Annotated in this window: 40 protein-coding genes and 6 pseudogenes; 22 read left to right on the top strand and 24 right to left on the bottom strand. The window is 73.8% G+C overall.

Annotated features, from left to right (window positions below; all coding sequences use genetic code 11):
* A partial coding sequence (locus tag DEH69_RS31300; RefSeq protein ID WP_181727267.1) for a hypothetical protein occupies window positions 1–250 on the top strand: 250 nt, incomplete at its 5' end.
* An 89-nt stretch (window positions 251–339) separates the two neighbouring features.
* Here the strand turns inward: DEH69_RS31300 and DEH69_RS31295 are convergent.
* From DEH69_RS31295 to DEH69_RS05320, 3 genes and pseudogenes are all read right to left on the bottom strand, one after another.
* Window positions 340–1,014 carry a serine hydrolase gene (locus DEH69_RS31295; RefSeq protein ID WP_113685714.1) on the bottom strand — a complete coding sequence of 225 codons (675 nt, stop codon included), beginning with the start codon at window positions 1,012–1,014 and terminating at the stop codon, window positions 340–342.
* A pseudogene (locus tag DEH69_RS33565) lies at window positions 1,001–1,276 on the bottom strand (serine hydrolase); the annotation flags it as partial. The pseudogene DEH69_RS33565 and the gene DEH69_RS31295, both read right to left, overlap by 14 nt.
* A 37-nt stretch (window positions 1,277–1,313) precedes the next feature.
* Window positions 1,314–2,207 carry an SDR family NAD(P)-dependent oxidoreductase gene (locus DEH69_RS05320; protein ID WP_220131190.1) on the bottom strand — a complete coding sequence of 298 codons (894 nt, stop codon included), beginning with the start codon at window positions 2,205–2,207 and terminating at the stop codon, window positions 1,314–1,316.
* Between the two features lie 80 nt (window positions 2,208–2,287).
* Between DEH69_RS05320 and DEH69_RS05315 the strand changes: the two genes are divergently transcribed.
* The 3 genes from DEH69_RS05315 to DEH69_RS05305 all read left to right on the top strand — a co-directional run bounded on the left by DEH69_RS05315 (window position 2,288) and on the right by DEH69_RS05305 (window position 3,824).
* Complete coding sequence (locus DEH69_RS05315) at window positions 2,288–2,908, top strand: TetR/AcrR family transcriptional regulator (RefSeq protein ID WP_113685713.1); 621 nt, start codon at window positions 2,288–2,290, stop codon at window positions 2,906–2,908.
* Window positions 2,909–2,933: 25 nt separating this feature from the next.
* Complete coding sequence (locus DEH69_RS05310) at window positions 2,934–3,299, top strand: VOC family protein (RefSeq protein ID WP_258534450.1); 366 nt, start codon at window positions 2,934–2,936, stop codon at window positions 3,297–3,299.
* 300 nt (window positions 3,300–3,599) lie between these two features.
* Window positions 3,600–3,824, top strand: a complete 225-nt coding sequence (locus DEH69_RS05305) for a WHG domain-containing protein (protein ID WP_113685712.1) — start codon at window positions 3,600–3,602, stop codon at window positions 3,822–3,824.
* 57 nt (window positions 3,825–3,881) lie between these two features.
* On the opposite strand, the gene DEH69_RS05300 is transcribed toward DEH69_RS05305, so the two are convergent.
* Genes DEH69_RS05300 through DEH69_RS05285 form a run of 4 tightly spaced genes read right to left on the bottom strand, consistent with a single transcriptional unit; the run spans window position 3,882 to window position 6,590 of the window.
* Window positions 3,882–4,751, bottom strand: coding sequence for an NAD(P)-dependent oxidoreductase (locus DEH69_RS05300; RefSeq protein ID WP_113685718.1), 870 nt, complete (start codon window positions 4,749–4,751; stop codon window positions 3,882–3,884).
* A gap of 58 nt (window positions 4,752–4,809) precedes the next feature.
* The gene (locus DEH69_RS05295) at window positions 4,810–5,766 is read right to left on the bottom strand and encodes a hypothetical protein (protein WP_113685711.1); all 957 of its coding nucleotides are present in this window, start codon (window positions 5,764–5,766) and stop codon (window positions 4,810–4,812) included.
* A gap of 52 nt (window positions 5,767–5,818) precedes the next feature.
* Window positions 5,819–6,184: a co-chaperone YbbN gene (locus DEH69_RS05290; RefSeq protein ID WP_113685710.1), complete on the bottom strand. Its 366-nt coding sequence runs from the start codon at window positions 6,182–6,184 to the stop codon at window positions 5,819–5,821.
* Window positions 6,120–6,590, bottom strand: coding sequence for a MerR family transcriptional regulator (locus DEH69_RS05285; protein WP_113685709.1), 471 nt, complete (start codon window positions 6,588–6,590; stop codon window positions 6,120–6,122). The genes DEH69_RS05290 and DEH69_RS05285 overlap by 65 nt, the downstream gene beginning before the upstream one ends.
* A gap of 136 nt (window positions 6,591–6,726) precedes the next feature.
* Here DEH69_RS05285 and DEH69_RS05280 point away from each other — a divergent pair, with 136 nt between their 5' ends.
* Window positions 6,727–7,131, top strand: a complete 405-nt coding sequence (locus DEH69_RS05280; RefSeq protein WP_258534449.1) for a hypothetical protein — start codon at window positions 6,727–6,729, stop codon at window positions 7,129–7,131.
* A 13-nt stretch (window positions 7,132–7,144) separates the two neighbouring features.
* On the opposite strand, the gene DEH69_RS05275 is transcribed toward DEH69_RS05280, so the two are convergent.
* Together DEH69_RS05275 and DEH69_RS05270 are read right to left on the bottom strand one after the other, a co-directional pair.
* Window positions 7,145–8,431, bottom strand: coding sequence for a damage-control phosphatase ARMT1 family protein (locus tag DEH69_RS05275; RefSeq protein WP_113685708.1), 1,287 nt, complete (start codon window positions 8,429–8,431; stop codon window positions 7,145–7,147).
* A gap of 393 nt (window positions 8,432–8,824) precedes the next feature.
* Window positions 8,825–9,400 (bottom strand): HIT family protein, encoded by a 576-nt coding sequence (locus DEH69_RS05270; protein ID WP_258534448.1) that lies wholly within the window; start codon window positions 9,398–9,400, stop codon window positions 8,825–8,827.
* Between the two features lie 249 nt (window positions 9,401–9,649).
* Between DEH69_RS05270 and DEH69_RS05265 the strand changes: the two genes are divergently transcribed.
* Window positions 9,650–10,813 carry a CehA/McbA family metallohydrolase gene (locus DEH69_RS05265; RefSeq protein WP_220131189.1) on the top strand — a complete coding sequence of 388 codons (1,164 nt, stop codon included), beginning with the start codon at window positions 9,650–9,652 and terminating at the stop codon, window positions 10,811–10,813.
* A gap of 144 nt (window positions 10,814–10,957) precedes the next feature.
* Here DEH69_RS05265 and DEH69_RS05260 read toward each other — a convergent pair whose 3' ends face one another.
* Complete coding sequence (locus tag DEH69_RS05260; RefSeq protein WP_181727264.1) at window positions 10,958–11,587, bottom strand: GNAT family N-acetyltransferase; 630 nt, start codon at window positions 11,585–11,587, stop codon at window positions 10,958–10,960.
* Between DEH69_RS05260 and DEH69_RS33345 the strand changes: the two are divergent.
* A pseudogene (locus DEH69_RS33345) lies at window positions 11,586–12,560 on the top strand (VanZ family protein); the annotation flags it as partial. The gene DEH69_RS05260 and the pseudogene DEH69_RS33345 overlap by 2 nt on opposite strands.
* Before the next feature lie 123 nt (window positions 12,561–12,683).
* Window positions 12,684–13,649, top strand: a pseudogene (locus tag DEH69_RS32365) (SDR family NAD(P)-dependent oxidoreductase); the annotation flags it as partial.
* Window positions 13,650–13,704: 55 nt separating this feature from the next.
* Here DEH69_RS32365 and DEH69_RS05250 read toward each other — a convergent pair.
* Entirely contained in the window at window positions 13,705–14,613 is a 909-nt protein-coding gene (locus tag DEH69_RS05250) for an SMP-30/gluconolactonase/LRE family protein (protein WP_113685704.1), read from the bottom strand.
* A 108-nt stretch (window positions 14,614–14,721) separates the two neighbouring features.
* On the opposite strand from DEH69_RS05250, the pseudogene DEH69_RS05245 reads away from it, so the two are divergent.
* Window positions 14,722–14,874, top strand: a pseudogene (locus tag DEH69_RS05245) (response regulator transcription factor); the annotation flags it as partial.
* A gap of 58 nt (window positions 14,875–14,932) precedes the next feature.
* Here the strand turns inward: DEH69_RS05245 and DEH69_RS05240 are convergent.
* From DEH69_RS05240 to DEH69_RS31290, 4 genes are all read right to left on the bottom strand, one after another.
* The gene (locus DEH69_RS05240; protein ID WP_113685703.1) at window positions 14,933–15,367 is read right to left on the bottom strand and encodes a DUF2752 domain-containing protein; all 435 of its coding nucleotides are present in this window, start codon (window positions 15,365–15,367) and stop codon (window positions 14,933–14,935) included.
* Window positions 15,368–15,374: 7 nt separating this feature from the next.
* On the bottom strand, window positions 15,375–15,755 hold the full coding sequence (locus DEH69_RS05235) for a TM2 domain-containing protein (RefSeq protein WP_113685702.1): 381 nt from the start codon (window positions 15,753–15,755) through the stop codon (window positions 15,375–15,377).
* 83 nt (window positions 15,756–15,838) lie between these two features.
* The gene (locus DEH69_RS32360) at window positions 15,839–17,404 is read right to left on the bottom strand and encodes an ABC transporter permease subunit (RefSeq protein ID WP_258534447.1); all 1,566 of its coding nucleotides are present in this window, start codon (window positions 17,402–17,404) and stop codon (window positions 15,839–15,841) included.
* Between the two features lie 115 nt (window positions 17,405–17,519).
* Window positions 17,520–17,729: a hypothetical protein gene (locus tag DEH69_RS31290; protein ID WP_181727262.1), complete on the bottom strand. Its 210-nt coding sequence runs from the start codon at window positions 17,727–17,729 to the stop codon at window positions 17,520–17,522.
* Window positions 17,730–17,786: 57 nt separating this feature from the next.
* On the opposite strand from DEH69_RS31290, the gene DEH69_RS31285 reads away from it, so the two are divergent.
* Window positions 17,787–17,924: a hypothetical protein gene (locus tag DEH69_RS31285; protein ID WP_220131188.1), complete on the top strand. Its 138-nt coding sequence runs from the start codon at window positions 17,787–17,789 to the stop codon at window positions 17,922–17,924.
* Here the strand turns inward: DEH69_RS31285 and DEH69_RS33560 are convergent.
* Window positions 17,900–18,292 (bottom strand): annotated as a pseudogene (locus DEH69_RS33560) (sugar ABC transporter substrate-binding protein); the annotation flags it as partial. The gene DEH69_RS31285 and the pseudogene DEH69_RS33560 sit on opposite strands and share 25 nt — an antisense overlap.
* Here DEH69_RS33560 and DEH69_RS05215 point away from each other — a divergent pair.
* The 3 genes from DEH69_RS05215 (at window position 18,177) to DEH69_RS05205 (ending at window position 19,980) form a co-directional block, all read left to right on the top strand.
* Window positions 18,177–18,890: a DeoR family transcriptional regulator gene (locus DEH69_RS05215; RefSeq protein WP_369008260.1), complete on the top strand. Its 714-nt coding sequence runs from the start codon at window positions 18,177–18,179 to the stop codon at window positions 18,888–18,890. The pseudogene DEH69_RS33560 and the gene DEH69_RS05215 sit on opposite strands and share 116 nt — an antisense overlap.
* Window positions 18,891–18,913: 23 nt before the next feature.
* Window positions 18,914–19,360, top strand: a complete 447-nt coding sequence (locus DEH69_RS05210) for a substrate-binding domain-containing protein (protein WP_113685700.1) — start codon at window positions 18,914–18,916, stop codon at window positions 19,358–19,360.
* A 134-nt stretch (window positions 19,361–19,494) separates the two neighbouring features.
* On the top strand, window positions 19,495–19,980 hold the full coding sequence (locus DEH69_RS05205; RefSeq protein WP_113685699.1) for a pyridoxamine 5'-phosphate oxidase family protein: 486 nt from the start codon (window positions 19,495–19,497) through the stop codon (window positions 19,978–19,980).
* A 167-nt stretch (window positions 19,981–20,147) separates the two neighbouring features.
* On the opposite strand, the gene DEH69_RS05200 is transcribed toward DEH69_RS05205, so the two are convergent.
* On the bottom strand, window positions 20,148–21,266 hold the full coding sequence (locus DEH69_RS05200) for an ADP-ribosylglycohydrolase family protein (protein ID WP_113685698.1): 1,119 nt from the start codon (window positions 21,264–21,266) through the stop codon (window positions 20,148–20,150).
* On the bottom strand, window positions 21,263–23,914 hold the full coding sequence (locus DEH69_RS05195) for a bifunctional FO biosynthesis protein CofGH (protein WP_113685697.1): 2,652 nt from the start codon (window positions 23,912–23,914) through the stop codon (window positions 21,263–21,265). The genes DEH69_RS05200 and DEH69_RS05195 overlap by 4 nt, the downstream gene beginning before the upstream one ends.
* A 194-nt stretch (window positions 23,915–24,108) precedes the next feature.
* Between DEH69_RS05195 and DEH69_RS32355 the strand changes: the two are divergent.
* The 4 genes and pseudogenes from DEH69_RS32355 to DEH69_RS31280 form a co-directional block, all read left to right on the top strand.
* Window positions 24,109–24,276: pseudogene (locus tag DEH69_RS32355) on the top strand (phosphoesterase); the annotation flags it as partial.
* A 296-nt stretch (window positions 24,277–24,572) separates the two neighbouring features.
* On the top strand, window positions 24,573–27,503 hold the full coding sequence (locus DEH69_RS05185; RefSeq protein ID WP_113685696.1) for a BTAD domain-containing putative transcriptional regulator: 2,931 nt from the start codon (window positions 24,573–24,575) through the stop codon (window positions 27,501–27,503).
* A 174-nt stretch (window positions 27,504–27,677) separates the two neighbouring features.
* Complete coding sequence (locus DEH69_RS05180; protein ID WP_113685695.1) at window positions 27,678–27,887, top strand: hypothetical protein; 210 nt, start codon at window positions 27,678–27,680, stop codon at window positions 27,885–27,887.
* Between the two features lie 159 nt (window positions 27,888–28,046).
* On the top strand, window positions 28,047–28,199 hold the full coding sequence (locus DEH69_RS31280; protein ID WP_181727259.1) for a hypothetical protein: 153 nt from the start codon (window positions 28,047–28,049) through the stop codon (window positions 28,197–28,199).
* A gap of 315 nt (window positions 28,200–28,514) precedes the next feature.
* Here DEH69_RS31280 and DEH69_RS05175 read toward each other — a convergent pair whose 3' ends face one another.
* Together DEH69_RS05175 and DEH69_RS05170 are read right to left on the bottom strand one after the other, a co-directional pair.
* Window positions 28,515–29,111: an alpha/beta hydrolase gene (locus DEH69_RS05175; RefSeq protein WP_113685694.1), complete on the bottom strand. Its 597-nt coding sequence runs from the start codon at window positions 29,109–29,111 to the stop codon at window positions 28,515–28,517.
* Between the two features lie 17 nt (window positions 29,112–29,128).
* A complete protein-coding gene (locus DEH69_RS05170; RefSeq protein ID WP_113685693.1) occupies window positions 29,129–30,985 on the bottom strand; it encodes an endonuclease/exonuclease/phosphatase family protein in 1,857 nt (618 codons plus the stop codon).
* A gap of 122 nt (window positions 30,986–31,107) precedes the next feature.
* Here DEH69_RS05170 and DEH69_RS05165 point away from each other — a divergent pair, with 122 nt between their 5' ends.
* Window positions 31,108–31,635, top strand: a complete 528-nt coding sequence (locus DEH69_RS05165; RefSeq protein WP_147255430.1) for a hypothetical protein — start codon at window positions 31,108–31,110, stop codon at window positions 31,633–31,635.
* 329 nt (window positions 31,636–31,964) lie between these two features.
* Here the strand turns inward: DEH69_RS05165 and DEH69_RS05160 are convergent, their stop codons facing one another.
* Window positions 31,965–34,346 carry a PQQ-binding-like beta-propeller repeat protein gene (locus tag DEH69_RS05160; RefSeq protein ID WP_113685691.1) on the bottom strand — a complete coding sequence of 794 codons (2,382 nt, stop codon included), beginning with the start codon at window positions 34,344–34,346 and terminating at the stop codon, window positions 31,965–31,967.
* Between the two features lie 252 nt (window positions 34,347–34,598).
* Between DEH69_RS05160 and DEH69_RS05155 the strand changes: the two genes are divergently transcribed.
* Window positions 34,599–35,249 carry a TetR family transcriptional regulator gene (locus DEH69_RS05155; RefSeq protein ID WP_113685690.1) on the top strand — a complete coding sequence of 217 codons (651 nt, stop codon included), beginning with the start codon at window positions 34,599–34,601 and terminating at the stop codon, window positions 35,247–35,249.
* Between the two features lie 121 nt (window positions 35,250–35,370).
* Here DEH69_RS05155 and DEH69_RS05150 read toward each other — a convergent pair whose 3' ends face one another.
* A complete protein-coding gene (locus tag DEH69_RS05150) occupies window positions 35,371–35,511 on the bottom strand; it encodes a hypothetical protein (RefSeq protein WP_258534446.1) in 141 nt (46 codons plus the stop codon).
* A 113-nt stretch (window positions 35,512–35,624) separates the two neighbouring features.
* Between DEH69_RS05150 and DEH69_RS05145 the strand changes: the two genes are divergently transcribed.
* Window positions 35,625–36,761, top strand: coding sequence for an NAD(P)/FAD-dependent oxidoreductase (locus DEH69_RS05145; protein ID WP_113685689.1), 1,137 nt, complete (start codon window positions 35,625–35,627; stop codon window positions 36,759–36,761).
* A gap of 174 nt (window positions 36,762–36,935) precedes the next feature.
* Here the strand turns inward: DEH69_RS05145 and DEH69_RS05140 are convergent, their stop codons facing one another.
* Both DEH69_RS05140 and DEH69_RS05135 read right to left on the bottom strand, forming a co-directional pair.
* On the bottom strand, window positions 36,936–37,409 hold the full coding sequence (locus DEH69_RS05140; protein WP_113685688.1) for an ATP-binding protein: 474 nt from the start codon (window positions 37,407–37,409) through the stop codon (window positions 36,936–36,938).
* Between the two features lie 216 nt (window positions 37,410–37,625).
* A complete protein-coding gene (locus DEH69_RS05135) occupies window positions 37,626–38,000 on the bottom strand; it encodes an STAS domain-containing protein (protein ID WP_258534445.1) in 375 nt (124 codons plus the stop codon).
* Between the two features lie 212 nt (window positions 38,001–38,212).
* Between DEH69_RS05135 and DEH69_RS05130 the strand changes: the two genes are divergently transcribed.
* Together DEH69_RS05130 and DEH69_RS05125 are read left to right on the top strand one after the other, a co-directional pair.
* Window positions 38,213–38,761 (top strand): RNA polymerase sigma factor, encoded by a 549-nt coding sequence (locus DEH69_RS05130; RefSeq protein WP_113685686.1) that lies wholly within the window; start codon window positions 38,213–38,215, stop codon window positions 38,759–38,761.
* A gap of 149 nt (window positions 38,762–38,910) precedes the next feature.
* A complete protein-coding gene (locus tag DEH69_RS05125) occupies window positions 38,911–40,074 on the top strand; it encodes a zf-HC2 domain-containing protein (RefSeq protein ID WP_113685685.1) in 1,164 nt (387 codons plus the stop codon).
* Window positions 40,075–40,694: the final 620 nt, after the last annotated feature.

Below are 40,694 nucleotides of genomic sequence, written 5' to 3'. Positions count from 1 at the left end.
CCACCAGCCACTGAACCTCAACAACCAAGATCAGCCGTTGACTGGACAGACCCGCTTCACGTCCAACGGTGTGCCGTTCCCGCTCTGCGTCGAGTGCGTCTCTCTGGGGTGGCTCAAAGACACCATCGGCATCGATCGTCCGAAGTCGCTCAACGATGTCGTCGCAGCACATCTGGGTGTCGGCGGAAACCCCTGGAGCGGCCGTGTCTGGGCTAAGGTCATCGAGCCGTCCGCCGATGTCGAGCGTTGACGCCACCCTGCCCGGACGAGCCATGCCGTACAGCGGGAAGCACCGCAACCGCCACGGCCGCGTGCGCGGTGTCACCCGGGGCGCGGGTGTCAGCCCTGCATCGCCGCTGGTATCAGCTGGCGCAGGAGGGCTTCGATGTGCGTCTCCTCGTCGTTGCACAGGAGCGCGACCGTCGCGTCGAGGTGGGGTGGCCAGGCGAGGAAGGATTGGTACACCGGGTTGTCGCCGGAGTGGAAGCGCGCCGCGTGGCCGGTGAGTGTGCCGAGGAAGTATCCGCAGCCGCCCGCGGCCATCGCGCCGTCCAAGGGCACGTGCGGGGCGGTCATCGCCTCGCGTGAGCGGGGGGTGAGGAGGTGTCCGGCGTTGAACGCGGCGGTGTGGAGGGCCAGATCGTCGACCGTCGACCAGAGGTCGCCGGGCCCCGGCAGGGCGGCGAACTCCGCCGTGTCCACACGTCGGCCCGCACGGTAGCCGTGTGCCACCGGCTCGGACGGGGCCTCGCCGACGCATGTCGATGTCGTGCCGAGGGGCCGCAGGACCCGCTCGGTGAGGGAGTCGGCGTAGCCCTGCGCGCTGACCCGCTCGATGATCCATGCCGTGAGGAGGTATCCGGGCGAGCTGTAGTGCCACGTGCTGCCGGGTGTGCAGCGCAGCGGGAGGCTTGAGAAGCGGTCGAGGATGTCGCGCGGGTCGCCCGGCCGGTCGGTGCCGAACCCGGGAGGTCCCGCAGTGGCCCATACCCGAGGTGAGGGTGAGGAGTTGATGCGGGGTCAGCCGCCGCCAGCGTTCGGGGCAGTCGGCGAGCCGACGGGAGATCGGCTCATGGAGGCCGATCTCTCCCTTCTCGACCAGGGGCATCGCCGCCGCCGCGGTGAACTGCTTGCTCACCGAGGCGATCTGGAAGCGGGTGTCCGGCGTGCACACCGTCCCGGCGCGGCGCTCGCGGCACCGGCCGCGGCCCGCAGGACGGTTCTTCCGCCGCGGGTCACCCAGAACGGCGCCAGAGAAGCCGTCGATCGTTTCCATGCGGCAACGGTAGCCATGGCGCCGGGTCAGGGACACGTCACAGGATGGGCGGGAGGCCCGTGAGGTGGGCGCTCTCCTCCCACAGGCGGTCGAGGCGGGCCGGTTCTGTGGTGTGGGGGGCGGTGGTGACCTGGGCGCGCTTGACGAAGAAGCGGCCGGTCACGTTCTCGACGTCAGGGGAGGTCGCCAGCCAGACGGGGGTGTCGGCTCCGGCGTCCGGGCGGCCGGAGAAGGGGCGGAGCGCGCGGGTCATGAGCCGCAACGTGCCCCGTTGGGCGTCGTGGCCGAGCCGCGTGCCCTTGATGATGCCCGGATGCACGCCGTTGACGGTGATGCGCGTGCCCGCCAGGCGCTCGGCGAGGGAGTAGACGAACATCGCGTTCATGTTCTTGGTCCGGCCGTAGCTGACGAAGGGCCGGAAGCTCGGGATGGGGCCGAGGCCGCGTCCCGTCGAGCACGACAGGTCGTCAAGGTCCACCGGCGCCCTGGTGAGCCCGGTCGGTGAGGCTCCCACGACGACGAACCTCGCGGGCCGCTCGCCGACCGTCGCGACGAGCGAGCGCAGCAGGAGGTACGGGGCGAGGTGGTTGGTGACCAGGATCCGCTGGAGACCTTCGGAGGTGACGTCCGCCACGGGCGCGATGACGGCCGCGTTGCTGATCACGATGGTCGGCGGCTCCTGCTCGTCGAGGCGCTTGGCCAGGGCGCGGACATCGCTGAGGAGCGAGAGATCCGCGCGTTCCGTCCTGAGGTCGGCGTGCGGGACGGCAGCGTGGACGCGTCGCCTGGCTTGTTCGAGCCGTTCCTCGGCGCGGCCGACCATCACGACGGTTGCGCTGGCCTCAGCGAGGCGGCGGACGATCGCCTCGCCGATACCGCTGGTCGCTCCGGTGACCACTGCCCGCTGCCGCACGGTGTTCTCCTGTCGCACGATGGACCCCCTCCCTTAGGTTGACGTTGTCAACCTAAGGGAGGGGGTTGACAACGTCAACCGCCGCTTAGCATGACCTCATGGCATCAAGCACGCGCGAGGCGTTGGTCGACACGGCTGCCGCGCTGCTCGACGAGGGGGGCGTCGAGTCGGTGACGCTGCGCGAGGTCGGCCGCAGGACCGGGGTCTCGCACAACGCCCCCTACAAGCACTTCGCCAGCAAGGAGGTGCTTCTCGCCGCGGTCGCCACCCGCGAGCTGGAACGCCAGGCCGCGCTGCTCGCGGCCGCCGCCGAGCGCTCGCGTTCGCCACGGGCCCTGCTCCGCGCGGCCATGCACGTGTATATCGCCTGGGCGCGCGACCATCCGGCGCGCTTCAAGCTGGTGTTCGGCAGGTGGTCGGTCGGCTCCGCCGAGCTCGGCGTCGCCGCGGACACGGCCCACGGCCTGCTGACCGGCATCGTCGCCGCCGCGCAGGAGGCCGGTGCCCTTCCGGGCGGCGATCCCGTTCGGCTGGCCTCGCTCATGCGGGCCCTCGTGCACGGCGCGGCCGACCTCGCCTCGGCCGGGCACCTGGCGTCGGACGGGAAGGGCCATGCGAGCCCCGAGCAGCTGGTCGACGACCTCATCGGCTATCTGGACGCCGCGGCGCGCGCGATGCGGGCCGACCCGCCAGCCATGGAGGACGGCGCGTCCGGGTAGGTTGCCCGGCATGCACAGGAGCCGTGTGTACGCCGTTATCATCGACGCGCCCGAGGCCGAGGCCGAGCGGTCGGTCGCCTTCTGGTCGGCGGCTTTGGGGGCCAGGGCCAAAACGTTTGCGCCTGAGCCGCAGTTCACCACGCTGCGTCGGGCCCTGCCGGGGCTTGTCGCCGCCGTGCAGGCGGTCGATGACGCGCCCCGGATGCATCTGGACATCGAGACCGACGACCTCGAGGCGGAGACCGAGCGGCTGGTCGCGTTGGGCGCCGAACGCGTCTCGCGGTGGCAGGAGTGCCAGGTGCTTCGCGTACCCGGCGGTCATCTGCTGTGTGTGCTGCCTGTGGAGACCGACCCCGAGGACTTCAGGGAGCATGCCAACGTCTGGCCCTGACGCGGCGGCTCACCCGGTGGTGAGGCGGCGCTGCTCGACGAGACCGGGGACGAACGCGCCATCACGCTGCGCTCGGTCGCCCGCCGCGCCGGGATCGCCGTCCCCTCGATCTGCGCGCACTTCCCCGACCAGCCAGCGATCACGCTGGCCGTCGTACGGCGGGAGTTCGCCGCGTTGGAGAGCCGTCCGCACCGCCCATCTCGACTTCGCGCGCGACCATCCCGAGTGCTATCGCACGATGTTCGGCGGCCTGTGGATGCCGAGCCTCGACGGCGGCTCGGTGACGGAGGAGGAGAGGACATGACCGGGCTCGGCACGGCGAGCGTCTCGATCGTCAGCGAGGCCCTGGGCGACTGCGTCGCCGCGGGGCAGGCCACCAGCGCCGACCTGTCGCGCGACACGGTCGCGCTATGGCTGGGGCTGCGCGGATTCGCCCACCAACGGGCCGTCAGCGTCGCCTTTCCCTGGCCCGAGGACACCGCCGAACGCATCATCACCGCACTCGCCGACCTGAACGACGCCTGAACGACGCCTGAGCGGCCCTTGGGCAGCCGGGGGCGGTGGCGCTCAGGCCGCCTGGGCTCAGGCCGTCGTGTCGCTCACGTGGTCGCGCCATGTGTGGGCCGGGGCGTAGCCGAGGACGCGGCGGGCCTTCGCCGTGGACATCAGGGACTCGTGGGTGCCCAGCGTGCCGCGGATCTCGACGTCCGGGAACTCGGCTGCGGCCAGGTCGGTGGACGGGGTGGACATCACCGTGTCGGGGCTGGCGATGACGAAGACCTCGCGTCCGCTCCCCGCGTACTCAAGACCCTTGCGCACGGCCTGAGCGCCGTCCCGCGCGTCGATGTACGACCAGAGGTTCCAGCGGCGCAGACGGGGGTCGGCGTCGAACGCGGGGAAGGCGGCGTAGTCGGCCACCTCCATCACGTTGGAGAACCGCAGGCCGACCATCTTCAACTCCGGGTCCCAGCGGCAGAGCTGGTCGGCAAGGTGCTCCTCCAGGTGCTTGGCCAGCGAGTAGTTGCTCTCGGGGCGGCCGGGGTACTCCTCGTCGACCGGGAGGTAGGGCGGGGGCGTGTCGAAGGGCAGGCCGAGGACGGTTTCGCTCGATGCCCACACGATGTTCTTGATGCCCGCGACGCGGGCGGCGGAGAAGACGTGGTGGGTGGCCAGGATGTTGTTGCCGAACACGGCGGTGTTGGGCACGAGGCCGGGCGCGGGCACGGCGGCGAGGTGGGCCACGGCGTCCACGCGGTCGTAGCGGTCGTCGACGCCGGTCAGCGCGCCGACGGTCTGGCCGTAGTCGGTGAGGTCGACGCGGACGAACGGGCAGATCCGCTCGGCCGGGGCGACCCGGTCGAGGTTGACCACGTCCCAGCCGTGGTCGAGCAACTCCCTGACGACAGCGCGGCCGAGCTTGCCGCTCCCCCCGGTGACAGCAACGCGGGACATGCGATCACGCACCTTCACGAGCAGTGGTTCGAGCAGGTGCCACCCAACCACACGCCGGTCAGTTGAGCGTGCCGGAGAAGCCGCTGTATATCTCCGTGGCCTCGCAGAACCCGAAGCCCAGGCGGGCGGCCAGGGTCAGGGCCTCGTCGATCTTCGTGAGGTTCAGCGCGCAGTACTCCTCCCAGCCGTCGCTCGCCGCGGGGGCGATCAGGGCGTCGCGATGGGTCGTCAGGTGGGTGCGGGTGGCGGGGACCGCCTCGGGTGGGACATAGCCGCCGACCATGTCGTTGTGGATGATCGTCTCCTCCTCGAGCCACTCCAGGTCGGGGAACTCCTCCCGCAGCGGCCGGTGCAGCGCGGCCGGTCGTATGAAGGCGCCGCGCGGCAGGTGGGCCTCGGCGAGGAGGTGGGTGGGCCAGGTCAGGCCGCGCGACATCCAGCCGGGGGTCAGCTTGGACGCGAAGTCCAGGACGGTGAACGCCACTTCGCGGCCGAGCATGTCGACCTCGTGCTGCTGCGACGGGGTGTCAGGGTCGGGAACGGCCTCCCGCCCCTCGCGCAGCCCGACGGCGAGGGCGCGCACGACGCGTATGCGCCACGACAGCGAGCGGCCGAGCTCCTCCTCGCCCGGCAGGGCGCCGCGGCTCTCGTCGGGGGTGACCCGGGCGGGCAGGGCCGGGTCGATGCGGGCAAGCATCTCGCGGGCGAGGGCGTCGACTCCCTCGGCGGGCGTGGCCAGATACCGCTGGACGGCGTCGGCGACCTGCTCGGGGTCGTCGCCCGCGACGAGGAACGGGCGGCCCCAGACGTGCACATCGGACTCGATGGCGTCGTCCTTCGCCTCCAGCGCGCCGAGCGCCCACTGCTTGGCGCGGAAGCGGGTCCCGCGGATCCCGACCGCGCGGGCGATCAGGTCGTCGATGGCGTCGTCGTCCCCGTGCCCCGCGATGTACGGCAGCAGTCTGTCCTCGACGAGCCGCAGGTCAACGGGGTGGAAGCTGGTGTCGTATCCCATGTCGCGGACCCTACTCCCGACCACTGACAGTGACCGCCGACAGCGGCCTTCGCTACTCCCCCAGGCCGTCGGCCAGCTCGGCGAGCAGGCGGTGTTTGGGGCGCGCGCCGGTCAGCGAGGTGACCGGGGCGCCGTCGCGGAAGAGGATCAGGGTCGGCGTGGAGAGCACGGCGTGAGCGGCGGTGGTGCGGGGGTTGTGATCGACGTCGAGCGTGACGATCCGCAGCCGCCCCTGCCGTTCCGCCGCGATCTCCGCCAGGACGGGGGCGATCATGCGGCAGGGCGGGCACCAGGCGGCGGTGAAGTCGACCAGGACGGGGAGCGGGGAGGCGAGGACCTCGGCGGCGAAGGTGTCATCGGTGACCGCGGCCAGGGTGGCAGGGGCGGCGTTCGCCGGGCCGTGCGGGCTGTGGCGCATGGGCGGGGTCGGGCGCATGGGCGGGTTCCTCCACTTCCGCGTCCGCGGTGGCGAGTTCGGCCTCCGCGGTGGCGAGGCGCTGGTGAACGATGTCCCGCACGGCGGTCAACTCGCCGATCACCGCGTTCAGCTCGGCGAGCTTGTGGCGGTAGGCGGCGAGGGACGCGGGACAGGTGTCGCCCGTGGGGTTGCCCGCGCGCAGGCACTCGACAAAGGGGCGGGTCTCCTCAAGGCCGAAGCCGAACGCCTGGAGCGCACGGATCTGCCGCAGCAGCCGCAGGTCGTCGGCTCCGTAGGTGCGGTGCCCCTTGGTGTCGCGGCCCGCGGTGAGCAGGCCGAGCGCCTCGTAGTGACGCAGCGCGCGCGTGGTCGTTCCGGCCAGGTCGGCCAGCTCTCCGATCCTCATCGGGCCTCCCTCGGGTCGCCGACGACGGTATGCCTTGACGTCGACGTCAACGCCAGGCCGCGGGGGCCGCTTCCCACGCGCCACTTCGCGCCCCGCGCCAGGCCCGTTGTCAGTGGCGGGAGTTACCTTCTGTCCCATGATGGTGGTCAAGCCGTCCGAGCGGTGGCGGGAGCGAGTGGCCGAGGAGGCCAGGGGGTTGGCGGCGGGCACGGTGGACCCGTCGTGCGCATGGGCGGTGGAGCTGTTCCCCGAGCCGATGCTGACGGCCACGGACGCCGTGCTCGCGGCGTTCGACGCGGAGGTGGGGGAGCTGAGAGAGCCGTCGGACGCGCGGGGGTTCGAGGCGGTGGAGCGGGTGGTCCGCTCGCTGAACCGTGTGAACGAGGAGTTCGGCGGGGCCGCCTACGAGACGGAGGAGCGAGAGGAGTTGTGCGCGTACATCGACGGAGTGCTGTCCTGGCACGGCCTCGACGTGGCGGCGCTCGCGGCCCGGCGCGGCCTGGGCCGCCACGAGATAACGGACCGCTGGCGCGACTGGTGAGGGACGGCGGCGCTCAGCGCGGCCGTGGGGTGCGGCGTTCCCGCGTGTCCGCCTGGATCAGGGCGTGGGTGCCGGTGGTGCGCCAGGGCTCGGCCGTGGCGTCGAGCGCGGCGACGGTGTGCGGGGCCAGGCCGGTGATCACGTCGGACTTGAGGGTGCGCAGGGCGACCAGCGGGCCGGGGAAGTGCGCGGTCCTCTCGGTGAACGGTGTGGTGGCGGGCCAGAGCCGATCGCCCACGAGGCGGCGGTAGTTGAGGTCGCCCTTGAGCACGGTCACGGTGGCGGTGGCGAGGTGGGCGCGCAGGTCGTCCGGCATGGCGTCGTAGGGCAGCGGGGCGCAGAAGAAGGGGTGGGCGGCGACGGTGAGGCGGCCTGTGGCCATCGCGCTCCACAGGCGTGCGCCCGCCGCGGCGGCGTAGCCCTGGGCCGAGGCCAGGCGGCGCAGGGCGGCGACGACATCGGCCAGGGTGGCGTCGGACACATAGTACGGATACGGCTTGACATGCAGAGTGACCGTTTCGGCCCGTTCGGCGGCGAGGAGGTGATCGATCAGGATCAGGTCGGGGATCAGCTCGCGACCTGAATTGTCCGCGATGAGATGTGCGGTGGCGCGGGCGCCCGTCGGGAGGAGCGCCCAGAGGGCGGCGCTGTCGTCGGCGAGGAGCGGGGAGCCGCCGCCGCGTTGGCGGGTGCCGTGCCCGTGTTCGGGGGTGCCGTCGCCGTGTTCGGGGGTGCCATCGCGCTCGTGGGCGCCGCCGGAGTCGATGCGGAAGCCGAGGTCGGCGCGGTTCCCCCAGAGGGAGGCGTGCAGCAGGGCGGGGCCCACGGTGTCCGCGGGGCGGTCGGTGAGCTGGTCGAGGGCGGCCAGCTCGGCAGCGACAGCCGAGCCGCCGAGCTCGTCGCCCTTGGCCGGGGCGAACGGGTCGACGCCGTGCCAGGGCCCCGGGTCGAAGTGGCCAAGGACGCCGAGGAGTCGGCGGTAGAAGTAGCTCTCGGCCCACAGGAACGGCACGGCGTACCACGTCCGCCCGATGTGCTCGCGCCCCCAGCGCTCCCACCTGGCGTGGTCGTCGTGCGCGTCGGGTGGCAGGGGCTCGACCACCCCCTCGGTGATCTCGGTGAGGAGGGCGTCGAGCCCGCGGCGCCGGTCGGGCGGCCAGGGGAACGCGTCGGCGACCTGCCGGATCAGCGTGGGGTGGCGGGTGGCCAGCACGCCATGGGCGAACGAGCCGGGGTCGTCGCCGGTGATCGGCGGCACATCGGGTCGCTCGGGCGGCTGCCGCGGGTGCTGGACTGACACCGCCTCACCGTAGCCCAGGCGGCGCCGTCGAACGTGATCAGGTGGGCGGCGTCCGCGCCGTCGAAGACGGTGGCGAGGGTCCGGGTCGGCGAGGTCGCCGCCGACCACCTCGACCAGGTGCTGCCCGCGCGGCCGCGGGGGCGGGTGAACGCGCTGGGCTCCGCGGTGTTGAGCGTTCCCTATGAGGGTGCGACCGTTGATCCTTCGACGTTGATCGCCATTGCTTCGGCAGTGCGCAACAGCGAGCGTTTGCGGGTCGACCGCTGTGCGCGACGTGGAGCCGTACCGTGACCTTCGGCGCGGTGGAGCCGGTCGATGCCGGGACGAGCACGTTGCGCATCGGTTCGGACAGTCTCGATCACCTCTAGGAACTGACCGATCGGCTCCGCCAGGCTATGGACCGGGGAACGCGGCCCTCAGGCGGTCGGCCAGCGCGGCCTTCTCTTCGCGCGTGGGCTCGAGCACGCCGTTCTCCGCCATGAGGGCGTGGTACTGCCGCTGTTCATAGGGGACGCCGCGCGGCAGGCCCGCGACGTGCCAGTGCACATGGGCGTTGCCCTGCTGGCTGCCGAGCGACAGCAGATGCGTTCGCTCGGGCCGTAGCACCGCATCGAGCGCGAGCGCCGCGCGCCGCACCAGCAGCGTCAGCCGGGCATAGGCGGCCTCGGCCAGGTCGCGCACCACGCCCTCGACGTGCGCCTTCGGGGCCAGGAGCAGCGTGCCGGGCAGCGTGGCCCACCGCGCGAGGAACACCATGTGCTCGGCGTCCTCGTGGATCACCTCGTGCTCGCGGCGGTAGGCGGGGTCCTCGGCCGCCATCGCGCACAGGAAGCAGGGGCCGTTGCGCACGCGCCGCTCGTAGGCGACCAGGTCCATCGGCCGTTTGTCCAGCGATCGTTCGTCGGGCGATCGTTCGCCCGGCAGCCGTTCGTCGGGGCTCGGCTGGCCTGCCTCGTTCGGCCCGTTCACCCTGTTCAACTTGCCAGGTTCGATCGGCCCGGTGGCCTGGTGCGCCCTGTCCATGGGACGGACACGCTACCCGGTGGGCGGCGGGGCACCGGGGCGTGCACGCGCGACGCGTGCGGGACGAAGGGTGTTCAGGTGCGGGTGGCGAGGGGTTCTTGGCGTGTTCTTGTCAGGATGCTGGAGTGGCCTGACATGGGCAGACATTCGCATCCGCATCCTCACACCCCTGCCGAAGGACCGAGCCGCCGTGCCATGCTCGGCGCCGCGGGCGGGCTACTGATCGCCGCCGCAGCGACCGGTGGCGCGCAGGCGGCTCCCACCAGGACCATGGCCGCGACGGCCGGTGCCTCGCGCGCCTCGCGGCTGTACGACCCGCTGGCCACCACCCTGGTCCACGCCGACATGCACAACCACACGGTGATGTCCGACGGCGACGGCGACCCGGCGCTCGCGTTCGCCTCGATGCGGGACGCGGGCCTCGACGTGGCCGCGCTGACGGACCACAGCACGCTGTTCTCGATCGAAGGGCTCAGCTCCGCCGAGTGGTCGCGCACCGGCGAGCTCGCCGACGCCGCCGACGACCCTGGGCGTTACACCGCCATCCGCGGCTTCGAGTGGTCGCACCCGCTGCTCGGGCACGCCAATGTGTGGTTCACCGAGGACTGGGTGGATCTGCTCGGCGCGAGCTCGATGGGCGGCTTCTTCGACTGGCTCGGCGCGCGCCAGGCGATCGCGAGCTTCAACCACCCGGGCCGCGAGATCCTGCGGTTCGACAACTTCGCGCACGACGCGGCGGCGCACGAGCAGGTGGTCGGCCTCGAGATGTTCAACCGCACCGACGACTACCTCTTCGAAGGCTGGTCCGACGGGCGCGCGTCGCCGCTGGCGGCATGCCTCGACGCGGGCTGGCGCACCGGGCTCAGCGGCGTGACCGACGAGCACGGCACGGACTGGGGCTTCCCCGAGGGCAAGGGCCGCAGCGGCCTGTGGGTCACCGAGAACACGCGGGCGGGCGTGTTCGAGGCGATGCGCGCCCGGCGCTTTTTCGCCACGCGCCTCTCGGGGCTGCGCCTCGACGCGACCGCTGGGGGCGTGCGCATGGGCGGGACGCTGCCGCTCGCGGCCGGGGACGTGCCGTTCGTGGTGGACCTGGACCGCGGCCCCGACTGGGTGGGCAAGCCGCTGAACATCCAGGTGCTGCGGCCGGGCGGCGACGCGCCGACCGTCGTGGACGTGATCGAGACGCAGTCGGGGCGGGTCACGGAGTTCACCGTTCCGCTCGACGTGGAGGACGGGGCGTGGGTCGTGCTGCGCGTCTCCGACCCGGCACAGGCCAACGGGACGCCGGGACCCGAAGGGCACCCATGCAACGACTGGGGCGTCGCCTACGCGAGCCCCTGGTGGCTCCAGCCGTGAACGGGCCCTCGTCCGGGCCACCCGTTGGGCCGGGACGTTGGCCTGGCTCGTGGGCTCGGTCGATGGCCAGGGCGTTGGGCCGGGTCGTTGAGCCGGACCAACAGGCTGGATCGCTGGGCTGAGACGATGGGCTGAGACGATGGGCTAAGGGAGTCGGACGCTGAGCTGGCGGCCGAGCTCGTGGAAGCCGAGGGCCGCCGCCACCCGGCGCGACGCCGCGGGCCTGGCCCGCCACTGGGGCAGCAGGCGCGCGGACCGCGCGTGGGCGACGGCCGCGGCGGCGGCGCGGCGGGCGAGGCCGCGGCCGCGCAGGTCGGGGGCGGTCAGCACGCACAGGTGGGCGGTCGCGGCGGGCCAGAGAACGTAGCCCGCCGCGGCCACCGCGCGCCCGCCCTCGCGAACGGTGAACGCGGGCGATGTGATGTCCGCGAGGCCGCTCTCCCCGGCGTCCGCGGGGCCAGCCGCCGCGAGCAGGGAACGCACCTCATAGTGATCGGGCGGAAGTTGCTCGATGTCCTCGGCCTCGGGGGCGCCCCGGGGGGCCTCTGGAACGGCCTCGGGCGCATAGGCGAGGGTGGCGGGGCCGAGGACGTCGGCGAAGGGAAGGACCGCCGCGAGGGCCTCGGGGTCGGTAAGCGCGGGGGTGGGCAGGGCGGCCACGGCGCGGCGCAGTGCCGTGGCCTGCGCCTCGGTGGGCACGGTGGCGACGGTCGCCGTGCCGAGGGTGACGATCCCCGCCCAACCGGGGGGCGCAAAGCGCGAGTCGGGCGCCATGACAACGGTGGCCGCGCCCTCGGCAAAACGAACGCGCGCCCCGGCCCATTCCTCCCAGACGGCGGTCGCGTGCCTGGTCAGGGCGTCATCGCTGATGAGTGTCCCACCGATCCCCGACCGGTTTTCTCTCTCGCTTCTTCACCGGGGAATCGACTCTTCCGTGACGGACGGCAACCATATGGCGACGGATGGTGGTCTGAGTGGGGGAGAGCACTTCTTCACCGTTCGATCGGGAGGATCCTTGAGTCACAGCATGAGGAGCGCCGGGGTGGGGACGTCCTGGCCGCGCCGGTCGAGTCGTGCACGAAGCCTGCCACGTCTGCCATGCGCGCTACGCCTGCCACGCCTGCCACGCCTGCCACGCACGGGAGTTGGGCGGAGCGGAGCGAGAGTACACGGTGGTGCACCGACAGGGAGCGAGGGGATCACCATGGCGAGACTCGCGCCGTTCCACGCGGGCCGGTGGACCAGGGCAGGAGCCAGGGGCGACCCCCCGCCCCCGCCCTGGCCGTCGCCACCGCCACCGCCACCGCCCGCCGAGGAGGAGGGGCCGCCGCGCGTGCCATGGCCGCAACGCTCCACCTGGGGCGCCTCGCTGGCACGGGCCATGGTGCTCGGGGTGGCGCTCGTGGGCATGGCCGCCTTCGCCGTGGCGCTGGCCCGGGCGACGCTGGTCCCCTCCCCCGGGTCCGAGGACATGGTGCACACCAACCTCCGCCCCGGCGCCTCCATCGACGCGTATATGGACCAGCCCGATCTCGCCGACACCGTCCGGCAGATAGGCGGGAACGTCCTGCTCGGCGTCCCGTTCGGCGTCCTGCTGCCGATGCTCTTCCCCCGGATACGCGGCCTGGTACGGGTGACGCTGTTCACGGCGCTCGTGATGGTGATGGTGGAGCTGTCGCAGGGCTGGATCGTCAAGGGCCGGGCGTTCGACATCGACGATGTCCTGCTGCACATGACCGGTGCGCTCATCGGCTACCTCCCCGCGGGCCGCCGCCTGGGCCGGGCGCTCCATCGCGCCGCCGTCACTGGTGGCATCGGCGGCCACGGCGGGCTTGCTATCGAGTCCACTCCAGTTCCTAGGGTCGCCGACATGACCACCACGACACCACAGCACCCCATTTCCTCGGGCTTCGGGGCCAGGAGCACGGCGGACGACGTCCTGCGGGGCATCGACCTGACCGGGCGGCTCGCCCTGGTGACGGGCGGGTACTCGGGCATCGGTCTCGAGACGACGCGCGCGCTCGTCAGGGCAGGCGCCAGGGTCGTCGTGCCCGCCAGGCGGCGCGCCCTCGCGGAGGAGGTCCTGGTCGACCTGGCCGACCATGTGGAGATCGACGAGCTTGACCTCGCCGACCTCGACAGCGTCCGGGACTTCGCGGCCCGCTTCCTCGCCACGGGCCGGTCGATCGACATCCTCATCGCCAACGCCGGGATCATGGCCTGCCCCGAGACCAGGGTCGGCCCGGGCTGGGAGGCCCAGTTCGCGACGAACCACCTCGGGCACCACGCCCTGGTCAATCTGCTCTGGCCCGCCCTCGCCACCGGCGGCGGTGCCCGCGTGGTGGCCGTGTCCTCCGGTGGGCACGCGCACTCGGGCATCCGCTGGGACGACCCGCACTTCGAGCGCGGCTACGACAAGTGGCAGGCGTACGGGCAGGCCAAGACGGCGAACATCCTGTTCGCCGCCCACCTGGACGCGTTGGGCCGGGACTTCGGGGTGCGGGCGTTCTCGCTGCACCCCGGTGGGATCCTGACCCCGCTGCAACGCCACCTTCCCCGCGAGGAGATGGTCGAGTACGGCTGGATCGACGCGGACGGGAATCCCATGAATCCCTCGTTCAAGACCCCGGAGCAGGGCGCCGCGACCCAGGTCTGGGCCGCGACCTCGCCCCAGCTCAAGGGACTCGGCGGGGTGTACTGCGAGGACTGCGACATCGCCAGCCCCGTCGACCCCTCCGACCCCTGGACCGGGATCCACGAGCACGCCACGGGCGCCGAGCGGGCGGCGCGGCTGTGGGCGCTCTCGGCCGAGCTGACCGGGGTGAACGCGTTCGCCGCGGACGCCTCGGACACCCCGAGCGCCATCGCGGGCGCCATCGCGGGCGGCGCGGTCAGGGCAGCGGAGGAAGGCCGGTGACGCTCATGACCAGGGAGTAGACGGAGGTGGTGGCGGCGATGAAGAGGCGGTTGCGGCGGGGGCCGCCGAAGCGGATGTTGGCGACGACCTCGGGCACCTTGACGCGACCGAGCAGGGTGCCGTCGGGGTCGTAGCAGTGGACGCCGCCGTCCATCGCCGCGGCCCACAGGCGACCGGCGTCGTCGAAGCGGATGTTGTCGAAGCTCCCCAGGGTGCAGGCCGCGAAGACCTCGCCACCGGACAGCGTGCCGTTCTCGCGCACGTCGAAGGAGCGGATGTGGTTCGCGCGGCTGTCGGAGACATAGAGCCGCCGCCCGTCGGCGGAGAAGACCAGCCCGTTGGGTCCGTCGAAGCCGTCGGCCACGAGACGCACCTCGCCGTCGGCGGGGTCGACGCGGTAGACGTTGCACGCGCCGATCTCGCTCTCGGCCCGGTGCCCCTCGTAGTCGGAGACGATGCCGAAGTCCGGGTCGGAGAACCACACGGCGCCGTCGGCGGCGACGGCGGCGTCGTTCGGGCTGTTGAGGCGCTTACCCAGGTAGCGGTTCGCGAGGACCGTGACCGACCCGTCGTGCTCGGTGCGCGTGACGCGGCGGTTGCCCTGCTCGCATGTGATCAGGCGGCCCTCGCGGTCGAGGGTGTTGCCGTTGGGATGTCCCGCGGGCGAGCGGAAGACGCCGACCGCACCCGTCGTCTCGTCCCAGCGCAGCAGCCGGTCGTTGGGGATGTCGCTCCACAGCAGATAGCGCCCGGCCGGGACGTACAGCGGCCCCTCCGCCCAGCGGCACCCCTCGTACAGCGTCTCAAGACGCCGGTCCCCGAGGTCGCACCGCCCCGTGCGGAACCGCTCGTCGAACGCCTCGTACACGCCACCCTCGCCCATCGCCCCACTCCTCTCCTCACGACCTCACGACCTCACGCCCGCCCGACCTCACGACCATGCCACCTCACGCGCCCGCCCGATCTCGCGCACCCGCCCGACCCCGCGCTGGGGCTGTCCAACGCGGAGATCGCGACCCGGCTCGTCCTCGCCGAGTCCACGATCAAGACCCATGTGAACCGCGCCCTGGTCAAGCTCGGCCCGCGCGACCGCACCCGGGCGGCGATCTTCGCGTACGAGGCCTGCCCGGTCGTTCCCTCATGAGGCGCATCCTCGTGAGGCGCATCCTCGTGAGACGAACGGCCGCGGCCCAACGGCCGTGCTACCCGGCGATGTTGCGCGCCACGCCCCACACCACCGCCACCGCGAGCAGCGCCGCCGTGGGCAGCCGGGCGAAACGCGGCCGGTAGCGGCGCCCACGCAGCCCCTCCACCAGCCAGCGCCCGCCCAGCCAGCCGAGCAGCGGGACGCCCACGAGCAGCAGCACGGGGTTGTCGGCCCACGCGGCGGCCAGGTCGCCGTGCAGCAGGTCGTAGCACATGCGGGTGGCGCCGCACGAGGGGCAGTCAAGGCCCGTGGCCCAGTTGAACGGGCAGCGCGGCAGCAGCGTCCCGCCCTCGTGCGGGTCGGCCCCCCACAGGTACACGGCCCCCACGACACCGGCGGCGAGCGTGGCCAGCGGCGGCGCGGCCGGGTGCGAGAGCCGACCCGCGCGCCCGCGGAACGCCCCAGGCGCCCCCCGTTCCGTCGTCCCCATCGGCCCGTCAGCTCCTCAGCACGCGGCCCGCGCCGTCCGTGCGGTCGTCCTTGACCAGGAAGAGGATGCCGTCGATGAAGGCCCAGAGCCCGCAGCCGCCCAGCGTGAGCAGCTGGGCGATCGCCATGCCGATGTGCCCGGTGTACCAGCGGCCCGCGCCGAATATGCCGAGGAGGAGCTGGAACAGCGCCGCGACGACCTTGGACTTCTCCGAGTAGGGCCGCCCGAACCGGTCGTAGCCGAACGGCGCGGCCGGGTCGTACGCGAACCCCGGGGCGCCGTAGTGGCCCGGCGGCTGGCCGTAGTGGCCCGGCGGCGGGTAGCCGTCGGGCCGGGGGCCCGGCTGGCCGCCCGGGGGCGGCGGGGCGAAGGGGTTGTGGTCTGACATGTCCCCCCTGGGGATATGAAGGGTGCGGAACGGTCGTCCGGCCGACCCCGCCATACTGCCAAAGAACCGGCCCCGGGAACCGTTCAGTCCAGCAGCGCCCCGGTCCACGCCGCCGCCCGCCGCTCCGCGTGCTCCGCGTCGCCGCGCCACGCCGCCCCGTGCCCCTCGCGCCACAGGGTGGCCCAGGGCTCGCGCCCCTGTTCGCGCCCGGCGCGCAGAAAGTCATGCATGGCGCGCGAGCGGGCGGCGACCAAGGGCACGAGCGCCCGGCGTTCGGCCTCCCCCGCCAGGCCGTAGGCGTCGACGAAACGGCGCAGGCGGGCCGCCTCCGCGCCCTCGTCGCGCCCAAAGCCCGGAAGGCCGGTGAGGGGCACGAACCCGCGGGCCGCATAGGCCAGATCCCACAGGCGCGTGCCGGGCGCGAGGAGATCCCAGTCGATGAACGTCCAGGCGTCGGTGGCCTCGTCGAGCACCAGGTTCCAGGGCGCGAGGTCATGGTGAACGATCAACCCGGGCTCACCGAACTCACCGGACTCGCCACGCGCGCCGGACTCGCCACGCGCGCCGGGCGCGCCGGGCGCGGGGATCAGCACCTGCCAGCGCGCGTCGGGCGGCGGGGTGAACGCGGCCATCGCGTCGTGGAACTCCCGGATCAGCCGCGCCACATGGACCAGCCGCCCCTCAGGTTCGAGCAGCCCGAAGCGCTCGGGCCACACGGTGGCCCCCGGGGCGAACGTCAGCACCTCGCGGCCGCGTTCGTCCAGGCCGAGCGCGCGCGGCGCCGCCCGGTAGCCCACCGCGCGCAGGTGGTCGAGCACCGCGTGCACCGCGGGCGTCCAGGGGCCAGCGGGCCTGCGCACAGTGTCGCCGACCCGCACCACCCCGGCGCTGGCGTTCCCGCCGGTCAGCGGCTGCTCGTCGGGTACGTGTCGTTGGGGCACCCCCGCATTGTGCCCGGGCATGGTACAGAGCGCGGCCACGAAGACCGCCGCGCGCACCTGCGGCAGCTTGACGTCGAGCGCGGTGCGCACCTCGCCCGCGCCGTCGAGGCGCGCCGCCTCGACCGTCGAACGCGGCACGGCCTGGAGCGCGACATAGACGAACACGACGTTAAAGCCGAGCGATTGCCACAGCGCGATGTTGACGAGCGAGAACATCACCGCGCCGCCGTTGAGGAAGTCGACCTCGGCGCCCAGCCCGTCGAGGACGTCGATCACCGGGCTCAGCCCCGGGGTGTAGAGGTAGGCCCAGACGATCGCCGCGATCAGCCCCGGCACGACGTGCGGCAGGAACAGCACGGTGGAGAAGAAGCGGCGCGCCATGGTCAGGGCGCTGTCGAGCAGCAGGGCGAGCGCGGCGGAGAGCGCGACCAGCAGCGGGAGATAGATCAGGCCGTAGACCAGCACGCGCCCCGTGCCCTTCAGGAACACCTCGTCGGTGAGGGCGCGGTGGTAGCTGCCGAACCCCGCGAAGACCTTGCGCGGCCCCTCCCAGCCGATGCCGTCGAAGCTGTCACGGAAGAGGCTGAGGCCAACGGCGTAGAGCAGCGGCGCCAGGTAGGTGAAGAAGAAGAGCAGGAAGAACGGTCCGAGCAGCAGCAGTACGCCGTTGCGGCGTTCGCGGGCCCTGGCCGTGGTGAGCGATGCCATGGGGGTGTTCCCGTCCGTAGGGGTGCTTCCGTCCGTGCGTGGTCCATGCGTGGTCCATGCGTGGTCCATGCGTGGTCCATGCGTGGTCCGTGGGTGCCCGCGGAGGGCGGCCCGGTCAGTCGTCGACCTCGAAGCCGCGCTGCCGCATGAGGTCGACGGTGACGTCCTGCCAGCGGCGCAGCGCCTCCTGGATGCCGCCCGGGGTGCCAGCGCGCGCGACGATCTCGTCGTCGAGCCGGTTGAATCCCTCGGCCATCGAGGGACCCCACTCCCACGAGGGGTCCACGGTCGCGGCGGCTTCGGAGACGACCCGGGGCAGATCCATGCCTGAACGAACGCGTTGGCCCGCTCGGTCTCCTCGCCCCAGACCTCGGTCAGGGTCGTGTTGGCGGGGAACCCGGTGGAGGCCGGGGCCGCCGCGGCGACCGCGTCGGGCGAGGTGGAGACCCAGCGGGCGAACTCCATGGCGGCGTCCGGGTGCGGCGCGCCCTCGGGCAGCGCCATGACGGATCCGCCGTAGTTCCCCACCACGGGCTCGTCCCACACGGGGATCGGCGCGACGCCCCAACGGCCCGCCATCTCGGGTACGAAGCGGGAGATGTAGCCAGCCGACCAGGGGCCGCCGATGAGGGTGAGGGAACGCCCCTGCTGGATGTCGGTGACGTGGCTCTCGGAGTAGAGCGGCTCGTTGACCACCAGGCCCTCGGTGATCAGCTCGTCCCAGTAGCCCGCCATGGCGAGGCTCGGCTCATCGGCGATGTCGACGCGCCAGGTGCCGGTCGAGGTGTCGAACCAGTCGGCGCCCGCCTGCCAGGCGAGCCCGGCGATCAGGGCCGCTTCGCTGGCCTGGACGGTGGAGAGGCTGACGCCGGGGTGCTCGTCGCGCACCCGCTCGGCCAGGTCGCGGAACTCCTCCCTCGCCGCCCGCTTCGGGGTGTCGGCCGGAAGGATCAGACGCGATCTCGCCGAGCTCGCGGCGCTCGGGCCCCTGACCAAGGTGCGCGGCGGGGCGATCACGGCGGCGCCCGCGGAGGAGTCGCGCCACGAGCCGCGCCACGAGCCGGTGTTCGCGGACGGTGAGGGCCCGACGCTCGGCCTTCTCGTGCCGTCGGCGACGTACTACTACCCCAACGGGGTCGACTACCCCAACGTGGTCGACGGCGTCAGGGCCGTGGCGGCACCGCGCGGGGCGCGCATCGTGATCGGGCTGACGGACTACGCGCCGACGCGCGACCTCGAGCAGATCGACGAGCTGTGCGCGTCGGGCGCCGACGGGCTGCTGATCGCCTCGGCGAACGGCCACTACGTGCCCGAGGCGACGCCGGAGCGACCGCGGGCGACGGGGAAGCCGTTCGTGCTGATGGAACGGCACCCTGAAGATCCGTATGAGCCCTGCGAGTTCGTGGTCTCCGACCACCGGCAGGGCGCGTACCGGGCGGTGGACCACCTGCGCGCGCTCGGGCACGACCGGTCGCATGCCACCTGACCAGCAGCCCGACCGCGCCGCTCATGGCCCAGGGGCACGCCCACGCGGTCGCGCGGCTCGGGCTCGACCCTTCGGCGCCCGTGGTGAACAGCGGAGGACCGCCGTCGGGCTCACGTCAGGAGGCGCGGCAGTACGACACGTTCGTCGACCGCTGCGTGGCGAGCGGGGCGCGGGCGGCGCTCGTGCGCTCCGACCACGACGCGATCGAGCTGCTGCGACGGCTGCGGGCGCGGGGGTTGCACACGCCCGACGACATGGCGCTGATCGCGTACGACGACGAGTTCGCGGCGCTCGCCGAGGTGCCGCTCACGGCGGTGGCGCCGCCCAAGCGGCAGTTGGGCGAGCAGGCGGCGCACCTCCTGCTCGACCGCCTGCTGGCACCTGGCCCGCTGCCCGCGCGCCAGGTGGTGATGCAGCCGACGCTGAGGGTCCGCGCCTCCTGCGGGGCAGCGGGCCCTGCCGCCGCGTGACCGGAAGGCCGTGCCGCACCCGCCCCGCTCCCCGCCGCCGATGGCGGCGGGGAGCGGGCGCGGCAGGGGTACCGTGGGCGAGGATACGGCGACGCGGCCACGGGTGGCCGCGCGACAGTGAAGGACGACGCGTCATGGACCCCGAGCGGATCGCACAGGAACTGGCCGACGCCCACGAGCTGTTGAGCCAGGCGTCGATGGCGCGGCTGGCCTACAACGGACTCGACGGACGGCCACGCGTCATCCCGGTCGGGTTCTTCTGGACCGGCGACGAGATCGTCATGTCCACCGCCGACACGGCGCCCAAGGTGAGAGCGCTGTCCGCCCGTCCCGAGGTCGCCCTGACCATCGACGCGGGCGACAGCCCCGGCTCGGCCAAGACGCTGTCGGTGCGCGGCGTCGCGCACCTCACCATCGTCGACGGGGTGGTGCCGGAGTACCTCGCGGCCGCGCGGAAGAACTTCGACGCCGAGTACGCGGCCGAGTTCGAGCGGAACTGCCGGGCCATGTACGACCGGATGGCGCGCATCGCGGTCGAGCCGCGGTGGGCGCGGTTCTACGACTTCGGTGCCGGCCGAGTGCCGCGGTTCCTCGCCGAACTCGCCAAGAAGGCGAGCTGACCTGGCCCTTGTCCATGGTTTCGGGGCGGCGGGCCCTGCCGCCCCGCCGCCTTCGGCGGAGGAGGGGCGCCCACCCACACCGCCGCACCCGCCCACGCACCGCAACCACCACCGCTGAGCGCCGCAACCACCACCGCTGAGCGCCGCGGCCACCCAAGCGCCGCGGCCTACCCCCGCGGGTAACGCGCCAGCCAGACGTGGGCCGAGTCCGCGGGGCCGTGCAGGGCCGGGCCCTGGGTCATCTCCATCGCGAAGTCGTCCGCGAGCTCCAGGATCGTCGCGCGGCCCTCGACCTCGGCCAGCCATGCCGGAGGCAACGCCGTTTCGCCGTGCAGGGCGCCCAGCAGGTTGCCGCAGATCGCGCCCGTGGAGTCGGAGTCGCCGCCGTGGTTGACCGCGAGGAGCAGGCCGTGGCGCATGTCCTCGGCCACCAGCGCGCAGTACACCGCGATCGCCAGGGACTCCTCGGCCGTCCAGCCCTCGCCGAGCGACTCCACGCGCTCGGGGCTCGGCAGCCCCTGACGCACCGCGCCGAGCGCCTTCTTGAGCGCCTCCGCCGTCTCCTCGTGCCCGGGCCGCGTCGCCAGCTGGACCAGCGCCTTCTGCACCGCCGCGTCCAGGTCCTCACCGCGCACGAGCGCGTGCACGATCGCGGCGAACGCGCCCGCCGCCAGGATGCCCGTCGGGTGCCCGTGGGTCTGGGCCGCGCACTCGACGGCCAGCTGGAAGACCAGCTGCGGCTCCCAGCCCACCAGCAGCCCGAAAGGCGCCGAGCGCATCACCGTGCCGCAGCCCTTGGATTCGGGGTTCTTGGGCCGGTCCACCGTGCCCATCACGTCGTCGCCGAGGCCGCTCAGGCACGCCCGGCCCGGCGCACGCCGCGCGTAGAGCCACTCCTCGCGCGCCAACCAGCCGTCCCCCGCCCGCCGTTCGTCCGGGCCCCACTCGTGCTGCGTGCGGAACCACCGCCGGTGCGCCGCGTGCACATCCGTCGGCGGGTGCCACGCGCCCGTGTCGCGGCGGACGTGCGCGCGGATCAGCCCGTCCACGGTGAACAGCGTCATCTGCGTGTCGTCCGTCACCGCCCCGCGCCGCCCGTATGCCTCGACATAGTCGGTCACCCCCGAGGGCCCGTGCGCCTCGGTGATCTCGGCGAGCGAAGCGAACTCGATCCCCGCGCCCAGCGCGTCCCCGATCGCCCCGCCGAGCAGGCAGCCGCGCACCCGGGCGCGGAAGTCCTGCTGCTCGGCGCGCCCCCACAGCGCGCCGCCGACCGGGGCCGTCACGCTCCCGCCCCTGGGAGCACGGGCAGCAGCCGCGGCAGGCGCCCGTCCGCGGCCAGCGCCGCCGCCTCGCGCTCGGGCGGCACCTCGCGGTAGAGCGTCGTGCGCAGCCGGGACGGGCGGCCCGCCGCCTCGGCGATGGCCCGCAGATCGCCCACGGAGCGGTAGGAGCCGTAGGCCGAGCCCGCCATGCGCGAGATGGTCTCCTCCATCAGCGTGCCGCCCAGGTCGTTCGCCCCCGAGCGCAGCATCTGGGCCGCGCCCTCAGTGCCCAGCTTGACCCAGCTCGTCTGGACGTTCCGGATGTGCGGGTGGAGCAGCAGGCGGGCCATCGCGGTGACCGCGCGGTTGTCGCGGTGGGTGGGCCCCGGGCGGGCGATCCCGGCCAGGTAGACGGGGGCGTTGGTGTGGATGAACGGCAGCGTCACAAACTCGGTAAAGCCCTCGACGCCCTTCTCCTCGTTCGCCCGCTGGATCCCGGCCAGCGTCCGCAGGTGGCCGAGCCAGTGGCGCGGCTGGTCGACGTGCCCGTACATCATCGTGGACGAGGAGCGCAGGCCCAGCTCGTGCGCCGTGGTCACCACCTCGATCCAGGTGCTCGTCGGCAGCTTGCCCTTGGTGAGGATCCAGCGGACGTCGTCGTCCAGGATCTCGGCCGCGGTGCCGGGGATCGAGTCGAGCCCGGCCTCGCGCGCGGCGGTCAGCCAGTCGCGGATCGACATCCCGGTGCGCGAGGCGCCGTTGACGACCTCCATGGGCGAGAACGCGTGGACGTGGATGCCGGGCGCGCGCTCCTTGACGGCCCGCACGATGTCGAAGTAGGCGTCGCCCGGCAGGTCGGGGTGGATGCCGCCCTGCATGCACACCTCGACGGCGCCCACCTCCCATGCCTGCGCGGCCCGTTCGGCGACCTGGTCGAGGGAGAGGGTGTAGGCGTCGGCGTCGGTGCGGCGCTGCGCGAAGGCGCAGAAGCGGCAGCCGGTGTAGCAGACGTTGGTGAAGTTGATGTTCCGGGTGACGACATAGGTGACCTCGTCGCCGACGGCCGAGCGCCGCAGGTCGTCGGCGACGCGGCACAGCGCGTCGAGCGCGGGCCCGTCGGCGTGCAGGAGCGCGAGCGCCTGGTCGTCGGTCAGCCGCGTCGGGTCGTCGGCGGCGACGGCGAGCGCGGAGCGCACCTCGCCGTCAAGGCGCTCCACGCGCGCGCCCGGCTCGGCCGCCATGCCGGGCTCGGCCCGCAGCGCCAGCTCGGTCCAGTCGCCGTAGACCTCGTCGAAGTCGGCGCGCCGGTCGCCCGTGCGCCCCTCGGTGTCGATCGAACGGTGCAGATCCGTCCGGCCCGTCGCGGTCAGCGGCCGGTCGGGCTCCTGCCAGGGCAGGCCGCGCGGGATCGCGTCCTCGCGGGCCAGGCCGGTCTCGGGGTCGGCAAGGGCCGTGACGTGCGGCAGCAGTCTGGGGTCGAGCCAGGGCTCGCCGCGCGCGATGAACTCGGGGTAGATCGTGAGGCGTTCGCGCAGCGTGAAGCCCGACTCGGCGGTGCGCGCGGCGAGATCGTCCAGGTGGGGCCAGGGGCGCTCGGGGTTGACATGATCGGGGGTCAGCGGCGAGACGCCGCCCCAGTCGTCGATGCCCGCGCGGATCAGCAGCGCGTACTCGTCGTCCACCAGGTTGGGCGGCGCCTGCACCCGGGCCGCCGGGCCAAGGAGCAGCCGGGTCACGGCCACCGCGGCGGCCAGCTCGCTCAGCCCGGCGTCGGGCATGGCGCGCATCGCGGTGTCGGGCTTGGCCCTGAAGTTCTGCACGATGACCTCCTGGACGCCCCGGTAGGCGCGCGCGACCTTGCGCAGCGCGAACACCGAGTCGGCGCGCTCCTCGTAGGTCTCGCCGATGCCGATGAGGATGCCCGAGGTGAACGGAACGCTGGAACGCCCCGCGTCCTCGAGCACCCGCAGCCGCACGGCGGGCTCCTTGTCGGGCGAGCCGTGGTGCGGGCCCCCCGGCTCGGACCACAGGCGCGTCGCGGTGGTCTCCAGCATCATGCCCATCGAGGGCGCGACGGGCTTGAGGCGCTGGAAGTCGGTCCAGGACATCACCCCGGGGTTGAGGTGCGGCAGCAGCCCCGTCTCCTCGAGCACCCGCACGGCCATCGCGCGCAGATACGCGAGCGTCGAGTCGTACCCGGCCGCGTCGAGCCACGCGCGCGCCTCGGGCCAGCGCGCCTCTGGCCGGTCGCCCAGCGTGAACAGCGCCTCCTTGCAGCCCATCTCGGCGCCACGCCGCGCGATGTCCACCACCTCGTCGGGGGAGAGGAACATCCCATGCCCCGCCGCCCGAAGCTTCCCCGGCACGGTCACAAAGGTGCAGTAGTGACAGCGGTCACGGCAGAGCCTGGTCAGCGGAATAAACACCTTCTTGGAGAACGTGATCACACCCGGTCGCCCCGCGGCCTCGAGCCCCGCGTCCCGCACCCGGGCGGCGGCCGCCGCGAGCCGTTCGAGGTCGGCGCCGCGCGCCTGGAGCAGCACCGCGGCCTCGGCCACGTCAAGCGCGACGCCCTCCTCGGCCCGGCGCAGCGCCCGCCGCATCGCGTTGGCCGTCGGACGGTCCGCGGGGGCGGGTCCGGACGTCGGTTCCTGCGCGCTCGTAGTCATGCCTCCGAGGATAAGAGCGGGACGAACACCAGAACACGGCGTCGCCCGTGGATCGCGCCTCACCCGGGGCCCGCCCTGGCGCCGGTGGAATTCGCTCAGGCGGCCGAGGGCACGCGGCAGACGCGCACCCTCCGCGGCCATCTCGCCCCCGGCGCCCCCGACTTCGTGTACCTGCCGGTCCATGTGCCGCCCGGCGCGCGGCGGGCCGGGGCCGCGGCTGGTACCGGGGCGACTGCCATCTCCACACGGTGTACTCGGACGGGCGGCGCACGCCCGCCGAGGTCGCCGCGGCCGCGCGCGCCGGTGGGCTCGACTTCGTCGTCACCACCGAGCACAACACCCCGGCAGGGCACGGGGCGTGGGAGGGCCTGTGGGGCGCGACGGCGCGTTCGCCCACCACGCGCGCCGCATCCGCCGCGCGGGCGTCGGCGAACGGCTCGACGCGCCCCGGGCGAGGGCGAGGTGACCTGGCGGACGACGCCGCGTCACGCCACCTGGGTCCGCGCCCAGGTCAGGCACCCGGCCCCCGAGGGCGGCGCGCCCGGCGTCCCAGGACCGATGGCCGCGATGACGAACCCGGTCTTTCTCGGGGCAGGCCCGCACGGATAGACTCCAACGTTCGCGCCCCATACGTTGAATTGGTAAAGCAGAGGACGCCATGGCCGTTGGTGAGGGGACCACGGGGGGTCACACGCCTGCCTTGCGTTTCGCCGTGCTCGGTCCGGTGCGCGCCTGGCTCGGGGAGAGACCACTGGCCTCAGGGTCGCCTCAGCAACGGGCCCTCCTCGCCGCCCTGTTGCTCCGCCGCGGCCGCACCGCCACCGCGCAGGAGCTGGTCACCGCGCTGTGGGGCGCGGACCCGCCGCAGCAGGCCGTCGCCGCGCTGCGCACCTACGCCTCCCGGCTGCGCCGCTCCCTCGCGCCGCGCTCGGAGGTGCTGGTCACCGACCTGGGCGGCTACGCGTTGCGCCTTGGCCCCTTCGACGAGTTCGACCTCGACACCGTCGCCAAGCTGACCGCGGAGGCCGAGAAGTCCGCGGCCACGGGCGAGTTGCCCCGCGCGCACGACCTGTACGGCAAGGCCCTGGCGCTGTGGGACGGCGAGGCGCTCGGCGGCATGCCGGGGCACGAGTCGGAGATGGAGCGCGACCGGCTGGCCGAGCAGCACCTCCTGCTGCGCGAGGCGCGCCTCGACGTCGGCATCCAGTCGGGGCTGCACGCCGAGTCCGTCTCCGAGCTGACCGCCCTGACGACCGCTCACCCGCTGCGGGAGCGGCTGCGCGAGCTGCTGATGCTCGCGCTCTACCGCAGCGGCAGGCAGGCCGAGGCCCTGGCCGTCTACGCCGACGCCCGCAGGCTGCTCATCGACGAGCTCGGCGTCGAGCCACGGCCCGAGCTGTCCGACCTCCAGCAGCGCATCCTCAACGCCGACACCACGCTCAACCAGCCCACGCAGCAGTCCGCGTCGGCCATCCCCGTCGTCCGCCCCGCGCAACTCCCGGCCGCCGTACCCGACTTCACCGGGCGCAAGGCGTTCGTCGCCGAGCTGGGCGCCCAGCTGGCCTCCGCCGAAGGGCGGGTGATGGCCGTGTCGGCGGTGGCGGGGATCGGCGGCGTCGGCAAGACGACGCTGGCCGTGCAGGTCGCGCACGCCGCACGCGAGCACTTCCCCGACGGCCAGCTCTATGTCGACCTCCAGGGCGCGGGCGCCGCGCCGTCCGATCCGGCCGCCGTGCTGGGCGCGTTCCTGCGGGCGCTCGGCCAGCAGGACACCGGCATACCGGAGACCCTGGACGAACGCGCCGCCCTCTACCGCTCGTTGCTCGACGGCCGCCGCGTGCTCACGCTGCTCGACAACGCCCGCGACGCCGCCCAGGTGCGGCACCTGCTGCCCGGCACGCCGGGCTGCGCCACGCTCATCACGAGCCGGGTGCGCATGGTCGACCTGGCGGGGGCGCACCTCGTCGACCTCGACGTGATGAGCCCCGAGGAGGCGCTGACCCTCTTCACGCGCATCGTCGGGCCCGAGCGCGTCAACGCCGAGCGCAACGCCGCGATGGACGTCGTCGCCGCGTGCGGCTTCCTGCCCCTGGCCATCCGCATCGCCGCCTCGCGCCTGGCCACGCGCCGCACCTGGACCGTGGCCACCCTGGCGCGCAAGCTCAGCGACGAGCGCCGCCGCCTCGACGAGCTCCAGGCGGGCGACCAGGCCGTCAAGGCCACGTTCGAGCTGGGCTATGGCCAGCTGGAGCGCGAACAGGCCCGTGCCTTCCGCCTGTTGGGCCTGGCCGACGGGCCCGACATCTCGCTCGCCGCCGCGGGCGCCCTGCTCGGCCGCGACCCGGCCGACACCGAACACCTCCTGGAGACGCTGGTCGACACCTCGCTCCTTGAGTCGGCCGCCCCCGGGCGCTACCGCTTCCACGACCTGGTCCGCCTCTTCGCCCGCGCCTGCGCCGAGCGCGACGAGCAGCCCCCCGCCGAGCGCGGCGCCGCGCTCGCCCGCCTGCTCGACTTCTACCTCGCCACCACCGCACGGGTCTACGCCGTCCAGCGCCCCGGCGACCGCCTCCCCGACCACCTCGCCCCCACCGCGAGCCCGGGTCTTGGCTTCGCCGAGCCGCACGCCGCGCTCGACTGGCTGTTCGCCGAGGCCGACTGCCTGCTGGCGTGCGTGCGCCAGCAGGCCGAAGGCGAGACGCTGCGCGCCTGCACCGACCTGCTGCTCGCCGCGCGCGACCTCGACGAATCCGGCACGTTCTCCCGGCAGTTCGAGCAGGCGGCGCTCACCGTCCTCGACGCCGCGCGCCGCTCGACGGACCCGCTCGTCGAGGGCCGCGTCCGCCTCGCCCTCACCCACGCCTACAACCTCGCCTGGCGCCTTGACGAGGCCGAGGAGCAGGCGCGCCACGCGCACCTGCTCGGCCTTGAGGCCAACGACCCGGTGTCCTCCTGCATGGCGCCCAACGAGCGCGGCGGCATCGCGTTCCACCGCCAGCGGTACGCGGACGCCGTCGAGTACCTGGAGTACGCCCTGGCCGCCTTCCGCCGCGACGGCAACAGGGCGGGCGAGGCCAGCGCGTTGACCAATCTGTCGCGGGCGCACTCCTCGCTCGGCGAGCACGAGCTCGCGGTGCGGCTGGCCAGGGAGGCCATCGACCGCTACGTGGAGCTGGGTTCGAGCCTCAGGCTGGCCAACGGGCACTATGCGCTCGGGGTGTTGCTGACCGCGGCGGGCGAGCATGTCGCGGCCTTCGACGAGCTGTCGGCGGCGCTCGCGGGCTTCGAGGAGAACCGTCAGCGGGTGTGGGTCGGCATGACGTACATCCGCATGGCCGAGGCCACGCTCGGCACGGACGCGCCCGACGGTTCGGCGGCGCTCGCGGAGCGCGCGGTCGCCCAGTTCAGGGACGTCGGCAACGAGTGGATGCAGGCCCGCGCGCTCACCGTGCTGGGCCGGGCGCTTGACGCCGTGGGCCAGCCGGGCCGTGCCAGGGCGTGCTGGCAGCAGGCGCTGACCGCGTTCGAGAAGCTGGGCAGCACAGAAGCCGCGGAAGTGCGGAACCTCCTGGGCTCCGTGGGCGTCTGAGCCACCGAGTCGTCCACTTTCGGCCCGCTCGTCCATCAGATGTTTATCGCGGGCTGACAGGCTCGGGCGCACTCGGCCGCCTCATCGGGGGAGGGCGGCCGAGCGGGTCGGCCGCGGGTCGCGGAGGAGCCACGGCCGGCCCCCTTCCGTCCCTCGTGACTTACGGAGTTCCACATGAGTGATGTCAAGCCGCAGGGCGACAACCACGTCTACGACGAGCCCACCAGCGCGGGGAACGGTAAGAAGCCCACCGTCAAGCCGCAGGGCGACAACCACGTCTACAGCGAGCCGGCGGCGGCCGAAGGGAAGGGTAAGAAGCCCACCGTCAAGCCGCAGGGCGACAACCACGTCTACAGCGAGCCCGAGGGCAAGAGCGACAGCTGAGTCGTCGCCCGACCTCGTCACCGGTAACCGGCTGCGCCGCCTCCCCGCGATGCGCAGCCGGTTCTCTGTGCGAGCGGCGGGGCATTCTCATGAGACGCGGTCCCTCACGGACCGTATCAAGCACCTTCCGTCTTCCGTTCCGTCACAAGGGGATTCGCCATGACACGCATGATGAGAGCACTCGCCGCCTGCGCCGGAGCCGCCGCCCTGCTCGGCGCCCTCGCCGCCCTCGCGGCCACCGCCGCGGGGGGATCGGGCACGGCGGGCGACGTGCGCGCCGACACCCATGTGTACGAGACGGGGCAGGGGTGATGGCCCGTCCCTTCGCCTGCCCCGTCGGCGCTCGTTTATCGACTGTTTATGGCCCGCTGCCATTCTCTTGAGTGACCGGCCGCACAGGGGTGCGCGGTTGGCCTCCCCCGGATCCATTCGGCGGTAACGGGGGAGCCGCCGAATGGACTCGGGTCCGGTGACCGGCTCGGGCGGCGTGGAGGGGGCGTCGTCCGGGCCTGAGCCGACCCGGCGTCACGGTCGGGAGCCCGCCGGTGGGGGCCGGCGGGCCGAACCGTTTCCTGGCCGAACCGTTTCCCGGCCGAGCCGTTTCCTCGCGGGTCCCTTCGCCAGCGGTCACAGCGGCTCGGGCGGCCCGCTGGTGTGGGCGGCGCCCCCGGCGAAGCGGTCCATCGTCTCGACGAGCCGCCCGAGCAACGCCACCGAGCCCACCGCGTCGCCCGGCAGCTGGAGCGAGTGGTCGGCGCCGTCGAACTCCAGGATCTTGTGCGGCAGTCGGCGCACGGCCTCGGCGTCCCACAGCGGGTCGGCCGTCCCGCCCACCAGCAGCGTCGGCGCGACGCACGCGTCGAGCGCCGCGAGCACGGGCTCGGTCGTCAGCAGCGGGGTGAGCCAGATGGCGGGCAGGGACCGTTCGGTGGCGATTCCGGCGGCCAGCGTGCCAAGGGACTTGCCGACCAGGAGCCCACAGCCCTCGGCCTCGACGGCCGCCACCACCTGGCGCTCCACCCAGGCCAGCCGCTCCCCCTCCGTGAACTGCTGGAACGTGCCGGGGACCTCCCACCACAGCTCGCGCACGTCCCAGCCGTGCTGCTCAAGCACGGCGCGCGCGTAGTGCAGCAGGGGCCGCGCGGGGGTGTAGCCGATGCCGGGCACGACGAGCGCGGTGCGGGGGCGGGCGGCGCTGCCCGCTGACGGTGCGTTGGAGGTCATGGCCGCAGGGTAAGCCTTCAGTCCAGGTAGACGGTCACCGCGAGCGGCAGGTGGTCGGACGCGGTGGTGCCGGTCAGCGTGAAGTCGCCGAAGGCGACGCCGGGGGCGCCGAAGATCCAGTCGACGCGGCGCGGCGGGCTGGTCGCCGTGTCGCGCGCCGGGTCGCCGATCTCGTCCTGGGCGCTGCGGAACCCCGCCGCGGTGACGCGTTCGATCTCCTCGGACCCGGGGCGGGCGTTGAGGTCCCCGGCGAGCACGGTGGCCTGGTCGCCGCCCGCGGCGTCGAGCAGGGGGCCGAGCTGCGCGAGCCGCGCGTCGGGCGAGCCGCCGCCGTCGAGGTGCGTGGCGACGACGCGCGCCTCCTCGCCGTCGGTGAGGCGCACGGTGAGCGAGGCGAACGAACGGTCCATGTCGCCGCCCGCGCGCGGCAGTCCGGTGGCCGAGGACTCGACGACGGGCAGGCTCGTGAGGACGAGGTTGCCGAACCGCCGGTCCGCGGAGGGGGCCCACACCGCGGTGACGTCGAGGCGGCGCTCGAGCCAGGTCGCCAGGTCGAGGCCGCCCGCGCCCGGCCAGCCGCGCGGGACCTCCTGGAGCGCGACGACCTGCGCGTCGGACTCCCTGATCACCTTGAGGATCCGCTCGGGCGCGAGCTCGCCGCCGCGGTCGACGGCGGCGTGGACGTTCCAGGACAGCAGCCGGTACACGCCGCCCGCGGTGTCGCGCGGCAGCGGCTCGGGCGCGGCGCGCAGCGCGGTGGCCAGCGGGGGCCAGGCGAGCAGGAGCGCGGCCAGGACCACGGGCGCGAACGCGTGGCCGAGCGGGCGCGGGGCGGGCAGGGCGCGCGCGGCGCGCGTGGCGTGTCCCGCGGCGACGGCGAGCGCCGCGGCGGTGAGCACGGCGAAGAGGCCCGGCGCGAACCGCACGTGGAGCGGGAGCACCAGCAGCAGCTGGCCGACGGCGGCGCCCGCCCCGGCCAGCGCGACGTCGAGCGGCGCGCCGCGGCCCACGGTGAGCGGGCGCCCGGCCAGCGCGGCGCGCACGGTGGCGGGCAGGGCGGCGAGCCCGGCCAGCGCGGCGACCGCCGCGAGCGGCGGCACCCACACGGCCACGGCCACGGCGAGGACCAGGGCGGCGGGGGCGAGGGGGACGTTCGGAACGTTCGGAATCTTCGCGAGGCCCGGGATCGTGCGGAGCCGGGGCGCGCTCAGGGCCGCGGTGCCAAGCAGCGCGCCCGCCGCGATCCACAGACCGGCCCAGGTGAGCGAGATCCCGCCCTGCGAGGCGAGATACGCGGGCGAGGCGAGCAGCGCGCCCCACAGGGCGAACGCCGGTCCCAGCACGGCCAGTTCGACGCCGCCCGCGGGCCGCGTCCGCATGCTCGGGCGGATGTGCGCCGCCCAGGCGAGCGCCCCGAGCCCGCCGGCGCACGCCGCCGCCCACAGCCAGCCGATGGCGCCCCCGCGCCACAGCGGGTCGAGCAGGTCGAGCGGGAGCCGCAGCGCCACGTCGGCGGCGACGGCCAGGGCGATCGCGCGGGCGGCCCTGCCGGGGCCGTTGCGCGAGGTGGCGGCGGCGTCGCGCACGGTGAGGACCAGGGCGGCCAGGGCGATACCGGCCGTGACGGCCAGCACCGGGACCGTTCTGGCGCCGGGGATCTGCGTCAGCAGCCGGGCCGCCGCCAGGGCGGCGACGGCGAGGGGCAGCGCCCTGCGGGAGCCAAGCCACCGGACGAGCGGGCCGCCGAGCGCCGCGGCGATGACGGCGGGGAGGGCCGCGGAGAACGAGCCGACCGCGCCCGCGACGCGCAGCGACTCCAGGGCGACCAGGGCGGTCACGGCGACGAGGAGCGGCGGCGTGCGTGGGGCGGTCATGGGCCGTGAGATTAGTGCCCGCAAGCGGGCCGCCGCCGTTCGGGGTGCGAGGGTCGACCAGGGGACGTAACGTGAGAAGACGAGCCGGAATAAGACAAAAGCCACACCGAGGGAGGCTCGATATGTGGCGTAAAGTCCTTGCGCCCGTGCTCGCCGGACTTGCCATCGCGGCGACGATCGCAGGTGTGTTCCTGAACTGGTACGGCGGCCGTCACGGATGGCATTTCAAGTGGCCGCAGCTGTTCGGTGGGCAGGGCATCACCGGGAGCGACGCAAATCTGCTCACCGGCATGTTCTTCCCGTTCCTGATCGCCGGGCTCATCGCGTTGGCGGCGATCCTGCTGCGCTCCGCGTCGCTGATGACCGTGGCGGGCCTGCTGGTCCTGGGGTTCACCATCCTGTGGATGGCCCGGCAGTACCAGACCGCCCACAGCCTGACCGTCGGCCCCGGCGGCATGTCCTGGCCGGTACTCGGCCCGCTGCTCGGCGGCATCGGACTGCTGGCCGCGGCGATGATGTACGCCGCCGCCCGGCATGTCGAGCACATGCGCGCCGCACATCGCGGCGAGGGCGAGGTCCGGCACGGACCCTGGTCCCGCATGCGGCGCCGCGGGGAGGGGGAAGGCGAGCAGGGCCGGGAGGCGGCGTGATCCACGTCGTTCACCCAGCGCGCGCCCGGCGCGTGTGACGCGCCCCCTTAGCGTGGCGAGTTGACCCGCGGGGAGGACGGCGGCCAAGAGCCGTCGCCCTCCCCGCGGGCTCGACGCGTCGGACGCTGGGCCGCCTGGGCCGGGGGGCAGGGCGCACGGAGCGCGGGCTGCGCCATGGGCCGGTCGTCGGGGTCCGCCCCGACAAGGGCCGAGGCCCCGTTGCGGCGGTCCCGCCTGGCACGCACACGCGCCGCGTTGTCGGGATCGCCCACGTTCTCCCGGCCTCCCCCGGTCCGCGTCCGGGCCCCCAAGGCCGCCGGGACCGGGGCCTAGCCGGACTGCCGTGTGCCTCGCGCGGCGTCAAGCGCGTAGACGCAGTGGTCCTGGCTACAGGCGAAGATCATGCCGTCCGCGGCGGCGGGCGTCCCGGTGATCGCGCCGCCGGTCTCCAGCTTCCAGCTCAGCCGCCCGCTCACCGCGTCGAGCGTGTAGAGGCATCGGTCCTCCGAGCCGAAGTGCAGGCGCCCCGTGCGCACCACGGGGGAGCCCACGATCGCGTCGCCCGCCGCGAAGCGCCAGCGTGGCGTTCCGCTCACGGCGTCCAGCGTGTACATCGCCGAGCCGCTGCCCAGGTGCACGAGGCCGTCCGAGACCACGACAGGCTCGGCCGACTGCCGCGCCTCGGTGGCGATGCGCCAGCGGTCGTCGCCCGTGGCCGCGTCGAGCGCGTAGACCGTGCCGAGGTAGTCCGTGAAGTAGATCCCCGAGGCGCGCGTCCCCGGCGACTGGTATGTCGCGGGGCACAGGATCGCCGCCGGGGCGTCGAACCTCCAGCGCTCCGCCCCGCTCGCCGCGTCGAGGGCCAGCACGCGCGAGCCCGCGCACACGAACACCACCCCGTCGTCCGTGGGCGTCACCCGCACGGGAACGCCCCCGGTGACCGACGTGTCGCCCACGGGGTGACGCCACAGCTCGGCGCCCGTGCGCGCCTCCAGAACATAGAGCTGGCCCTCGCCCCACGCGTACACCACCCCGTCGTGCACCACAGGCGCCGCGTCGTGGGTCTCGAAGTCCGCCTGCGCGCCGGACATCTCCCACAGCCGCTCGCCCGTGCCCGACTCCCACGCCTGGACGCCGCCGCCGCGGGTGGCGGTGACGACCGTGCCGCGCTCGGCCCGCAGCGCGTAGATCCAGGTGTCGGTGGGGACGCGCCAGCGGTCCGAGCCGTCGGTGGCGTCAAGGGCGTACAGGCTCGGCCCGTCGGACGCCAGCACGCGGCCGCCCGTGACCGCCATCGACCAGGCGACCTCGCGCGTCTTGAACTGCCGCCGCCCGCTGGCCACATCGAGGGCGTGCACCTCCATCGACGTGACGTACAGCAGGCCGTCGCGCACGGTGGGTGAGCCCCACAGGTCGTTGTTCATCCGGAAGCGCCAGGGGCGCCAGCGGGCGGGGTCCGCGGTGAACGGTCTCTGCCCGGGGTGGGCCGTCGAGGGGCTGGCCATCGGGGAGCCAGCCGCCCCGGTGGGCGGGCGTGCCCAGTCGGGGGAGTTCGCCACGAGGTGGTCGCCGGGGCCCGCGGGCTCGCCGCGCTGCGGCCCTGGGCCCACGGGCATCCCCGAGCCGGGGAGCCGCACCGGGCCCTCGGGCCCCGGGGGCGGGGAGGGGGCCGGGATCGGCGGGGGCAGCGACGGCGGCGAGGGCGGCGGGGTCGTCGGCATCGGGGGCGGCGAGGAAGGCGCCGACGGCGGCGAGGGCGCGGAAGGGGCGGAGACCACGGCGTGCTTCACCTCGGGCGCCGGCGCGGGCACCTGAGGGGTGCGCCCCCTGCGGCTCTCGATCAGCGCGACCGCGCCGGGCGGCAGCCAGGCCGAGGCGCTGCCGGTGTCGTCGCTCGCCGCGAACAGGTGCGGGGCCAGCTGCGCCTGGAGGTCGGCCGGGCTGGGGCGGTCGTCCGGCTTGTGGACCATGAGCGACTCGATCAACGGCCGCAGCTCGTCAGGAAGACCCGACAGGTCGGGCCGCTCGCGCAGCAGCATGAAGACCGTCTCCACGGGATTCCCGCCGTGGTAAGGCGGGTGGCCCGTGGCGGCGAAGACCAGGGTGGAGGCGAGCGAGAAGATGTCGCTCGCGCCGTTGACGCTGCGGGAGTCCTTGGCCTGCTCGGGCGACATGTACGCGGGGGTGCCAACCGCGACGTTCGTCATGGTCAGGCGGGTGTTGGAGACGCCGGACGCGATGCCGAAGTCGATCACGCGCGGGCCGTCCTCGACCACGAGGACGTTCGACGGCTTGAGGTCGCGGTGCACGAGACCGGCGCCGTGGATGGAGTGAAGCGCCTCCGCGATGCCAGCGGCCAGCCAGCGGACGGCGCCGGGCGGCAGGGGCCCGCACTCGGTGACGATCTCCTCGAGCGAGGGGGCGGGCACATAGGCGGTGGCGAGCCAGGGCACCGCGGCCCTGGGGTCGGCGTCGACGACGGCCGCGGTGTAGAAGCCGCTGACCGCGCGGGCGGCCTCGACCTCGCGCGTGAAACGCACCCGGAACAGCTGGTCCTCGGCCAGCTCGCTGCGCACCGTCTTGATCGCCACCCGGCGGCCCGACGCGGAACGGGCCAGGTAGACAAGACCCATGCCCCCGGCGCCGAGCCGGCCGAGCACCTCGAACGGCCCGATCCTTCGCGGATCGTGCTGCGTCAGCTGCTCCACCATGTGCTGGACACCTCCCCGTACGGGCGCTGATTCACCGCCCCGTGCAGCATCTCATTGCCACGCGGTCCCGCGGACTCACGAGTCGATTCTTCCCCCAGGGACCGACAGTGGCGAACCCGGGGGTCTGGATTGAGGGAAATGTCCCCCATGACCCGATCATTGGAAACCGTGCCGAACCGGCCATCTTCTCCGCTCCCCCCGATCGGATGCGATCAAATCGCGCCTAGATCACGCGTCGATAAGCTGACTGGCATGACAGGACAGGTGACAACCGTTGACGGCCGGGTCGCTGGCCGACGCGGTCAGGCAACGCGGCAGAAGCTCCTCGACTGCCTCGGCAAAATGCTGGGGACCTCCCCCTACCGGGACGTCAGGGTCATCGACGTGGCCCGCAAAGCAGGCACCTCACCTGCGACTTTCTATCAGTACTTCCCCGATGTGGAGGCCGCGGTCCTGGAGATCGCGGAGACCGCGGTGCGGGAGAGCGGCGACCTCTCCGAGCTGGTCGCCGGGCGGTCGTGGACCGGGAAGGCGGGCCGCCAGACCGCCGAGGAGCTGGTGGACGGGTTCCTCTCCTTCTGGCGGAAACATGACGCCATCCTGCGCGTGATCGACCTCGGAGCGGCCGAGGGTGACCGCCGGTTTGTCCGTCTGCGCACCCGGATCCAGGGCGCGCTGGTCAAGCCGCTGGCCGAGTCGATCGAGGGCGCCCGCTCCAGGGGCCGCGGCGCGGACAAGGGCCCGACCCCGGCGGCGCTCGCGGGCTCGCTCGTCACGATGCTGGCCGGGGTCTCGTCGCAGCCCAAGAGCCTCCAGGCGCTCGGCGCCAAGCAGGCCGACCTCAAGCCGGCGCTCACACTCCTGCTCCACCTCGGCGTCACGGGCCGCAGGCCCACGGTGTGACACGCGCTCCCCCACGTTCCCCCCCACGTTTCCCCCTCGCGTTCCCCCCTCGCGTTCCCCCCTCGCGTTCCCCCCGCGTTCCCCCACGCTCAGCGCATGCGCCCCAGGTGAAGCACGCTGATCAGGACCGCCGCGCCCCGCCCTCGCCGAAGATCCGGCGATACGCCTCCTCATGCGGGACCCCGGCGTCCTCCCCCCTGGCCTGCCGTTCGCGATACGCGGCCAGCGCACGCGCCTCCTCGACCGGGTAGCTGTCCACCATGCGCAGAGGATCGCAGAAGCGCGCACCGCTGCCGCGCCTTCGCGGGACGTGAACTGCCGTTCCCTTAAGGGGCGGGCGGGCTCTCCTCGCGCCATCACCCGCTGCGTATCCTCATGAGCATGCCGACGTCGCCTGTGCACATCATCGGAGCCGGTCCCGGCGGGCTCGCGACAGCCGCCGTGCTCGGTGAGTACGGCGTTCGCGCCGTGGTGCTCGACAAGGCCAGCGACGTGGGCGGCTCATGGCGCAACCACTACGACCGGCTGCGGCTGCACACCACGCGCCGCTGGTCCTCGCTCCCCGGGCTGCCGATCCCCCGGTCCGCGGGGCGCTGGGTGCGGCGCGACGACTATGTGCGCTACCTGGAGGCTTACGCGCGTTACCACCGCGTCGACCTGGCCGCGGGCGTCGAGGTGTCGCGCGTCGACCGACCAGGGCCCGACGACGCGTGGGTGCTGCACGCCAACGGCGGGCGCAAGCTCCGCGCGAGCGCCGTCGTCGTCGCCACCGGGTACAACCACACGCCCCGCGTACCGGACTGGCCGGGGCGCGAGACCTACACCGGCGAGCTCCTGCACGCCGCGCGCTACCGCAACCCCGCGCCGTTCAAGGGGCGCGACGTGCTGGTCGTCGGCGCGGGGAACAGCGGCGCCGAGATCGCCGCCGACCTCGCGGGCGGCGGCGCGGGCCGCGTCAGGCTCGCCGTCCGCGGCGTCCCGCACATCCTGCGGCGCTCCACGCTCGGCTGGCCCTCGCAGGCCAGCGCCATCATCTGCCGCAGGCTGCCCGTCCGCCTGGTGGACCGGCTGGCCCGCCCCGTCGAACGGCTGCTGCCCGACCTCACCGAACACGGCCTGCCCCGCCCCGAGACCGGCCTCTACTCGCGCGTGCGCGAGGGCGCGATCCCCGTGCTCGACGCGGGCCTGGTGCGGGCGGTGCGCAGGAAGCAGGTCGAACCCGTGGGCGCGGTCGTGTCGTTCGACGGCGACGCCATCACGCTCGCGGACGGCGCGGTCATACGCCCCGACGCGGTGATAGCCGCCACCGGCTATCGGCGGGGGCTCGAACCCCTGGTCGCCCACCTCGGCGTGCTCGACGGCCGCGGCCGCCCGCTGGTGCACGGCCGCGAGACCCACCCGGCCGCCCCCGGGCTCTACTTCACCGGCTACGCCAACCCCATCAGCGGCAATCTCCGCGAACTCGCCCGCGACGCCCCGAAGATAGCGGCGGCCATCGTCCGCGAGCTGTGAGAAGAGGGGACGAGAGGGGATGCCCCTCCCCGTGCGGGGAGGGGACCCGGTGATCCGCACTCGCCGAGGACCTGCCTCGACGTCCCCTCGCAACGCATCACCCGGTCCCGGCGGCCCGGCCTCCAACGCGCCGCACGGAACCCTTCCTCAGGGTGATCAGGCCACCACGACCCGTCAAGAGCAGGCCGCCCCGGCCGCGGGCCCCGCGGGGGCGGGCTGGGGCTCGGGAGCGGGCGCGCAGTCCACCTCGCACCACACGCGCTTGCCCTTGCCCTCCGTCTGCCAGCCCCACCGGTCGGCCAGCACCTCGACCAGCTCAAGGCCGCGGCCGCAGGTCTCCTCACCCTCCGCGCGGCGCGGGCGCGGGGCCCGGCCGTCGCGGTCGACCACCTCGAGACGGACGGGAACGTTCCTGCCCGGCACCGGGTCGCGGCGCACCGCGAGCCGCAGCACGGCGGGGCGGCCCGTGTGCACCACGGCGTTGGTCACCAGCTCGGAGACCAGCAGGACCAGGGTGTCCGTCTGCGTCTCGTCGGGGCGGGCAGGACAGGGCTGCCCGCGCCCCAGCTGCGCCCGCACCCACCGGCGGGCCCTGCCCACCTCGGCGGGCTCGGGGGCGACCTCCAACTGCTCTTCCAGCTCCTGCACCGTTCACACGCTCCGAACCGGGCGGACAAATCCCCTCACACCGAGGCACAACCCCGGCTCAGCACAGCATGATTGACGGGCGAGTCGGACAACAAGTGCTTCAGGAATATTCCGGCGCAAAGGAGTAAGCAGAGGGCGGGCTGTGCGACCCGCCTCAGGCGGGCTCGAACAGAAGTGAGGGCGTGCTTACCCACGCACACCAGCGACTTCCACGGCTCACGCGGAGAGCGGCGTGCCCTTCTCGCCCGCCGCGGACGGAAGATCGGGATAGCAGTCGAACAACCGGCGTACGCCGAGCGCGGCGAGCACACGGTTGACGTGCGAGCCGTCCTCCGCGCCCCGCGCGGGCAGGATCAGGCGCAGCTCACCGGCGCACGACCGCATCAGCCTGCGCGCCGCCACCAGGACGCCCACCCCGCTCGAGTCGCAGAACAGCACCTCGGACAGGTCGAGGACCAGGTGTCTTCGCCCCTCGGCCACCGCGTCGTGCACATGCTGGCGAACGGTCGGCGACGTGGCGATGTCCAGCTCGCCGACGACCCGCAGCACGGTCCACTCCCCCCACGGCTCCGTTCCCACCTTCAACGCCACGCGCCCGCGCTCCCTCTCTGTCCTTCGCGCGCCGTTCGCGCGCCCTCTATGCCTCGGGCCTGCCCAGTTTCGAGCCCGCCACGCGTCCACCATCCCCCCGTGGACCGTCCCGTTCGCGGGGGCGCGCGTGAACAGCGCCGCACACTACATTTGACGTACGTGGGGGCCCTGAGGTTGTCGTAGAGCGCGTTCGAAGGAGTTGGGGAGACCGGATGGCGCACGAAACGCCGCCGTACTGGGACCGCGGCATGCGGCAGCGGCTCCAGCTCGGCGAGGCGGCCGCGCTCGGGGAGCTGTACGACCGGTTCGCGCCGCTGGCGTTCGGCATCGCCCTGCGCGCCCTGGCCGACGAGGACGACGCGCGGCGGGTCACGCGCGCGGTGTTCAGGCGCATCTGGGAGTCGCCGCTCGACTTCGACCCCGACCGCGGCCCCATGCGGTCCTGGATCGCCGCCGAGGCCCACCGGCTGGCCGTCGACCTGCTGCGCAGCCGGGACGGCGGGCCCGAGGGCGCGGCCAGGTCCGACGAGCACGTGCGCGCCGCCTCCACCGCGGCCCGCGCCGACTACATCGTGACGGCCATGCCCGCGCCGCTGCGCGACGCGCTGGAGCTCGCGCGGTTCCAGCGGCACGACTACCGGCGAACGGCCGAGCGGCTCGGCATCACCGAGGCCGAGGCCAGGGGGCGGCTGCGCCTCGGCCTCCAACTCCTGTCCTCCGCGGCCGCCTACCGCGCGGATCCGCCACGGGAGGGCCCGTGACGACTCCGTCCCAGGGAGACGGCGACCCGGGGAGGACCACCCGGGCGTCCGAGACCGCGCGCGTGCCCGCGCCCCGTGGTGCGCGCGGGCGCGTTCCGGCGGAGGATGGGCGCGCGATCACCCCTCGGCAGCGGGAGGGCGACGAACCGATGCCACCATCGCTTGGCCCGCGGGAGCACCAGGAGTTGATGGCGCTGCTCGGCGCGTGGGCGCTGTCGGCGTGCTCCCGCGAGGAGTCCGAACGCGTCGATGAGCACCTGGGCGGCTGCGGGCCCTGCGCGGACGAGGCGCTGCGCCTGCGGGACGCGGCGACGCTGCTCGAACCGCCCGGCGCCCTCGACCTCGCGCCCGAGCTGCGGGTCGCGGTGCTCGACGACTGCTTCGCGCGCCGCCCCGCGCGGCAGCCCGTGCCGCCGTGGGCCGCGCCCTACGACCAGGAGGCGGCCCGCCTCGACGCGCTGCTGCGGGACATGGCGGAGGAGGAGTGGCGCACTCCGGTCGCGCTGCGGTGGTTCGACGGGGACGCGTGGCACGGCACGCCGACCACCGTGGCGCGCGTGATCGGCCAGCTGCTGTCCCTGGACGGCCTGTTGGCCGCGGCCGTCGGGCTGCCCGAGCCGGTGAACGGCCCGACGGCGGAACGGGCGGCGGCGCGCCTGCGGGCCCCTGACGCGGGCGACTGGCCGCTGTGGCGCGAGCAGTCGCGTTCCCTGGTGCGTGCGGCGGCGGAGCTCGGCGGCGTGGCGGGCGAACGGACCGTGCCGCGCGAGGCGTTGGGCGACGCGGGCCGTTTCCCCGGCGGGGCGGGCGCCGAGGTGGCGCTCTCCGACGCGTTCCTCGACCGGGCGTTCACCTGCTGGGTGCACGCCAAGGACATCGCGCACGCCGTGGAGTACCCGTACGACGCCCCGTTCGGCGCCCATCTGCGGCTGCTGGTCGACCTGACGGCGCGGCGGCTGCCCGAGAGCATCGCGGGGCGGCGCAGAGCGGGGCTCGCGACCTCGTCCGCGCGCCTGACGAGCGTGGGCGCGCCGGTGCGCACGCTCCACCTTGAGGTGGAGGGCGCGGGCGGCGGCCACTGGTACATCCCCGTGGACTCGCCTGCGGCGGGCGTCTCGGCGGTGGAGGCGCACGAGGTGCCCGAGGGGCCAGAGGGAGACGAGGCGGTGGCCCATGTGACGCTGGAGGACGAGGAGTTCTGCCAGCTGGCAGCCGGGCGAATAACCCCGGAGGAGGCGGCCGTGGGCATGGAGGGCGACCCGGCCCTGATCCACGACGTCCTGTACGCGGCGGCGGCCCTCTCGCGCCCCTGAGCGAGGGGCCCCGCGGGGGCCCGAGCACCGGCCGGACCCCGCCGCCGTTCAACGCCGCCCCCGCCCCGCCCCCACCCCGACCGCGGCCCGGGCGGTCTCCCCAGGGCAGCGGCCCGCACCGGGCGCGGCGGCCCCGGGGATACGCCGCTCGCGAACACCGGCCCGAAAGGCGCGTCGACTTCGGTGACCGCCCGGGGGAGATGCTTCCGCCTCGGACGCGGCGCCGGAGGCGCGTCCACCCGGGACGCGGCCCCGGGGTGCCCGCCGCCGAGCACCGGCACGGGGGGAGGGACGCTGTCCCTCAGGCGCCCCCCGGACACGGTCCGGAGGGCACATCCGCCGAACGCCATCCCACGGCCGCGCCCCGCCCCTGAGGCGGTCCGGCGTCACGCCCGTCCGGCGAGGACTAGTGCCGCGTCAGGCAAGGTTCGCCCCGTCGCGTCGCCCGGCACCTCGCTGCGTTGCCGAATCACCCAAGTACGCCCAGCACGAGGGCGATCCGGCGCCTTGCGATGCACCGCACCGGACGCCGCTCCTCTACGGGCAAACCCTGCCTGACGCGGCCCTAGTAGATTGTCGCGTCTAAGTGTTGTTCTGGTTGGTTGGGGTCGGGCAGGCTT

It is taken from the genome of Streptomyces sp. PT12, from assembly GCF_003311645.1.
Lineage (GTDB): Bacteria > Actinomycetota > Actinomycetes > Streptomycetales > Streptomycetaceae > Streptomyces.
Note: the sequence above shows the minus strand (reverse complement) of the source record. Positions and strands in the feature narration are given on the sequence as shown.

What these genes read in the sequence shown, in the direction of transcription:
- DEH69_RS05175 (WP_113685694.1), bottom strand. Translation starts at nt 29,111, where the DNA reads ATGACCTCCAACGCACCGTCAGCGGGCAGCGCCGCCCGCCCCCGCACC.
- DEH69_RS05180 (WP_113685695.1), top strand. Translation starts at nt 27,678, where the DNA reads ATGAGTGATGTCAAGCCGCAGGGCGACAACCACGTCTACGACGAGCCC.
- DEH69_RS05165 (WP_147255430.1), top strand. Translation starts at nt 31,108, where the DNA reads ATGTGGCGTAAAGTCCTTGCGCCCGTGCTCGCCGGACTTGCCATCGCG.
- DEH69_RS05295 (WP_113685711.1), bottom strand. Translation starts at nt 5,766, where the DNA reads ATGGGATACGACACCAGCTTCCACCCCGTTGACCTGCGGCTCGTCGAG.
- DEH69_RS31280 (WP_181727259.1), top strand. Translation starts at nt 28,047, where the DNA reads ATGACACGCATGATGAGAGCACTCGCCGCCTGCGCCGGAGCCGCCGCC.
- DEH69_RS05125 (WP_113685685.1), top strand. Translation starts at nt 38,911, where the DNA reads ATGCCACCATCGCTTGGCCCGCGGGAGCACCAGGAGTTGATGGCGCTG.
- DEH69_RS05195 (WP_113685697.1), bottom strand. Translation starts at nt 23,914, where the DNA reads ATGACTACGAGCGCGCAGGAACCGACGTCCGGACCCGCCCCCGCGGAC.
- DEH69_RS05240 (WP_113685703.1), bottom strand. Translation starts at nt 15,367, where the DNA reads ATGGGGACGACGGAACGGGGGGCGCCTGGGGCGTTCCGCGGGCGCGCG.
- DEH69_RS05205 (WP_113685699.1), top strand. Translation starts at nt 19,495, where the DNA reads ATGGACCCCGAGCGGATCGCACAGGAACTGGCCGACGCCCACGAGCTG.
- DEH69_RS05210 (WP_113685700.1), top strand. Translation starts at nt 18,914, where the DNA reads ATGGCCCAGGGGCACGCCCACGCGGTCGCGCGGCTCGGGCTCGACCCT.
- DEH69_RS05315 (WP_113685713.1), top strand. Translation starts at nt 2,288, where the DNA reads ATGGCATCAAGCACGCGCGAGGCGTTGGTCGACACGGCTGCCGCGCTG.
- DEH69_RS05145 (WP_113685689.1), top strand. Translation starts at nt 35,625, where the DNA reads ATGAGCATGCCGACGTCGCCTGTGCACATCATCGGAGCCGGTCCCGGC.
- DEH69_RS05170 (WP_113685693.1), bottom strand. Translation starts at nt 30,985, where the DNA reads ATGACCGCCCCACGCACGCCGCCGCTCCTCGTCGCCGTGACCGCCCTG.
- DEH69_RS05155 (WP_113685690.1), top strand. Translation starts at nt 34,599, where the DNA reads ATGACAGGACAGGTGACAACCGTTGACGGCCGGGTCGCTGGCCGACGC.
- DEH69_RS32360 (WP_258534447.1), bottom strand. Translation starts at nt 17,404, where the DNA reads ATGGCATCGCTCACCACGGCCAGGGCCCGCGAACGCCGCAACGGCGTA.
- DEH69_RS05130 (WP_113685686.1), top strand. Translation starts at nt 38,213, where the DNA reads ATGGCGCACGAAACGCCGCCGTACTGGGACCGCGGCATGCGGCAGCGG.
- DEH69_RS05265 (WP_220131189.1), top strand. Translation starts at nt 9,650, where the DNA reads ATGCTCGGCGCCGCGGGCGGGCTACTGATCGCCGCCGCAGCGACCGGT.
- DEH69_RS05185 (WP_113685696.1), top strand. Translation starts at nt 24,573, where the DNA reads ATGGCCGTTGGTGAGGGGACCACGGGGGGTCACACGCCTGCCTTGCGT.
- DEH69_RS05280 (WP_258534449.1), top strand. Translation starts at nt 6,727, where the DNA reads ATGATGGTGGTCAAGCCGTCCGAGCGGTGGCGGGAGCGAGTGGCCGAG.
- DEH69_RS05305 (WP_113685712.1), top strand. Translation starts at nt 3,600, where the DNA reads ATGACCGGGCTCGGCACGGCGAGCGTCTCGATCGTCAGCGAGGCCCTG.
- DEH69_RS05260 (WP_181727264.1), bottom strand. Translation starts at nt 11,587, where the DNA reads ATGGCGCCCGACTCGCGCTTTGCGCCCCCCGGTTGGGCGGGGATCGTC.
- DEH69_RS05250 (WP_113685704.1), bottom strand. Translation starts at nt 14,613, where the DNA reads ATGGGCGAGGGTGGCGTGTACGAGGCGTTCGACGAGCGGTTCCGCACG.
- DEH69_RS05160 (WP_113685691.1), bottom strand. Translation starts at nt 34,346, where the DNA reads ATGGTGGAGCAGCTGACGCAGCACGATCCGCGAAGGATCGGGCCGTTC.
- DEH69_RS05285 (WP_113685709.1), bottom strand. Translation starts at nt 6,590, where the DNA reads ATGAGGATCGGAGAGCTGGCCGACCTGGCCGGAACGACCACGCGCGCG.
- DEH69_RS05290 (WP_113685710.1), bottom strand. Translation starts at nt 6,184, where the DNA reads ATGCGCCACAGCCCGCACGGCCCGGCGAACGCCGCCCCTGCCACCCTG.
- DEH69_RS31290 (WP_181727262.1), bottom strand. Translation starts at nt 17,729, where the DNA reads ATGGATCTGCCCCGGGTCGTCTCCGAAGCCGCCGCGACCGTGGACCCC.
- DEH69_RS05235 (WP_113685702.1), bottom strand. Translation starts at nt 15,755, where the DNA reads ATGTCAGACCACAACCCCTTCGCCCCGCCGCCCCCGGGCGGCCAGCCG.
- DEH69_RS05300 (WP_113685718.1), bottom strand. Translation starts at nt 4,751, where the DNA reads ATGTCCCGCGTTGCTGTCACCGGGGGGAGCGGCAAGCTCGGCCGCGCT.
- DEH69_RS05150 (WP_258534446.1), bottom strand. Translation starts at nt 35,511, where the DNA reads ATGGTGGACAGCTACCCGGTCGAGGAGGCGCGTGCGCTGGCCGCGTAT.